Genomic DNA, 54,819 nt, shown 5'->3' on the forward strand with positions numbered 1-54,819 from the left:
GGCCGCGCCGGCGCCCGCCGCGACCGCGCCCGCCCAGGCCGCGCCCGCCGCGCAGATCCTGACCGTGCGCCAGATCTACGACGTGCTAACCGCCGCCGGCTATCGCAACATCACCGAGATCGAACTGGAGCATCACCGCGGCTACGACGTCAAGGCCGACAACCCGCAAGGCCAGCGCGTGAAGCTGCGCGTCGATGCGCAGACCGGCGCGGTGCTGCGCAGCCGCATCAAGGACTGAGGCAAATGCCATGAAAACCCGTACCGCCCTGGGACTGTTCCTGCTCGCGCTGACCGGCGCCTGGGCCGTCGACGCCCTCCTGCTGCAACCGGCGGCCTCGGCCGCCTGGCCCTGGGTGCTGCGCCAGCAGGCGCTGTACCTGACAGGTGTCTGGTCCATCGGCCTGATGTCGCTGATCATGCTGCTGGCCTTGCGTCCAGCCTGGCTGGAGGGGCCGCTGGGCGGCATGGACAAAGTCTACCGGCTGCACAAATGGGCCGGCATCCTGGCCATCGGCGCCGGCGCCGCGCATTGGCTGGTCAAGCTGGCCAGCACGCCGCTGAAGGCGCTGGTCGGCGCCGAGGGCCGGCCGGCGCGCGACGCGGTGCTGGCCATGCTGGCGGATTCGCGCGGATTGGCCAAGGACCTGGGCGAATGGACGATCTACGCGCTGCTGGCCATGCTGGTCATCACGCTCTGGCGCCGCTTTCCGTACCATGCCTGGCGCATCATCCACCGCGCCATGCCGCTGGCCTACCTGATACTGGTGTTCCATACCCTGGCGTTGGCGCCGGCCTATTACTGGACCGGGCCGACCGGCGTGCTGCTGCTGCCGTTGATGGCCGGCGGCGCCTGGGCCGCCGTGCTGTCGCTGGCCGGCCGCATCGGCCAGGGCCGGCGCGCCGCCGGCCGCGTGACGGCGCTGGCGCAACGCCCGGGGGGCATTCTCGAAGTCACCTGTGAACTCGATGCGCGCTGGCCCGGCCACGCCGCTGGCCAGTTCGCCTTCGTCACCTTCGACCGGCGCGAGGGCGCGCATCCGTTCACCATCGCCAGCGCGCCGCACCCCGGGCGCCGCGACGTGACGTTCGAGATCAAGGCGCTGGGCGATTACACCAGCCGGCTGGCCGCGACGTTGCGCGAAGGCGCGCCCGTCACGGTGGAAGGCCCTTACGGCCGCTTCGCGCGCCCCTCCACCGGCCCGCAGGTGTGGGTGGCGGGCGGCATCGGCGTCACGCCCTTCCTGGCGTGGCTGGAGGCGGCCCGCGAGGAGCCTGGCCGCATGCCGCCCGTCTGGCTGCACTACTGCGTGCGCGATGGCGAGGCCGACCCGTTCGTTGAGGTGCTGCGGCAACGCTGCGCCGCGCTGGACAACGTCACGCTCCAGGTGCACAGCGCCGCCGCCGGCCAGCGACTGGATGCCGCCGCGCTGGCGCAGGGCGAAGTGGCCGCCGGCCGTGTCGCCAATGTCTGGTACTGCGGGCCCGCCGGGCTGGCGACCGCGCTGCGCAAGGGCCTGCGCCGGCTGGGACGCGGCGACGTCCGCTGGCACCAGGAAGCGTTCGACATGCGCTGACCCGCCACCACGGCGCCGGCGCCTGCTCCGGGACGGATGCGCGGACGGCGCGGCGCGAAAGTCCGCGCCGCGCCGTCGTATGATGGAAGCCTGCCAATCCGCGCCGGGAGCCGCGCCATGCGAATTCGATATCTGTTGCCGGCGCTCGTCGCGGTCGCCAGCCTGGTGGCCGCCTGCGGCGAAGTCGCGCGCCTGCCGGTCGAGGCCGGCATGGGGCCGCGGCCCGAACTGCCCGCGCCCAATACCACCCTCATTCCCACCGTCAACACGGCCAAGGCGGTAGGCTGGAGCGAGACCGGCCTGCCGACCCCGGCCAGCGGCCTGGCGGTCACCGCCTACGCGCGCGGCCTGGACCACCCGCGCTGGCTGTACGTGCTGCCCAACGGCGACGTGCTGGTGGCCGAGACCAATGCGCCGCCCAAGCCGCCAGAGGCCTCCGGCGGCATCAAGGACTGGGCCGCCGGCATCGTCATGAAGCGCGCCGGCGCGCGCACGCCCAGCGCCAACCGCATCACCCTGCTGCGCGGCCTGACGCCCGATGGCGCGGCGCAGACGCGCAGCGTATTCCTGGAAGGCCTGAATTCGCCCTTCGGCATGGCGCTCGTCGGCGACCAGCTGTATATCGCCAATGCCGATGCGGTACTGCGGTTTCCGTACCAGACCGGCCAGACCCGCATCGACGCGCCCGGCGTCAAGGTGACCGACCTGCCCTCGGGCCGCAACCATCACTGGACCAAGAACCTCATCGCCAGCGCCGACGGCGCCAAGCTGTATGCGACGGTTGGCTCGAATAGCAACGTGGCGGAGAACGGCATGGCGGAAGAGGAGGGCCGCGCCGCCATCTGGGAAATCGACGTCGCCAGCGGCGCCAAACGGCTCTACGCCAGCGGCCTGCGCAATCCGGTGGGCATGGCCTGGGGGCCGGACGGCACCACGCTGTGGACTGCCGTGAACGAACGCGACGAACTGGGCAGCGACCTGGTGCCCGACTACATGACCTCGGTGCGCGACGGCGGCTTCTATGGCTGGCCGTACAGCTACTTCGGCCAGCACGTCGACACCCGGGTCAAGCCGCCGCGCCCCGACCTGGTGGCGCAGGCGATCGTGCCCGACTACGCGCTGGGGCCGCACACCGCCTCGCTGGGGCTGGCCTGGTCCGGCGGCGCCACGTTGCCGGCGCCGTTCATCCACGGCATGTTCGTGGGCCAGCACGGCTCGTGGAACCGCGACCCGCGCAGCGGCTACAAAGTCATCTTCGTGCCGTTCACCGGCACGCGCGCGGACGGCCAGGCGCAAGACGTGCTGACGGGATTCCTGGACGACGCGGGCCAGGCGCGCGGCCGGCCCGTGGGCGTGGCGCTGGACCGCCAGGGCGCGCTGCTGGTGGCCGATGATGTCGGCAATGCGATCTGGCGCGTCAGCGCCGCGGACGCCGCCCGCTGAACCGCGGCATCGTGGGAAAACGCGGAAAAACGGCGCAAGCGAGTCCATGCCACGCAATTCGGTAACGCCCGCTTGCGTTGCGTCAAACCCCTTGCGGGCCCGCCCGCGCCACGAGGAGTAGACTGGGGCGAGAATAGCGCAACGGCCGCGCGGCTCGCGTCCCGCGAAGCGCGCGGCTCCACTTCCCTCGATCCCTGGAGGCATGAACATGCTGTTGAAGAATCTCTGCGCCGCGACCATCCTGGCCCTGGCCTCGGCCCCCGTGCTGGCGGCCGAATGCTCGGTCGATATCGCCGGCAACGATCAGATGCAGTTCGACAAGAAGGAAATCACGGTCAGCAAGAGCTGCAAGCAGTTCACCGTGAACCTCAAGCACCCGGGCACGCTGGCCAAGAACGTCATGGGCCACAACTGGGTGCTGACCAAGCAGGCCGACATGCAGGGCGCCGTCAACGACGGCATGGCCGCCGGCCTGGACAACAACTACGTCAAGAAGGACGACGCCCGCGTCATCGCCCACACCAAGGTGATCGGCGGCGGCGAGACCGATTCGGTCACCTTCGACGTCAGCAAGCTGGCCGCCGGCCAGGACTACGCCTACTTCTGCTCGTTCCCCGGCCACTTCGCGCTGATGAAGGGCGTGCTCAAGCTGGTCGACTGATCGCCCCTGCCGGCCTCGCGGGATCTGCGCGGGGCCGCCGCGCCCGCCCCTACAATGGCCGTTTTCCGACACCCTGGGGAACGACGCATGAGCACGGATAAAGTGGCAATCATCACCGCCGGCGGCAGCGGCATGGGCGCGGCGGCGGCGCGCAAACTGGCGGCCGACGGCTACCGCGTGGCGATCCTGTCCTCGTCCGGCAAGGGCGAGGCGCTGGCCGCCGAACTCGGCGGCCTGGGCGTGACCGGTTCGAACCGCTCGCCCGAGGACCTGGCGCGGCTGGTGGACGCGACCCTGCAGAAGTGGGGCCGCGTCGACGCCGTGGTCAACAGCGCCGGCCACGGTCCCAAGGGCCCGCTGCTGGAAATCAGCGACGACGACTGGCACCTGGGCATGGAGTTCTACCTGCTCAACGTGGTGCGCATCGCGCGCCTGGTGGCGCCGGTCATGAAGCAGCAGAAAACCGGCGCCATCGTCAACATCTCGACCTACGCCACCTTCGAGCCGGAGGCGCTGTTCCCCACGTCCGGCGTGTTCCGCGCCGGCCTGGCCGCATTCACCAAGGTGTTCGCGGACGAATACGCCGAACACAACGTGCGCATGAACAATGTGCTGCCCGGCTTCATCGACAGCCTGCCGGAAAAGGAAGACCGGCGCGCGCGCATCCCGATGGGCCGCTACGGCACCGCCGAGGAAGTGGCCGACCTGATCGCCTTCCTGGCCTCCGACGCTTCCTCGTACATCACCGGGCAGAACATCCGCATCGACGGCGGCATCACCCGTTCGGTGTAATCCGCGTGGCCTGACCGGCCCCGCGCGGGCCGGCGCGCCGCTCGCGCGCGCCTCGTGCAAAAGGATTAGTCCCTCGTCCGAATGGCGGTCTTGAAGCCCCCCTGGCGCTTCGCTACCGTAGGCTTTCGCATTCGACCCCGGGGCTGCCTGCATGTCCGCGTCGCCATCCGGAGCGGCGCCGCCCGCTTCCGCTGAAACCCGCCCGCCCACGCCCGGCCAGGCCTCGCGCTTTTTGGCGCAGGCCACCTTCGGCCCGACGCCGGCGCTGATCGACGCGGTGGTGCGCGACGGCTACGCCGGATGGCTCGACGCGCAGCTGGCGCTGGCGCCCTCGCAAAGCCATTTCGACTGGCTGCTGCAGCAAGGCAAGGACACGGAGGCCTACAAGGGCAACGGCATCAACGCACCGCTGGAATCGACGCTGTGGCGCAAGTTCATCAGCGCGGAAGATCAAGTGCGCACCCGGGTGGCGTTCGCGCTGTCGGAGATCTTCGTGGTCGGGGTGGCGTCGATCACCGCCAACTGGCCGCTGTTCGGCGCCGCCGGCTTCATGGACCTGCTGGCCGAGCATGCCTTGGGCAACTACCGGGACCTGCTCACCGCCGTCACCCGCAACCTGTCGATGGGCTGCATGCTGACCTATCGCGGCAACCGCAAGGAAGATCCGCGCACCGGCCGCCATCCCGACGAGAACTATGCGCGCGAGGTGATGCAGCTGTTCAGCATCGGCCTGATCGAACTGAACCGCGACGGCACGCCGCGGCTGGTGAACGGCGCCCCCGTGGAGACCTACGACAATGCCGACGTGCAAGGCCTGGCCAAGGTCTTCACCGGCTGGGACCTGGACGGGCCGGAGACCGACGTGCAGTTCCACCGCCGGCCGATGGCGCTCAATCCGGCGCTGCATTCGCTGGCGGAAAAGCGCTTCCTGGGCGCGGTGATCCCGCCCGGCACCGACGGCTACCTGTCGCTCAAGCGCGCGATGGAAGTGATCAGCGCGCATCCCAACGTGGGGCCGTTCATCGGCACGCAGCTGATCCAGCGGCTGGTCACCAGCAATCCGAGTCCGGCCTATGTCGGGCGCGTGGCGGCCGTGTTCGACGACGACGGCCACGGCGCGCGCGGCAACCTCAAGGCGGTGGTGCGCGCCATCCTGCTGGACGACGAGGCCCGCCATCCCGATCTTTCGTCGCCCGACTGGGGCAAGGTGCGCGAGCCCATCCTGCGCTTTTCCGGCTGGGCGCGGGCGTTCGGCGCCACCTCCACCAACGGCGCCTGGGCCATGCCCGACACCACCGACAACACCATCCGGCTGGCGCAGAGCCCGATGCGCTCGGCCAGCGTGTTCAACTTCTTCCGGCCGCGCTATACGCCGCCCGTCACCGAACTGGCGCGGCGCGGCCTGGTGGCGCCGGAACTGCAGATCACCGATGAAACCAGCATCGCCGGCTACCTGAACTTCGTGGCCATCTACGTCGATCGCGGCTGGGAAGACCTGCAGACGCCGTACACCGCCGAGATCGCGCTGGCCGCCGACGCCGACGCGCTGGTGGCGCGCATCGTGCTGCTGCTGGCGGGCGACGCCTTCAGCGCGGCCACGGCGCAGGCCATCGCGCAGGCGGTCGACACCTTGCCGCGCGAACGGCCGCGCGACCGCGTGCGCGCCGCCATCACGCTGGTGGCGGCCAGCCCCGAATACCTGGTGCAGAAATGAAAGCCGATCGCCGCGATTTCCTGCTGCGCGCCTGCGCCCTGGGCGCCACGCACGCGGCGGCGCCGCTGGCGCTGAACCTGGCGGCGCTGGGCGCGGCGGCCGCGCAGTCGGCGCCGCCGGGAGACTACAAGGCGCTGGTGTGCGTGTTCCTGTACGGCGGCAACGACCCGTTCAACACGCTGGTGCCGTTCGACCCCGCCGCTTATCGCGCCTACGCCGCGGCGCGCACCGACATCGCCTTGCCGCGTGAGGCGCTGCAGGCCACGGCGCTGCGCGGTGCAACGCCCGCCGCCGGCGGCGCGCAGTTCGCGCTGGCCCCATCGCTCGCGCCGCTGGCGCCGCTGTTCGAGCGCGGCGAGATGGCGGCGGTGCTGAACGTCGGTCCGCTGGTGGTGCCCACCAGCAAGGCGGACTACATTGGCGCGCGCGTGCCGCTGCCGCCCAAGCTGTTTTCGCACAACGACCAGCAGTCATACTGGCAGGCGCTGGCGCCGGAAGGCGCGTCCTCCGGCTGGGCCGGGCGGCTGACGGACCTGTACGCCGACATCAACGCGCAGCGCAGCTTCACCGGCATCACCGCGGGCGGCAGCACCGTGCTGCTGGCCGGCCGCCACGTCGCCGGTTACCGGGTCGGCGTGAACGGCTCGACCCGCATCGAACTGCTGACGCGCGACATGTATGGCTCCAGCGCCTGCACCGCGCTGTTGCGCCGGCTGATCACGCAACCGCGCGAGCACCTGATGGAACGGGAAATGTCGCGCATCGCGGCGCAGTCGATCGACGCCGACACGCGGCTGCGGACGGCATTGTCTGGCGTGGCCGTGCCGGGCGATTTCGCCTCGCCGCTGGCACAGCAGTTGAAGATCGTGGCCCGCATCATCGCGGCGCGCCAGACCCTCGGGGCGCGGCGCCAGGTGTTCTTCGTGTCGCAGAACGGCTACGACAACCACACCGGCCTGAACGATACCCACCCCGCCTTGCTCAAGGAGCTGGGCCAGGCGCTGGCCGCCTTCCAGACGGCGCTGGCGGGCCTGGGCGTGGCGCGCCAGGTCACCACCTTCACCGCTTCGGAATTCGGCCGGACGCTGGGATCGAACGGCAACGGCTCGGACCACGGCTGGGGCGCGCATCATTTCGTGCTGGGCGGCGCCGTCAACGGCGGACGCTACCACGGCACCCATCCGGAAATCGCGCCGGACGGACCCGGGTTCGTGGACAACGGCCGCCTGCTGCCGACGCTGGCGGTGGAGCAGCTGGGCGCGGCGCTGGGCGGCTGGTTCGGCGCCAGCCCGGACGACCTGCGGCTGGTGTTTCCGAACCTGCGCCACTTCGACGCCACGCCCTTGGCGCTATTTACAGCGCCGCGTGAATCGTCGACGCCAGCTTCTTCCACTTGACGGCTTCTTCGCGCACGAACGCCGCCAGCTCGGCCGGTGTGCTGGTGCGCACCTCGGCGCCCTGGTCGTCGATCTTGGCGGCCACGGCCGGATCGTTGAGCGCGCCATTGAGCGCGGTGTTCAACTTGGCGACCACCTGCGGATCGGCGTTGGCGGGCGCGAACACCGCGTACCACTGCGCCACGTCCACGCCCGGCACGCCAAGCTCGGCCAGCGTCGGCATGTCGGGCAGCACTTTGGCGCGGCGCGTGCCGGCCACACCCAGCGCGCGGATCTTGCCCGACTTCAGGTGCGGATAGGCGCTGAACAGGCTGGGAAACATCACCTGGGTAACGCCGGCCAGCGTGTCCGTCATGGCGGGAGCCGAGCCCTTGTAGGGAATCTCCAGCATGGCCGCGCCGGTGGCGCGGTTGAACAGCTCGCCCGCCACCGCCGGCGCCGTGCCCGGGCCGGCCGAGGCGTAGCTCAGGCCGTCGGGGTGGGCCTGGCCATACTTGAGCAAGCCCGGCACGTCCTGCACGCCGATGCTGCTGGACACCACCATGAGCGTGGGCGAGTCGGCCACCATGCCGATGGCGGTGAAGTCGCGCACCGGGTCGTAGTTGAGCTTCTGCAGCGCGGGGTTGATGCCGTGCGTGCCGATGTAGCCCAGCATCAGGGTGTAGCCGTCGGCCGGCTGGCGCGCCACGTAATCGGCGGCGATGGCGCCCTGCGCGCCGGGCTTGTTGACCACGATGACGGTCTGGCCCAGCAGTTCGCCCATCTTCTGCCCGATCACGCGGGCCAGGGTGTCATTGCCGCCGCCGGCGGCGGTGGGCACCACCATGGTGATGGCGCGTTCGGGGAATTCGGCGTGGACGGCCGGGCTGGCCAGGGCCAGGCAGAGCGCGGCGGCGCCCAGCGTGCCGCGAGTGGGGAAAACCATGTCATGTCTCCTGATGGTTCTGTTGGCGGTCTCTGCGGACCGCTGCGTCTCGAGTCTTTTTTATGCCGCCACCGGCTGGCGCGAGGCCAGCCGGGCGCGGGCGTCCTGCTCCTGCCGCGCCGCGCCGTAGCGCCCCGGCACGTACAGCAGGCCCTTCATGATCTTGCGCGCGGTGCGCACCAGGCCGGCGGCCTGTACCTCGCCGCTGGCGTCATCCAGCTTCACGTCGATGTCCATGCCGCCCGACGGGTGTTCGATGCGCACGCCGCGGTAGCCCGGCCGTGGCGCCGGGCCGCCGCAATCATGCGCCACCGTGCCAGGCATGAGGAAGGCGGCCGCCACGCCCACCGCGCCGGTGGCGGCGTGGGCGCGATGGCAGGCATGCGGCGTGAAGTAGCGCGAGCGCAGCGACAGGACGGCGGCATCGCTGCCCGGCGCCAGCAGCACCGGCTTGGGGATGACGCTGTCCGACACGTCGCCCAGGCCCATGCGGGCGCCGGCTTCGCGGCGAATGCGTTCCAGGCGCGTCAGCAGCGCGGTGTTGGCGTCCAGCTCGGCGGGCGATTCGTCGCCACGCAGGCCGAAGTCGGCGGCGCGCAGCAACACCATCGGCATGGCGGCGTCGATCAGCGTGGCGGCCACGCCGTCCACCTTCTCCTGGCGCTGTCCCGTCGGGAACAGGCGGCCGGTGACCGCCCCCCAGGCGTCGAGGAAATTCAGGCGCACGGGCGCGGCGGCGCCCGGCACGCCGTCGATGCGCGCCTCGCCTTCATAGGTCAGGCGGCCGCCCGGCGTCTGCACCACGGCCTCGATCACGGCGCCCGTGTTGACGTTGTGCACCCGCACCGAGGTTTCGCCGTCGGCCGCGGCGATCAGGCCCTCGTCGATGGCGAAGGGCGCGGCGCCCGACAGCATGTTGCCGCAGTTGGGACGGGTGTCGACGCTGGCGCGGTCCACCGAGACCTGCGCGAACAGATAGTCGATGTCGCAGTCGGGCCGGGTCGAGCGCGACACGATCGCGACCTTGCTGGTCAGCGAGTTGCCGCCGCCCAGGCCGTCGACCTGCAGCGCATGGGGCGAGCCCATGGCCTGCAACAGCAGCCGGTCGCGGTCGGCGGGATCGGCCGGCAGCCAGTCGCCAAGAAAAAAGGGGCCGCGGGAGGTGCCGCCACGCATCAGTACGCAAGGGATGATCGTTTCCATGTCGTGCATTCTGCGACGACGCGGCTATTATTTGAATTGCAACTTACGGATGGATTAATGCATGGCACGCATCAATTTCGATTTACAGGAATTGCAGGCTTTCGTGGCCGTGGCCGAGCGCGCCAGTTTTCGCGCCGCCGCCGAAGACCTGAACCTGTCGCAGCCCGCGCTCAGCCGCCGCATCGACAAGCTGGAGGACCTGCTGGGCGCGCGCCTGCTGGAACGCACCACGCGCCGTGTGGCGCTGACGCACGTCGGCCGCATCTTCCTGGAACGGGCGCGCGGCGCCATCGACGAACTGGAACGCGCGGTGCTCAGCATCGGCGACCTGGCGGCGCAGCGCGGCGGGCTGGTGACCGTGGCCTGCGTGCCGTCGGTGGCCTACTACTTCCTGCCCGCCATCATCCATGACTACGCCCAGCGCTTTCCTCGGATACGGGTCCGCATCATCGACGAGACCGCCCACACCGTGCTCAACAGCGTGGTGACCGGCCGCGCCGACTTCGGCATCAGTTTTTTCGGCACCCAGGAGCCGGACGTGGATTTCAAGGCGGTGCTGCGCGAGGACTTCGTGCTGGCGGTGCGGCGCGACCATCCGCTGGCCGCGCGCCGCAGCGTGTCGTGGGAAGAACTGTCGCAGGAACGCTTCATGACCGTGGCCAAGGAAAGCGGCAACCGCCTGCTGATCGACGACGCGCTGGCCAAGAGCGGCAAGCGCACCGTCAGCGCCTTCGAGGTCAGCCACGTCATGACGCTGCTGGGGCTGGTGGAGGCGGGCCTGGGCGTGGCGGCGGTGCCGCAGTTGGCGATGCCCCCGGCCGGCCACGCCACCCTGGCGGGCGTCAAGCTCGAACATCCCCGCGTCACCCGCAGCCTGGGCCTGATCTCGCGCCGGGGCCGCCCCCTGGCGCCGGCGGCGCAACAGCTCTATAACCTTATCCACCAAGCCGGCAAAAGCGCCAAGCGTGGCCCCTCCAAGCAACCCTGAAGCCGCACCATGAGCCCCCATTCCCTGGCGCTGCAAGCCGCCACCGAAGACGACCTGCCATTCCTGCTGTCGCTGCGCAAGGCGACCATGACCGAACACCTGGCGCGCGCCGGCGCGCCGCAGGACGACGCGCATCACCTGGCGCGCATCCGCTACCACTTCGACGACGCCCAGATCGTCTGGCTGCACGGCCGCCCGGCCGGCCTGTTCAAGACCTTCCGCGATCCGGCCGGCTGGCGCGTCGTGCAGATCCAGATCGACCCGGCCTTCCAGGGCCAGGGGCTGGGCCGGCGCCTGCTGGCGGGCCTGCTGCGGCAGGCGGACGACGAAGGCGCCCCGGTCACCCTGTCCGTCCTGAAGGGCAACCCCGCCCGCCGGCTCTACGAGTCGCTGGGCTTCATTCCCGTGGAGGAAACCGCCCTGGAAATAGAAATGCGCTACGAACCCGCCCCGCCCGCCGGCGGCCACGCCTGACGGCGGCCGTCGCAAAGGGCCCGCGCGAGGCTCGGTTGGATCGTCATCCCCGGCCCTCCCCATTTTTTTGTCCGGTGGCGGAATATTCCGGTTCCGTCCGGCGTCTGTAGAGGGCAGTCCCCCCACTTTCCCATCTACGAGGCACGACATGCGTACTCAAATCGCCGCAGCCCTGGTTCTCTCCTCCGCCGCCCTGTTCTCGGCCGGCGCCCACGCCCAGGCCGTCAAGGCCCAGGACGGCGTCCTGGTCAACAGCGCCGGCATGACCCTCTACACCTTCGACAAGGATGCCGGCGGCAAGAGCGCCTGCAACGACCAGTGCGCCAAGATCTGGCCCCCGGTCACCGCCGCCGCCGACGCCAAGGCCTCGGGCGACCTGAGCATCATCACCCGCGACGACGGCTCCAAGCAGTGGGCCTACAAGGGCAAGCCGGTCTACCTGTACGCCAAGGACGCCAAGCCGGGCGACAAGACCGGCGACAACTTCAAGGACGTCTGGCACGCCGCCAAACCCTGACCGCGCTTTCGCCGCCCATCCACGCCCGACCATGCGCGCCGACGACGAAGCCGCGATCCTGGCCTGCATCCCCAGCCTGCGGCGCTACGCGCGCGGGCTGACGGGCGACCCGCACCGGGCCGATGACCTGGTGCAGGACACGCTCGAACGCGCCTGGAGCCGCTACTCGCGCTGGCAGCGCCGCGGCGAACTGAGGGCGTGGATGTTCGGCATCATGCATAACCATTTCATCGACGGCGTGCGCGCCAGCCACCGGCAGGCCGAGGAGGCCCGCGCGGGCGACCTGCCCGACCTGCCGGTGCGCGCCACGCAGACCGACCACCTGGAGGTGCGCGACCTGGACCGCTGCCTGCAAGGCCTGCCGGCCGAGCAGCGCGAAGTATTGCTGCTGGTGTGCGTGGAAGACCTGTCATACCAGGAAACCGCGCAGGTGCTGGGCGTGCCGCTGGGCACGGTCATGTCGCGCCTGTCGCGCGCCCGCGAACGGCTGGGCGCCCTGATGCAAGGCCAGGAACCCGCCAGCCGGCTCCATCGCGTGAAATGACATGAACGACAAACGCCTCCACGCCGTCCCGACCGCCGGCAACCCGATCACCGAAGCCGACCTGCACGCCTACGCCGACGGCCAGTTGCCGCCCGGCCGCCACGCCGAGGTCGACGCCTTCCTCGCCGCCCACCCGCAGGACCTAGCCCGCGTCCAGGCCTGGCAAGCCCAGCGCCACGCCCTGCACGCCCTGCTGGACCCGGTGCTGGACGAACCCCTGCCCCTGCGCCTGCCGCTCTCGCCCCCCGCGCGCCGCCTGCCGTGGCGCGCCGTGGCCGCCGGCATCGCCATCGCCGCCATCAGCGCCAGCACCGCCTGGCTGGCGCGCGGCGCCCTGGACGCCCGCCACCTGCAAACCGTATTGGCCACCGCCACGCCCGACCGCGCCGCCGGCGGCTACGCCCAGCGCGCCGCCATCGCCCACGCCGTCTACGCCCCCGACATGGGCCGCCCCGTCGAAGTCAGCGGCGACAACGAAAAGGCCCTGGTCACCTGGCTCACCAAGCGCCTCGGCGCCCCCGTGCGCGCTCCCTCCCTGACCCATGCCGGCTACGACCTCGTCGGCGGCCGCCTGCTGCCCGGCGGCAGCGGCCCCGTCGCCCTCTTCATGTACGGCGCCCCCGACGGCCAACGCCTGACCCTCTACGTCACCCGCGAAGCCGTCGGCGGCCAGACCGCCTTCCAATTCACCCAGGAAGGCCCCGTCCGCGTCTTCTACTGGGTCGAAGGCCAATTCGGCTACGCCCTCTCCGGCGCCGTCAGCCGCGACGAACTGCAGCGCGTCTCCGAAGAAGTCTACAAACAGCTACAAGGCTGACCCCGGGCGCGGGCGCGCCCGGCGAGCGCCAATCCGCCCGCGGGCTTCAACAAAGCCCCTGCTCAGACACCCTCGTTCGAGAATCAGTTGCCCTCCCACAAGCGCGCCGCAAAGCGCGCCCCCCATCGCCGCCACTTCGCGCAACGACCACACCCCCGACGCCCCACCCGATGTATGCCAAAAACGGCTGCCCGCGCAGCCGTTTTTGGCGGGCCCCGCAAACTCCTCCGCCCCCCAAACAACGCTGAGCAGAACACCAAGCAAGCCATTCTCCCCGCCATCCGCCGCATGGAGATGCACGAGCGGCGGGGGGAGGGTGCCGGGCGGGTGCGGGGCGTGTAGATGCGCCCGAGGGAATCCGAAGGAGTCGCCGAAGGCGAGGACGAGGATGACGAAGGGGTAGTCCGGAGCGAACGCTCCGGACCGCAATCGTAGCCCCGCGCCCGCCCGGCACCCTCCCCCCGCCGCGCCTTAAGAACCCTCCCGAGCCACATGCAACATATGCAACGTAATCTTCCTCACCTCAGCCTTGCTCATCTCAATATGCCCCCGCAACATCCTCCCCGCCGCCTCCCCCCGCCGAGCCAGCACCGCCCGTAAAATCGCCCCATGCTCCTCATACGTCGCATCCACCCGGAACTCCTTGGTGAAATCCAGCCGCCGCACGATCCGGATCTTCTCCGTCACCTCCCGGTGGATCAGCGCCATCTCCGCATTCCCGGCAGCCGCCACCAGTGAGCAGTGAAAGGCCTCGTCCAGCTCCGCCACCATCCGCCCATCCAGGATCCGCTGCGCCGGCGGCACCAGCCACACATCCGTCAACGCCCCCAACAAGCCGCTATCGTCCATGTGCTCGCGCGCGCACAACCGCTCGACCGCCGCCAGCTCCAGCACCACGCGCACGTCGTACAGCGCCTCGAAGCGCTCGAAATCGAACGGCCGCACCTGCCAGCCGCTGCGCGGACTGGGCAGCACGAAGCCCTCGCGCTCCAGCCGCGCCAGCCCCAGCCGCACCGGCGTGCGGCTCACCCCCAGCCGCAACGCCAGCTCCGCCTCAGTAAAGCGATCGCCCGGCAGCAGGCGGAAGTCGAACAGCTCGTCCTTGATGCGCTGGTAGACCTGGTCCGCCAGCGACCCGGCCAGCACCGGCGCCTGCCGCAGCGCCGGGCTGATGCTGACGGGGTCGCGCATGCCGCTCAGGTCACGGGGCACGTCGCGTCCTCGGCCAGCACCAGCAGCGCGTCGCCGGCATTCACCGGCTTGCCCGGCACGCAGCGGATCGCCGTGACCGTGCCCGACACCGGCGCGATCACCGACAGTTCCATCTTCATGGCCTCGACCACCACCAGCGTGTCGCCCGCCGCCACGCTCTGGCCCACCTGCACCGGGATCTTCCAGACGTTGCCGCACATGTCGGCGCCGCCCTGCTGTGGGTGGGTTGGTTCGGCTTCAATGCCGGCTCCGCCCTGGCCGCCAACGAAAACGCCACCCTGGCCTTCTTCAACACCATGATCGCCACCGCTGGCGCCGTGCTGGCCTGGCTGTTCACGGAATGGGCCATCAAGGGCAAGCCTTCGATGCTGGGCGCCGCCTCCGGCGCGGTCGCCGGCTTGGTGGGCATCACCCCGGCGGCCGGCCTGGTCGGCCCGGTAGGCGCGCTGATCATCGGCGTGGTCGCCGGCGTGGTCTGCGTGTGGGGCGTCAATGGCCTGAAGCGCCTGCTGCGCGCCGATGACGCGCTGGACGTGTTCGGCGTGCACGGCGTGGGCGGCATTGTCGGCGCCCTGCTGACCGGCGTCTTCAATGCCCAGGTCCTGGGCGGCCCCGGCCTGGCGGAACCCGGCATGATCCTGGGCCAACTGTGGGTGCAGCTTGAAGGCGTGCTGCTGACCATCGTCTGGTCCGGCGTGGTCGCCTGGATCGCCTACAAGATCGCCAACGCCCTGTGCGGCCTGCGCGTGCCGGAAGACCAGGAACGCGAAGGGCTGGACGTCACCAGCCACGGCGAATCGGCCTACCACAGCTGATCGTCACCCCCGCCCGCTGCCGGGCGGGGCCATGGGAAGCCCCCTCTTTGCAGGGGGCTTTTTTTCGTCCGGGCAATGCCGTTTCGAAGGCCGGACCAGACGCAAGCGGCCTGAACCTCCAAGGTGCCCCCCCCCGCGCCCGCCGGCGCAAAAAAGCCCGGCGCATGCGCCGGGCTTTCGGTTCGTTGGGGCAATGCCCCGGCATCAGTGGCCCTCAGGCCAGATCGAGCGTATCCAGATCCACCGGCAAGGCCCGGTTCAAGGCGCTGGCCACCTTCACGCGCAGCGCATTGGTGTGCGCCCGGCGCACTTCCCGTTTCACGTCCAGCAGTTGCTGTGGATGCATGGAAAACTCGGTCAGGCCGAGCCCCAGCAGCAACCGCGTCATGCGCGAATCGCCAGCCATTTCGCCGCATACCGCAACCGGCTTGCCGGCTCGCTCGCCGGCATTGATGGTGTGGGCCACCAGCCGCAGCACCGCCGGATGCAGCGGATCGTAGAGCGACGCCACGTCGTGATCGCCGCGGTCGATGGCCAGCGTGTACTGGATCAGGTCGTTGGTGCCGATCGACAGGAAATCCAGCGCCTGCGCGAAGGGTTCGATGGCGATGGCGATGGCCGGCACCTCGACCATGGCGCCCACTTCCATGTGCGCCGCGTAGGCCTGGCCGCGCGCATCCAGCTCGCGCCGGGCCGACTCGATGGCGGCCCGCGTCGCCACCACCTCGTGCATGTGGGCGATCATGGGGATCAACAACCGCACCGGCCCGTGGGCCGAGGCCCTCAGGATGGCGCGCAGCTGCGTCGCGAACATCTCCGGACGCGCCAGGCAGTAACGGATGGCGCGCTGCCCCAGCGCCGGATTGGTGGCCACCGTGGCTTCGCCGTCCAGCGTCTTGTCCGAGCCGATGTCGAGCGTGCGGATGGTAACGGGACGGCCCGCCATCACTTTCACGACGGACGAATAGGCCTCGTACTGCTCTTCCTCGCCCGGCAGATCCGGACGTCCCATGAACAGGAATTCGCTGCGGAACAGGCCGATGCCGTGCGCTCCGGCGGCCAAGGCCAGCGCGGCTTCTTCAGGCAGCTCGATGTTGGCGTGCAACACGATGTCGATGCCATCGAGAGTGACCGACGGCTCATCGCGCAGCAAGCTGAGTTCGGCGCGCTCATCGGCGTAGGCGGCCTGGCGGCGGCGGTATTCCTGCAGGATGCGTTCCGACGGATTGACCACCACGGCGCCGGCGGCGCCGTCGATGATCAGCATGTCGCCATCGCGCACCAGCTCACGCACGTTGCCCATGGCCACCACGGCCGGCACGCCCATGCTGCGCGCCACGATGGCGGTGTGCGAGGTCGGCCCGCCCAGGTCGGTGACGAAAGCGGCGAAGCGCCCGCCGCGCAGGCGCAGCATGTCGGCCGGCGAGATGTCGTGCGCCACCACCACCAGCGCCTCGTCGCCGCCCATGTGCGACATGTCCGGCAGGATGGCCGAGGTGCCCGACAGCACGTGCAGCACCCGCTCGATCACCTGGCGCACATCGGCGCCGCGCTCGCGCAGGTACTCGTCTTCCATGGCGTCGAACTGCTGGCCCAGAATCTGGCCCTGCGTGGTCAGCGCCCATTCGGCGTTGTAGTGGCGCTCGGCGATCAGCGCCAGCGTCTGCTCGGCCAGCAGCGGGTCGCCAAGCAGCAGGCTGTGCACGTTCAACATGGCGCCCAGCTCGCGCGGCGCGTCGGCCGGCAGGGTGTCGGCCAGCAGCCGCAGTTCCTGCTGCGCCGAGGCCAGCGCCTCGGTCAGGCGGCTGCTCTCGGCCGGCACGTCCTCGGGCGCGATACGGTAGTGCGCGACTTCCAGCGCCGCCGCGCCCATGACCACCGCGCGGCCGATGGCGTAGCCGCGGGCCACGCCCTTACCGTACAAACAAATAACGGGGCTGGCAGAGCCAGCCCCGTCATGCGTCTGAGCCGCGGCATCAGCCGCGGACATGCCGGCCCGGACGACGTCCGGGCCGGCGGATTCGGAAGCGCTGCTATTCCTGTTCACCGAATTTGCTGTCGAACAGAGTTTCAATTTCAGAGAGCGCCTGCTCGGCATCGCTGCCTGACGCCTCCAGCTTGACCGTTACGCCCAGCCCGGCGGCCAGCATCATGACGCCCATGATGCTCTTGGCATTCACGCGTTGCGCGCCCCGCGAAATGAAGATCTCGCTGGAGAACTTGCTGGCCAGTTGCGTCAACTTGGCGGCCGCCCGCGCATGCAAACCCAGTTTATTGCTGATGACAATGTCTGTATTAGGCATAGGAATTATGGTGACCGCGGCATCACACCGCAGTTGGTGATTGCAGCAAATTGTCCAAGCGCTCGTCGGCTTGAAATATTAGCCGAAATAATAGGACAAGTTCCTGCCCGTCAGTCTACCCGCAATACCCCTTGCACCCCGCCCGCCAGCGCTTTCTCGCGCGTCTCGGCCAGCGAGAGACCGCGGTAGGTCAGCGCGCGCAGCAACATGGGGGTATTCAGGCCGGCCAGCACACAACACTGGATGCCCTGCGCCTGGGCGTCAGCCACGGCCCGCTTCGAGATATTGGCAGGGGTGGCGCCGATCAGGTCGGTCAGCACCAGTACCCCGCCGCCATGGTCCTGCTCGAGGATGTCCTTGAGCACCGCGGGCGCCAGGTCGTCGGGCCGATCCTCGGGCTGGATGTCGTGAATCGCCAGCATGCCGTCGAGGTTGCCCATGACGTGGCTGGCGCATTCGCGCATGGCCGCGCCCAGGGGCGCGTGCACGACGATGACAATACCCGTGGTCATGACTGGATCCAGGAAAATCAGGCCGCAGCCGGTGCCGAGGCGCCGGCCGCCACCGCTGTTTCGAGCGCCTGGACGAACATGCCGGCGACGTCGAAACCGGTCTGCTCGGCGATTTCCACGAAACAGGTGGGGCTGGTGACATTGACCTCGGTGACGTAGTCGCCGATGACGTCCAGGCCGACCAGCAGCAGGCCGCGCGCGGCCAGCTTGGGCGCGACGGCCTCGGCGATCTCGCGGTCGCGCGGCGACAGCGGCTGCGCCACGCCCCGGCCGCCGGCGGCCAGGTTGCCGCGGGTTTCGCCGGCCAGCGGAATGCGCGCCAGCGAATACGGCACCGGCTCGCCGCCGATCAGCAGGATGCGCTTGTCGCCCTTGACGATCTCGGGAATGTAACGCTGCGCCATGATGGTGCGCGCGCCGTTGTCGGTGAGCGTTTCCAGGATGGCGTTGAGGTTCGGGTCCTTGGGCTGCAGGCGGAACACGCCGGTGCCGCCCATGCCGTCCAGCGGCTTGACGATGACGTCGTGGTGCGTGTCGTGGAAGACTTTCAGGCGCGCCATGTTGCGCGTCACCAGCGTCGGCGCGGTGAACTCGCTGATCTCGGTGATGGCCAGCTTTTCGGGATGGTTGCGGATCGCCGCGCCACTGTTGAACACCTTGGCGCCCTGCGCCTGGGCGTATTCGAGCAGGTGGGTGGAATACACGTATTCCATGTCGAAAGGCGGGTCTTTGCGCATCACCACCGCGCCGAAATCGGCCAGCGGCAGGTCCTGCTGTGCCGATTCGCGCCACCAGTCATGGCCGTGCAGGTCGGCGTCTGCCACCAGCTCGATCGGCGTGGTGACGGCCTTGACCGTGCCGGTCTCGATGTACAGGTCGCCCTGCATGGCCACGCTGAGCGTATGGCCGCGCGCCACCAGGGCACGCATCATGGCGACAGAACTGTCCTTGTACGCCTTCAAGAGCGGCAAGGGATCCAAAACGAACAAAACATGCATCGCGACACCCCGAACGTACACCGCCTTCCCTTTCGGGAAGGCGGCTATCTATGACATCGTAGCGCAGAGCCGCCCAATAAGCGAACCCGCCGAACATGGGCTGGACGGCGGGTCGCGGGGCAGGAGCGGCCAGGCCTTCCCGGACGGGAAGGCCGGCAGGAGCCTTATGCCGCCGATTCCGGCTTGCCCGCGGGGGCAGCCTTCTTCTTGGGCGCAAGCACCATGACCATCTGACGGCCTTCGAGCTTCGGCATGGCTTCGACCTGGGCCAATTCCAGCAGATCGTCGCGCACACGCTCAAGTACCCGCATGCCCAGTTCCTGGTGAGCCATTTCACGGCCACGGAACCGCAGCGTCACCTTGGCCTTGTCGCCTTCCTCGAGGAAGCGGCGCAGGTTGCGCAGCTTGACCTGGTAGTCGCCCTCGTCGGTGGCCGGACGGAATTTGACTTCCTTGACCTGGATGACCTTTTGCTTCGAACGAGCTTCGGCCTGACGCTTCTGCTCTTGGTACTTGAACTTACCGTAGTCCATCAAACGGCAGACCGGCGGCTCGGCGTTCGGCGCGATTTCCACCAGATCCACGTCGTTTTGCTCGGAAAGACGGAACGCGTCGGCAATCTTGACGATGCCCAGCTGTTCTCCGTCCAGACCTATCAGGCGCACCTCGGGGACGCGGATTTCACCGTTGATGCGATTGGCTTTTTCAGTGGCGATGTTGAAAGCTCCTAGAAATGTTAAGCAGCGCTGCCATCGGGTTGATTGACGTCGCGGCGGGTGGATACGTCTTCGGACAGGCGGGCGACGAAGTCGTCGAACGCGATGGCGCCGAGGTCCAGACCGCCCAATCCGCGTACGGCGACGGTACCGTTTTGCTTCTCCTTGTCGCCGACGACGAGGATGTACGGCACCTTCTGCAGGCTGTGCTCCCGAATTTTACGAGTGATTTTTTCACCGCGCAAATCGGACTCTACTCTAAAGCCTTGTTTTTTCAGGCTTTGCGTGATTTCAGCCGCATAATCGGCCGAAGGTTCGGAAATGCAGCACACCACGGCCTGCACCGGAGCCAGCCAGGGCGGCATCGCGCCGGCGTGGTTTTCGATCAGCATGCCGATGAAACGCTCGAGCGAACCCAGGATGGCGCGGTGCAGCATCACGGGCGGACGGCGCTGGTCGTTCTGGTCCACGTACTCGGCGCCCAGGCGCACGGGCATGGAGAAGTCGACCTGGATCGTGCCGCACTGCCAGTGGCGGCCGATGGCGTCCTTCAGCGTGTATTCGACCTTCGGGCCATAGAACGCGCCCTCTCCCGGGGAGATCTCGAATTCGCAGCCGGTGCGGCGCAGGCTTTCCATCAGGGCCTGTTCGGCCGTGTCCCAGACCTCGTCCGAGCCGATGCGCTTTTCCGGACGCGTGGCGACCTTGTACAGCACTTCGGTGAAGCCGAAGTCGCGGTAGACCTTCTGCAGCAGGGCCGTGAAGTCGGCGCATTCGTCCTGCAACTGTTCTTCGGTACAGAAGATGTGGCCGTCGTCCTGCGTGAAACCGCGCACGCGCATCATGCCGTGCAGCGAGCCGGACGGTTCGTTGCGGTGGCACTGGCCGAATTCACCGTAGCGCAACGGCAGTTCGCGGTACGAGTGCAGGCCGGCGTTGAAGATCTGCACGTGGCCCGGGCAGTTCATGGGCTTGAGGCCATAGACGCGGTTCTCGGACTCCGTCGTGAACATGTTTTCACGGTAGTTGTCCCAGTGGCCCGTCTTCTTCCAGAGCGAGATGTCGAGGATCTGCGGCGCCTTCACTTCCTGGTAGCCGTTGTCGCGATAGACGGAGCGCATGTACTGCTCCACCTGCTGCCACAGGGCCCAGCCCTTGGGATGCCAGAAAATCAGACCCGGCGCTTCGTCCTGGAAGTGGAACAGGTCGAGTTCGCGGCCGATCTTGCGGTGGTCGCGGCGCTCGGCCTCTTCCAGCATGTGCAGGTAGGCTTCCTGTTCTTCCTTGGTGGCCCAGGCCGTGCCGTAGATGCGCTGGAGCATCTCGTTCTTGCTGTCGCCGCGCCAATAGGCGCCGGCCACTTTCATCAGCTTGAAGACCTTCAGCTTGCCCGTGGACGGCACGTGCGGGCCGCGGCACAGGTCGATGAAATCGCCTTCGCGGTACAGGCTGAGCGGCTCGTTCGAAGGGATCGAGGCGATGATCTCGGCCTTGTACTTCTCGCCAATGCCCTTGAAGAACTCGACGGCGTCGTCGCGCGACCAGACTTCGCGCGTCACCACTTCGTCTTTCTTGGCCAGTTCGGCCATCTTCTTCTCGATGGCCGTCAGGTCTTCGGGCGTGAAGGGGCGCTTGTACGAGAAGTCGTAGTAGAAGCCGTTGTCGATCACGGGGCCGATGGTGACCTGCGCGTCCGGGAACAGCTCCTTGACGGCGTAGGCCAGCAAGTGGGCCGTGGAATGGCGGATCATGTCCAGGCCGTCGGCGTCCTTGGCGGTCACGATGGCCAGGCGGGCGTCGCCCTCGATGCGGTAGCTGGTGTCGACCAGCGTGGAGTCGGCGCCGTCAAAGGTCACGCGGCCGCCCAAGGCGGCTTTGGCCAATCCCGCGCCGATCGATTGCGCCACTTCGGCGACCGTGACCGGCCCCGGGTATTGGCGCTGCGAACCATCGGGCAATGTGATCTGTACCATCGGGAGTGCTTCCTGGGGTTCTTGGGAAAAATACGAAATTCAGAAACGACAAACGCGGCTGGTAGCCGCGTTCATTTGGTTGTCTTGCTGAGTCTTACCGCTGACCTGACACGGTGAAACCCGACGCACGAAAAACTAACGCGACATAGGGCGAAAGTTCCGGGTCGTAGTTCGTGCCAGCGGGAAAGACATGGTGCCTGGGCCTTCAGGGGGGTAAGTGCCGCGCCGCCAACCCATGGCTGGCAGTGCTTATCGTTGCCGATTGTAGCACCCTTTGCGCCCATTTCGTGACATTTAAGCGACAGGAACGGCGCTTGGCCCCGGCGTTCATGCCAGGTTGCGGCTGTCGGCGATCGCGGCCAGGGCGTGGGTCACGCCCTCCTCCCAATGCGGCGCGCGGATGCCGAAGGTGCGCGCCAGCAGCCGGCAATCGAGCCGCGAATTGGCGGGGCGGCGCGCCGTGGTGGGATATTGGTCGGACGGCACCGCCCGGATGTCACCCGGCGTCAGCGTCACCGCCAAGCCGGCGCGGCGCGCCTGCTGCGCGATGAAACAAGCGTACTCGTGCCAACTGGCATTGCCGGTGGCCGCCAGGTGGTACAGGCCGAAGGGGAAGTGCGAGTCGGCCGGCAGCGCCAGGTAGCGCGCCAGCACCAGCGCGGTGGCATCGGCAATATAGGCGGCGCCGGTCGGCGCACCGCGCTGGTCACTCACCACCCGCAACGCCTCCGGCTGGCGCAACGCCATCAGCATGGTCTTCAGGAAGCTGTTGCCGAACACCCCGTAGACCCACGAGGTACGGAACACCAGATGCGCCGGGTTCAGGGCGCGCACCGCCTGCTCGCCGGCCAGCTTGCTGCGGCCATAGGCGTTCAGCGGCGCCGGCGCATCCTGCTCGTCGTAGGCGCCGGCCTTGGCGCCGTCGAACACGTAGTCAGACGAGTAGTGGACGATGAGCGCGCCGCGGTCGGCCGCCAGCGCCGCCAGTTCGCCCGCGGCTTCCGCATTGACGCGCATGGCGCGCACCGTGTCCTCTTCGGCGCGCTCGACGGCGGTATAGGCTGCCGCGTTCACGATGATGTCCGGCTTTTCGCGCCGCACCAGCCGCGCGATCTGCAGCGGATAAGTCAGGTCGCACTCGCCACGTCCGACCGCGGCCACGGCGCCCAGCGGCGCAAGGCTGCGCCGCAACTCGAAGCCCAATTGGCCATCCCTGCCTATCACCAGAATCTTCTTGGACATGTGCTGTCCGCCGCCTTGCCTGTCTCGTGCCTCAGGCCGGCGACATGCCGTCCCGGGACATGCAATTGATTTTATCCCTGCCATGCAACGTGCGACGTGGCCGGGACTAACGTCGCATCACGGTATCACAAATGTAGTTTTGTCTTATTCGTGTTTAGTTTTCGCCAGGGCTGAGCCGTAAGACCATAAGCTTCACACTCGAATTTCGGACTGGTTACGCGAGTGTGCAGTCCCAGCTGCCTTCGGGCGCACACCCTCTTTACCGACGTTTTCCCGTCCATTCTGTGGAGTCCTGATGAATACTGCCTCAGCGCCGGATGCCGCTTCTACCGAACCGCGCTCCCACGATGCAGGTGACCGCCCCAATTCCCGCAAGCACCTGCTGCTGTCGCGGCCGCCCCCCGTCATCCGCGTGGCGATCCTCGACGACCATCCCGTCGTCGCGCTCGGCCTGGGCGCCTACCTCGACGCCCGCCCGGGTTTCCGCGTCATCCACCAGGAAACCTCGGCCAGCCGGCTGCTCGACAAACTCGCCAGCATGCCTTGCGACGTAGCCCTGATCGACTTCTACCTGCCCCAGGAACCCTGGGACGGCGTCAACTACCTGCGCCGCTTGCGGCGCTACCACCCGAACCTGGCCATCATCACCTTTTCGGCCGGCAACCGCCAGGAAACCCAGTACGCGGCCTACCGCGCCGGCGCCAACGGCTACCTGGCCAAGCAATGGGGCATGCTGCTGCTGCCCGAGATGATCCACGGCGTCCTCAGCAAGAAGGATCCCTTCCTGTCGGTGCAGGACGGCAAGATCCGCCCGCTGTCGCCGCGCCCGCCCCATGCGTTGCTGACCACCTCCGAAGTCGAGGTCCTGCGCCACATCAGCCAGGGACTGTCGGTCACCCAGATCGCCACGCGCCTGAAACGCAGCAAAAAGACCGTCAGCACCCACAAGCGTCGCGCCATGCGCAAGCTGCAGTTGTCCGACGACCTGGCGCTTGCCCTGTTCCTGCGCGAGAAATTCGCCGAGTAGCCCACACGCGCGCACCGGCTGCCCGCGGGGCGGCCGGCGCCCGTCAGATGATGCGCGAGTAGCTGGCGCCGGTGCTGACCGTGCGCAAATAGCCATCGAACGTCATGGCAACGGCCCTGACGAAATACCAACCCAAGCCGGTGACCCGCAGCTCGCCCGCGCGCAGGTTGACCAGGCCCAGCTCGGCCAGGTTGGCCGCCTGCGACAACTCCGGCCCGAAATAATCACCAAACCGCAAGCCATGGCGCGCCTCGACGCGGGCGAAGTCCACCTTGCCCTGGCACATGATGTCCATGATGACGTCACGCCGCGCCAGATCGTCGGCGCTGAGCGCCAGTCCGCGCTCGACCGCGAAACGGCCGGACTCGATGGCGGCGTAGTAGGCGTCCAGGTCCTTGGCGTTCTGGCTGTAGGTATCGCCGATGCGACCGATGGCCGACACCCCCAGCGCGACCAGGTCGCGGTCGGGCTGGGTGCTGTAGCCCTGGAAATTGCGATGCAGTTCCCCGCGCTGCTTGGCGATGGCCAGGGCGTCGGTGTTCAGCGCGAAATGATCCATGCCAATGTAGGTGTAGCCCTGCTTCAGAAAGCCTTCGATGGCGGCGCTGAGCAGGCCGACCCGGGTGGCGCGGTCCGGCAGGTCCGCCACATTGATGCGACGTTGCGGCTTGAAGCGTTCCGGCAGGTGGGCGTAGGCATAGAGCGCGATGCGGTCGGGCCGCAGTGCGCTGACCTGGGCGATGGTGCGCGCGAACGATTCCGTGGTCTGCAGAGGCAGGCCGTAGATCAGGTCGACGTTGACCGAGGCGTAGCCGAGCGCCCGGGCGCTTTGCATCAGGTCGCGGACCTCTTCGAAGGACTGTACGCGATGGACCGCCACCTGTACCCGCGCGTCGAAATCCTGCACACCGAAACTGAGACGATTGAAGCCCAGCTTGCGCAGCTTTTCGAGGCGCTGCGGCGTGGCGGTACGCGGATCCACTTCGATGGAAATCTCGGCGTCGGGTTCGAAACGGAAGGCGTCGCGCAGATCCGCCATGAGGCGGTCGAGCTCCTCGTCGGACAGGAAGGTCGGGGTGCCGCCACCGAAATGCAGTTGCGATACCGGCACGCCCTGCCCCAGTTCGGCCACGTGCAGCGCGATTTCGCGCGCCAGCGCATCGAGGTAGCGGGCGGCGCGGTCATGATGGCGGGTCACGACCTTATTACAGGCGCAGTAATAGCAGACCGAATCGCAGAACGGGATATGTACGTAGAGCGACAGAGGCTCCGTGGTACAGGAAGCGCGCCGCTGGCGCAGGGCCTGCCGATATTGCTCGGCGTCGAAATCGCCGCTATAGCGGTCGGCCGTGGGATAGGAGGTGTAGCGAGGTCCGTTCTTGTCCAGGCGAGCCAGCAGCTGCGGCGGAAAGAAAGGTTCGGCGGCGGCCGGGGGTTCGGCGGGGGCTGGGCGTAGGGCGGCTTGCATACCTCGAATTATTCGCCCGCGCCGCCCTACCCGCCTTGATCTTGCGCAAACGCGGCATCCCGCAGCAACGAAGGCGCAACCCGCGAGAACCTCGCGCGCGGTACGAGGCGCTTGCGTCTAGCCTGGCTCCTCCCGCCACCGCGCAGCAAAGCCGGCCAGGGCGAATGCGGCGGCGGGCGATACGGGGATGGGCGCCCCCCGCGGCGGGCGGTCCTGCCGCGCGACGTCGCGCTCCAGCCAGGAGCGGGGGACGCCGGCGCCCGTAAAATGGCGGGATTCCTCCATTACAAGGACATTCCCCGTGGACACCGAACTCGACGGCCGCCTGCTCGCGCTGCGCCAGGCGCTGGCGATCGCCATCGCCCTTTCCACCCGCGGCAGCCCGCAGGCCACCGACATGGCGCTGGAATTGCTGGGCGACCTGAAGGCCAATCTGGACGATGCCCCCGCGGACAGCCCCTTCGATAAACCCGAATGGGTGAGCGGCGCGCACGACGAACTGGACGGCATCGCTCGCCTGGTGCGCGCCTTTACCCAGACGCCGGAACCGGATAGCGGGGCCTGAGGGCTGGCCAGGCCCACGCCCAACGCGCGGCATCACTCCGCGGCGACACCGGCGCGCGCCGCGGCAGGGCGCGACACGCGCCAATACAGCAAAGGGAAATCCGGCCCGACGGCCTGAAAGCCGTGCGGCGGGGTTTTGGCCCTGCGCAATTCCAGGGCACCGCGCTCGGCCACCAGGCCGGCGCCGACCCAGGGGCTGAAGCGGGCCTGGCCGTCGATCAGCACCACGGGTCTTTCCGGCAGCCATAACGCCAGCGCGCCTGACTCTTCCCACGGCCCCGACACGACCCGGACCGGCCCGCCCAGCGCCGCGACGGCGGGCCCATGCAGCACCGAGGCCAGCCCTTTCGCGTCGAAATAGCGCCAATCGGTCGCGCGCCGCCACAGGCCGGCGCCATTCGGCGCGGTGAGTTCCACCCGCAACATCAGCAGCGACTGGATGACGAGAAACACCGCCAGGGCGCGGCGCGGCGCAAACGGCGCGCGCCAGGGCCCGCGCGCCAGCTCCATCGCCGCCGGCACGATGAACAGCAGGAATGGCGTGCCCCAATGCAACTGGATGTGCGAGCCCGAGATCAGCGCCATGGCGCTGACGAACAGCAGCGGCACCAGTCCGAAGGACAACAGCAGCGCGCGCGCCGCATCGTCCCGGACCGGCGCGGCGGCCGGGGAGACGGCAGGCGCCCCCCGCTGGCGGCGGGTGAACAGCCAGAGCGACGCCAGGAAGGCCCAGGCGGGCAAAGCGCGGTTCAGCAGTTGATCGCCCCACCAGCGCGCCACTTCGTAGCCCCGCGCGTTCCACGGCAGGCCAGCGGCCAGCGACGACGACATCGCATAGCGCAGCGGCTCGAAATCGTGGTTGACCAGCCAGACCATGTGCGGCGCGAACACCGCCAGCGCGGTCAGCCCCGCCACCTGCAAACCGAACAGGTGCATGGGATCGCGCCAGGCCTTGCGGCCGCACCAGAACACCAGCACCGCCAGGCCCGCGACGGCGATCTGGTACTTGGCCAGCGCCCCCAGCCCCAGGCAAACGCCCAGCACGATCCACCAGCCGATCTTGCGGCTGGCATAGGCTTTCCAGCAGGCCGCCGCGCACCCTGCCACCAGCGGGATCAGGACGATCTCGTGGTTATAGAAATACAGGCGGCCGTTGTAGAACGTGATGCACAGGCCGGCCAGCGCGGCGGTCGCGGCATAGGCCTCGCCACGCATGCCGCGCAGCATGTTCCACATCAGCGCAAACGCCCCCAGGGTGCAGAGCGCCCCGAGGAGGTAGGTAACCCAGGCGCTCCAGCCCAGCACCTGCACGACGGGCCAGAGCAGCCAGGTCGGCAGCGGCGGATGTTTGTAGTAGCCCCATTCCAGGCTGCGCACCCAGATCAGCTGTTCGATGTTGTCGGTGGGCGGCGCCAGCACGGCCCGATCCGACAACCACAGCCACGCCAGGGCAAACAGCGCCATGCCGATGCCGACTCGCCAGGGCTTCGGCGCCCACGCCATGTTGCCACTCCCTTGCACGCCACTCTCCCAATGTCGGCGTACGCAATGCCCCGCCCTGTCGGCCTCGACGCGAGGCGCAGCGATTATCGGGGTCGGGTGACGTCACAACGGCGCGGGATTTGTTCGCCATTTGTTCGAAAACTGTAAAGCGCGGGCGCGAGAGGGCATACGCCAACTGGCCTGACCACCAGATAGGAAGAGGGGAAATCCCTCTGATCGTTTTCCCTCTATCGTGCGTTTTTTACTTTTATTTCAAGGGCAACCTACCTATATTGGTGGCCTGACCACCAGACCAAGATTTCGCAGTGCCACGATGAACACCTTCCAAGCCGTTGCCGTCACCCGCCTCTATCGCATGATTGCCGACCAGATTGCCGGACGCATCCGCGCGGGCGATTTCCCGCGCGGCGGGCGGCTGCCGTCCGAACGCGAGCTGGCCGAGCAACTGCAGGTCAGCCGGGCCTCGATCCGGGAAGCCCTGATCGCCCTGGAAATCGAAGGCTATGTGGAAGTGCGCGTGGGCACCGGCGTATTCGTGACCGCAACCCGCGAGGCGGCCCCCGCCCCGGCGGCCGCCCAGGACGACATCGGCCCCTTCGACCTGCTCGAAGCGCGCATGCTGATCGAACCCGAGTGCGCCGCGCTGGCCGCGCAGCAAGGCACGCCGGCGCAGATCGCCGCGATCCGCGCGGCCCACGACGCCATGTCGCTGACCGAATCGCCGGGCTGGCACGACCGTGAATTTCACAGCGCCATCGCAGCCGCTTGCGGCAACGCGGCGCTGGCGGCTTCCGTGGCCCATCTATGGAACCTGAGCCTGGCGAGCCCGGTGTTCAGCCGCATGCAGGACTACTTCGTCAACACCAAGGTGTGGGCGGTCGCCCACGCCGAGCACCAGCGCATCCTGACCGCCATCCTGGCGCGGGATCCGATCCGCGCGCGCCATGCCATGCACGCGCACCTGATCGGCATTCTCGCCCGCCTGCGGGAAGATTTCGGCGATGACGATGGAAGCATCCGGCCCGATATCTAGGCCCCGCCTCGCCACCGCGCCGGCGGCAACGCCTGCCTCTTGCCACGAACCCCAAGCCCGCGCCCGGCGCGGGGCGCCCATTCCGGGAGTGTTTGCATGACGGTTGTCCCCCCCCTGCCGCGCAATGGCGGCCAGATCCTGATGCAGCAACTGCGCATCCACGGCACGCGCCGGATCTTCATGATCCCCGGCGAGAGTTACCTGCCCTGCATCGACGCGCTCAATGAGCACCGCGGCGCCATCGAGCCGGTGGTGTGCCGCCAGGAAAGCGGCGCCGCCTACATGGCCGAGGCCCATGGCAAGCTGACCGGCGAGCCCGGCGTGTGCTTCGTCACCCGCGGCCCGGGCGCCACCAATGCCAGCATCGGCGTGCACACCGCGTTCCAGGATTCGACGCCGATGATCCTGTTCGTCGGCCAGGTCGGCAACGACTTCTACGAACGCGAGGCCTTCCAGGAAATCGACTACCGGCGCATGTTCGGCCAGATGGCCAAATGGGTGGCGCAGATCGATCGCACCGACCGCATTCCGGAATTCGTGGCGCGCGCCTACGCCACCGCCACCAGCGGCCGCCCCGGCCCGGTGGTGCTGGCCCTGCCGGAAGACACGCTGTGGGGCACGGCGACGGTGGCCGACATGCCGCGCTACCCGCGCGTCGTCGCCAGCCCCGGCCAGCCCGACCTGGAACGCATGCGCCAGTTGCTCGACCAGGCCGAACGGCCGGTCATGGTGCTGGGCGGCAGCGGTTGGAATCCGGACGCGACCCAGCAGATCGCCGCCTTCGCCGAACGCTTCGAATTGCCGGTGGCGACCGCCTGGCGCCGCCTAGAGTGCTTCGACCAGCGCCATCCCAATGCCGCCGGCCAGATGGGCTGGGGCATGACCGAGGCGTTGCGCGCCCGCATCAGGACGGCCGACCTGATCCTCGCGGTCGGCACGCGCCTGGGCGAAGCCACCACCGAGGGCTATCAAGTCGTCGAGAGTCCCTTGCCGCGCCAGGCGCTGATCCATGTCTATCCGGACCCGCAAGAGCTGGGCCGCGTCTACGCGCCGACGCAGGCGATCGTCGCCAGCGTCGCCGGCTTCGCGCAGGCGCTGGCCACGCTGCAACCGGCCCACGCCATGCCGCGCGGCGCCGCGGTGCGCGCGGCCCACGCCGAATACCTGGATTCGCTCGAACCGTTGCCGTCACCCGGCCCGCTGGGCCTGGACGCCGTGGCCGCGCTGGTCAACCAACGCCTGGCGCCGGACGCCTGCGTCACGGTGGGCGCGGGCAACTACGCGCTGTATCCGCACCGCTATCGCCAGTTCACCGGCCCGGGCACCAGCCTGGCGCCGACCGTGGGGTCGATGGGCTACGGACTGCCGGCGGCCGTGTCCGCCAAGCTGGAGCACCCGGACAAGACCGTGGTCTGCTACGCCGGCGACGGGTGCTTCCAGATGAACCTGCAGGAACTGGGCGTGGCCCAGCAGTACCGGCTGGGCATCGTGGTGCTGGTGTTCAACAACGGCATGTGGGGCACGATCCGCGCGCATCAGGAGCGCGAATTCCCGGGCCGTCCGATCGCGCTGGATTTCGACAATCCCGATTTCACCCAGATCGTGCGCGGCTATGGCGGCTACGGCGAGGCGGTCGAACGCACCGAGGACTTCGCCGCGGCATTCGACCGCGCGCTGGCCTACGCCGAGCGCGAACGCCGGCCCGCGCTGCTGGAAATCCGCTACGACGCCGACGGCATCGCCCCCGGCCAGACGCTCACCGCCATCCGCGAGGCCGCGCTGGCGCGCCAGGCCGCCGCCTCCACCCACTAACACCGAACGAGGATCACCATGACTTCATCCCTGTCCGTCAACGGCAACCGGCTCTGGCAATCCCTGATGGATCTGGCCGAGATCGGCGCCACGCCCAAGGGCGGCAACTGCCGCCTGGCCCTGACCGCGCTCGACGGCCAGGGCCGCGATCTGGTTACCGGCTGGATGCGCGACGCCGGCCTGACGATCCACGTGGACCAGGTGGGCAATATCTTCGCGCGCCGCGCCGGCCGCAACAACGCGCTGCCCCCGGTGATGACCGGCAGCCACATCGACACGCAGCCCACCGGCGGCAAGTTCGACGGCTGCTTCGGCGTGCTGGCCGGGCTGGAAGTGATGCGCACGCTGAACGATGCCGGCGTGCAGACGGAGGCGCCGCTGGAGCTGGCCATCTGGACCAACGAGGAAGGTTCGCGCTTCGTGCCGGTGATGATGGGCTCGGGCGTGTTCGCCGGCAAGTTCTCGCTGGAGACGGCGCTGAGCGCGCGCGACGCCAAGGGCCTGGCGGTGCGTGACGAACTGCGGGCCATCGGCTACGCCGGCACCGAGCCGGTCGGCGGCCGTCCGGTGGATGCCTATTTCGAGGCCCACATTGAACAAGGCCCGATCCTCGAACACGAAGAGAAAGTGATCGGCGCGGTGACCGGCTCGCTCGGCCTGCGCTGGTACGACGTGACCGTGACCGGCATGGAAATGCACGCGGGCCCCACGCCCATGGGCATCCGCCGCGACGCGCTGTTCGCCGCCAGCTATCTGCTGCAGGCCGTGGTCAACATCGCCAACGCGCACCAGCCGCACGGGCGCGGCACGGTGGGCGAGATCCATGCCCACCCCGGCTCGCGCAACGTGATCCCGGGCCAGGTGCGCTTCACCACCGACCTGCGCCATGAGGACGAGGCCACGCTCACGCGCATGGACCAGCTGTGGCGCGACGCCTGCCTCGAGGTCGCCGAGAAGCACGGCGTGCAGGTGGACGTGAAGGACGTGCAGTACTTCCGCCCCACCCCGTTCGATCCCGATCTGGTGGAGAAGGTGCGCCAGGGCGCCGCGCGTCGCGGCCTACCGGCCATGGACATCGTCACCGGCGCGGGCCACGACGCCGTCTACATGGCGGCGGTGGCGCCCACCGCCATGATCTTCGTGCCGTGCAAGGACGGCATCAGCCACAACGAAATCGAAGACGCGCAGCCCGCGCACCTGGAAGCCGGCTGCAACGTGCTGCTGGACGCCATGGTGGCCCGCGCCAACGCCGCGCGCTGAACCGAGGACCTCGTCATGACCCTGCATACCCTCGACTACTGGCAAGCCCGCGCCGACGCGCTGACGCTGCGCGGCCAGGCCTACATCGATGGCGCCTACGCCGACGCCGCCGACGGCGCCACCTTCGCGGCCACCAGCCCGATCGACGGCCGCAAGCTGGCCGATGTGGCCGCCTGCGGCAAGGCCGATGTCGACCGCGCCGTGGCGGCCGCCCGCCGCGCCTTCGAGGCCGGCGTCTGGTCCGGCCTGGCGCCGCGCGAGCGCAAGACGCGCCTGGTGCGGCTGGCGCAGCTCATCACCGAGCACAGCGAGGAGCTGGCACTGATCGAGACCCTGGACATGGGCAAGCCGATCCGTGACGCGCTGGCCTTCGACCTGCCCGAGACCGCGCATTGCTACGCCTGGTATGGCGAGGCCATCGACAAGCGCTACGACGAGATCGCGCCGACGGGCGGCAATGCCCTGGCCACGGTCACGCGCGAACCGCTCGGCGTGGTGGCCGCCGTGGTGCCGTGGAACTATCCGCTGCTGATGGCGGCCTGGAAGGTCGCGCCGGCGCTGGCCGCGGGCAACAGCGTGATCCTCAAGCCGGCCGAGCAGTCGTCGTTGAGCGCGCTGCGGCTGGCGGCGCTGGCCGAGCAGGCCGGCATCCCGGCGGGCGTGTTCAACGTGGTGCCCGGCACGGGCCCGGTGGCGGGCAGCGCGCTGGGCCTGCATCCGGACGTGGACTGCGTGGCATTCACCGGCTCCACCGCCACCGGCAAGCGCTTCATGAGCTATTCGGGCGAATCGAATCTGAAGCGCGTGTGGCTCGAATGCGGCGGCAAGTCGCCCCACATCGTCTTCGAGGACTGCCCCGACCTGGACCGCGCCGCGCTGATCGCCGCGCTGGCGATCTTCTCGAACCAGGGCGAAGTGTGTATCGCCGGCTCGCGCCTGTACGTGCACGACGCCATCTACGACACCTTCATGGAGAAGGTGGCCAGGCATGCCGCCGAGATGCGGCCGGGCAATCCGCTGGATCCGGCCACGGCGCTGGGCGCCATGGTTGACGAACGCCAGACGCGCTCGGTCATGGCGCGCATCGCGGCCGGCCAGGCCGAGGGCGCGACGCTGCGCATCGGCGGACGCCAGTTGCACACGGACAGCGGCGGCTTCTACATCGAGCCCACCATCTTCGATTGCGCCGACGCCTCCAGCGCGTTGATCCGCGAGGAGATCTTCGGCCCGGTGCTGGCGGCGCAGCGCTTCCATACGGAAGACGAAGCCATCGCATTGGCCAACGATTCCTCGTACGGCCTGGGCGCCGGCCTGTGGACCGCCAACCTGGGCCGCGCGCATCGCCTGTCGCGCCGCCTGCGCGCTGGCCTGGTGTGGGTCAATTGCTATGCCGACGGCGACATCACGGTCCCGTTCGGCGGCGTCAAGCAGTCGGGCTTCGGCCGCGACAAATCGCTGCACGCGCTGGACAAGTACAGCGACCTGAAAACCACCTGGATCGACATCACCCAATAGCGCGGCCGCCGTGCACCTCGTCTATCGCCGCATTGGTGCGCGGCGCCGTCTCTGCACCCATACGCAGCATTGTTGTAGCAGCTCCACCCCGCAGTTCCCCGAGAAACAGGTGGCACGAGGTTTGCTTGTCATAGCCGGCACATGCCGCGTGACGCGCGGCCACCTGATAACCCTCTTCCAGCCCGGAGGCTCGCAGTGAAATCGAAGACTTGGTTCTCCCTCAGCATCGGCGCCCTGATCCTGGCGGCCGCCTTGCCCGCCACGCAGGCGCTGGCCCAGACCAAGGGCGGCACGCTCAACATGATCGTCCAGCCCGAGCCGCCCGTGATCGTCACGGCCATCAACCAGCAGGGTCCCACCCAGTTCGTCGCCGGCAAGATCTATGAAAGCCTGCTGACCTACACCACCGACCTCAAGCCGCAACCGGGCCTGGCCAAGTCGTGGGAGGCCTCAAGCGACGGCCTGACCTACACCTTCCACCTGCAGGACAACGTCAAGTGGCACGACGGCAAGCCGTTCACCGCCGACGACGTGGTCTTCACCCTGTCGGACATGCTGCCCAAGACCCATGCGCGGGCCCGCGTGATCCTGAACAAGTTCGTCGATTCGGTGCAGGCCACCGACCCGAAGACGGTGGTCATCAAGCTGAAGTCGCCGTTCCCGGCCTTCATGCTGATGTTCGAACCCGGCTTCGCGCCGATGATGCCCAAGCACATCTATGCCGGCACCGACTACATGACCAACCCGGCCAACCAGAAACCGATCGGCACGGGCCCATTCGTGTTCAAGGAATGGAAGCGCGGCGAATACATCAAGCTGGCGCGCAACCCCGATTACTGGAAACCCGGCAAGCCCTACCTGGATGAGCTGGTGTTTAACGTGATCCCCGACGCGGCCTCGCGCGCGGTGGCGTTCGAGCGCGGCAGCGTCGACGTACTGCGCGGCGGCGATGTCGACAACGTCGACATCAAGCGCCTGCGCGCCCTGCCCAAGGTCGAATACACCACCGCCGGCTGGGAGATGTTCTCGCCCCAGGCCTACCTGATCTTCAACATGCGCAAGCCGCCCTTCGACAACCTGAAGGTGCGCCAGGCGGTGATGGCCGCGATCAACCGCAACATGGTGGTCAACAACATCTTCTTCGGCCTGGGCAAGGTCTCGACCAGCCCGTTCGTGACCACCGAGATGTTCTATGACAAGAACATGCCGCCGATGCCCTTCGACATGAAGAAGGCGCGCGCGCTGATCAAGGAATCGGGCATCAAGCCCGGCGACTACACCATCCGCCAGCTGAGCTTCCCGTACGGTTCGACCTGGGACCGCCTGGGCGAATACACCAAGCAGGCCCTGGAGCAGTTGGGCTTCAAGGTCAACCTGGAATCGACCGACGCCGGCGGCTGGGCCAGCCGCACCGGCAACTGGGACTTCGACCTGACCACCAACTTCACCTACCAGTACGGCGATCCGGCGCTGGGCGTGCAGCGCCTGTACATCTCGTCGAACATCGTCAAGGGATCGCCGTTCGCCAATGTGCAGGGCTACAGCAATCCCGAGACCGACAAGCAGTGGGAAGCCGCCGCGTCCGAGGTCGACCCGGCCAAGCGCCAGGCGCTCTACACGCAGCTGCAAACCACACTGGTCAATGAAGTCGCCAACGGCTTCCTGGTGGACATGGAGTTCCCCACGCTGTATCGCGCCAACGTCAAGAACCTGGTCAAGACGGCTATCGGCCTGAACGAGTCGTTCGACGACGTCTACATCGAGAAGTAAGCGCCGCAAGCCGCAAGCGCAGCCAACCCCGGCTCGCTTGCGGCGCCCGGCCGCGCGACGGACGTCCGCGCCCGTCCACGGAGGACCCAGAGCATGAAATTCCTGTCTTTCCTGGTTTCGCGCATCGGCAAGGCCCTGGTGGTCGTGCTGGGCGTGGTCATCATCAATTTCTTCCTGATCCGCCTGGCGCCCGGCGACCCCGCCGCCGTGCTGGCGGGCCAGGCCGGCGCGGGCGATGCCGCCTACGTCGAGCAACTGCGCGTCGCATTCGGGCTGGACAAGCCGGTGCTGACGCAGTTGTTCCTGTACCTGAAGGGCGTGGTCCAGCTCGACCTGGGCTTTTCCTACCGCAACCACGTGCCGGTGCTGGACCTGATCGTCGAACGCCTGCCCGCCACCTTTCTGCTGATGTCGTGCGCCTTCGTCTTCTCGATCGTGCTGGGCGTGCTGCTGGGCGTGATCGCGGCCAAGGCGCGCTACCGCAACAAGCGCCGCTGGATCGACAGCTCGGTCATGACCGGCGCCCTGCTGCTGTACGCCACGCCGCTGTTCTGGCTGTCGCTGATGGGCATCCTGCTGTTCTCGGTGGTGCTAGGCTGGCTGCCGGCCTTCGGCATGGAAACCGTGGGCGCCGGCCTGACCGGCTGGGCCCGCGCCGCCGACATCGCGCAGCACCTGATCCTGCCGACGGTGACGCTGGGCTGCTTCTTCATGGCGGTGTACGTGCGCCTGACGCGCGCCTCGATGCTGGAGGTGATCGGCATGGACTTCGTCAAGACGGCGCGCGCCAAGGGCGTCAGCCCCGGCCGCGTGATCCGCGCCCACGTGCTGCGCAACGCGCTCTTGCCGGTGATCACCTTCGCCGGCATCCAGCTCGGCCAGATGGCCGGCGGCGCGGTGCTGACCGAGACCGTGTTCGCCTGGCCCGGCATCGGCCGGCTGATGTTCGACGCGCTGCTGCAACGCGACTACCAGCTGCTGCTGGGCATTTTCCTGGTGACCTCGATCATGGTGGTGGTGTTCAACCTGTTGACCGACGTGCTGTACCGCCTGATCGATCCGCGCATCAGCGCGGGCGCGCAACAAGGAGCCGCGGCATGAAGCAATTCGCCCGACGCTATATGCGCAACTACGGCGCGGTGGCCGGACTGGCCATCGTGCTGGCCGTGGTCATCGTGGCCCTGGCCGCGCCGCTGCTGTACGAGGATTCGCCCTGGATGATGGTGGCCGATCCGCTGATTCCGCCCTTCACCGACGCCGCCTACCCGTTCGGCACCGACATGCTGGGCCGCGACATCACCGCCGGCCTGGTGTGGGGCGCCCGGGTCTCGCTGATGGTGGGCCTGCTGTCGACCGCCGTGGCCTTGGTGTTCGGCATCGTCGTGGGCGCCATCGCCGGCTACTGCGGCGGCCGCGTCGATGACGCGCTGATGCGCTTCACCGAGTTCTTCCAGACCATCCCGCAACTGGCGATGGCGGTGGTGCTGGTGGCGATCCTCGGGCCCTCGATGTATTCCATCATGGGCGCGATCGCGGTGGTGTCCTGGCCGCCGGCGGCGCGGCTGGTACGGTCCGAGTTCATGACGCTCAAGCAGCGCGAATTCGTGCAGGCCGCCATTGTCATCGGCCAGACCCCGGCGCGCATCGTCGGCACGCAGATCCTGCCGAACGCCATGTCGCCCATCATCGTCTCGGCCTCGTTCATGGTGGCCACCGCCATCCTGACCGAATCGTCGCTGTCCTTCCTGGGACTGGGCGACCGCAACGAGATGAGCTGGGGCTTCATGATCGGCGCGGCCCGCACCATGATCCGCGAAGCCTGGTGGATGAGCGTGTGGCCGGGCGTGGCCATCCTGCTGACCGTGCTGGCCATCAACCTGATCGGCGAAGGCCTGAACGACGCCCTCAACCCGCAACTGCGCAAGCGCGGCGAATAGGAGACCGGCATGAACGCTTCCCCGCCCCTGCTGTCCATCCAGCACCTCAGCATCGCCCTGCCCCGCGGCGGCGACCGTCCGTTCGCGGTGCAGGACGTGTCATACGACATCCACGCCGGCGAGATCCTTTGCATCGTCGGCGAATCCGGCTCGGGCAAGTCCATGAGCGCCAACGCCATCATGGGCCTGCTGCCCGACTACCTGACGCCGCAACAGGGCCGCATTCTGTTCCGTGGCACCGACCTGCTGCGCCAGGACGAAGCCACGCTGCAGGGCATGCGCGGCAAGGACATGGCCATGATCTTCCAGGAACCGCTGTCGGCGCTGAACCCGCTGATGACGGTGGGCGAACAGATCAATGAGGTCATGCGGGTCCACAACGTCTATCCCGGCCCGGAACGCATGCGGCGCACGCTGGAACTGCTGGCCTTCGTCGGCCTGCCCGATCCGGCCACGCTCTACCACGTATATCCGTTCCGCCTGTCGGGCGGCCAGCGCCAGCGCGTCATGATCGCCATGGCGCTGGCGCTGGAACCGGCACTGCTGATCGCCGACGAGCCGACCACCGCGCTGGACGTCACCACCCAGGCCCAGATCCTGGCGCTGATCGCCCGCATCCAGAAGGAAAAGGGCATGGGCGTGATGTTCGTCACCCATGATTTCGGCGTGGTCGCCGAGATCGCGCACCGGGTGGCGGTGATGGAAAAAGGCGTGCTGGTCGAACAGGGCCCGGCCGAGGAGGTGCTGAACCGCCCACGCCATCCCTACACCCAGCGCCTGATCGCGGCGGTGCCGCACAGGCGCGGCGAGGAACGCGCCGCCGCCACGCAGGAACAACCGGTCCTGGAAGTGAAGGACCTGAGAAAGACCTACGTCGTCGGCCATGGCTGGCTGGGCGGCAAGCGCGAGGTGCATGCGGTCGACGGCGTCAGCTTCAGCGTGCGGCGCGGCGAGACGCTGGGCATCGTCGGCGAGTCCGGCTCGGGCAAGTCGACCATCGGCAAGTGCCTGCTCAAGCTGGTCGGCATCAACGGCGGCCAGTTGATCTTCAATGGTCAGGACATCGCCGCCATGCCGGAGTCGCGCTTCCGGCCGCTGCGCAAGGACATCCAGATGATCTTCCAGGATCCGTTCGCCTCGCTCAACCCGCGCCATACCGTGGGCCGCATCATCAGCGACGGCCCGGTCGCCAACGGCGTGCCGCGCGCCCAGGCCGAGGCCCGCGTGCGCGAGCTGCTGTCGCTGGTGGGTCTGGATCCGTCGGCGTTCGACCGCTACCCCAACCAGTTCTCCGGCGGCCAGCGCCAGCGCATCGGCATCGCCCGCGCCCTGGCGCTGGAGCCCAAGGTGCTGGTGGCCGACGAATCGGTATCGGCGCTGGACGTGTCGGTGCAGGCGCAGGTGCTGCAACTGCTACACGACCTGCAGCAGCGCCTGAAGATCGCGCTGGTGTTCATCACCCACGACCTGCGCGTGGCCGCGCAGATCTGCAATTCGGTGCTGGTCATGCACCGGGGCAAGGTGGTGGAATACGGATCGCCCAGCCAGATTTTCGACAACCCGCAGCACGCCTATACGCAACAACTCATCGCCGCCGTGCCCGGCCAGCACTGGGATCCGACCCAGGCGCAGGCCGCGGCGTGAAGCGCATGACCCGCCGCGACGCCCGCGGCACCCCAACCAGGAGACTCGCATGCAACGCCCGCCCGCCGTGCCCACCGTCCAGATCGACAACGAGCAGGTCACCGTCACCGAATGGCGTTTTCCGCCCGGCGGAGAAACCGGCTGGCACCGCCACGGCATGAACTACGTGGTGGTGCCGCAGACCACCGGCCCGCTGCTGCTGGACACGCCCAACGGCCAGGTCACCAGCCAGCTCACCACTGGCGTGTCCTACTACCGGCCGGTGGGCGTGGAGCACAATGTCATCAACCCGGGTGACACCGAGTTCGTCTTCGTCGAGATCGAGATCAAGCAGCCGGGACAGGCCCCGGACGCCGGCTGTTCGCACTGACCGGCAGCCCTGGGCCGACGGCCACACATCGACCGTCGCGCCCTGAGCCACGCATCCACCCGCCGGTCGGCGGGCCCGTTCCCGCCGACACGCAAAGGACCACCATGAAGGCGTTTTTCTCGGAAGAACAACTGCTACACACCCCCCAGCAGTTTATGCGGCTGGGACGCATCAGCGCCCCCACCGACCTGCCCTCTCGCGCCCACAGCCTGCAAGGCGCGCTGGCCGCCCGCGGCATCGCGATCGAGGCGCCACCCGACTACGGCCGCCAGCCGCTGGAAGCCGTCCACAGCACGGACTACCTGGACTACCTGGAAACCGCGTTCGCCCGCTGGCAGGCGCTCAAGGCCCCGGGCGTCGACCCCGGCCCGGAAGTGCTGCCGAACCTGTCGCCCTACTATAGCGGCCGCGTCGAAACGGCCGGGCGCGGTCCCTGCCCGTCGCCGTCGATCGTGGCGCAGACCGGCTACTACCTGAGCGACCTGTCCTGCCCCATCGGCGCGCATACCTGGCGCTCGGCGCTGCGCTCCGCCCACAGCGCGGTGGCCGCGGCCGAGCACGTGGCAGTCTTCGGCGGATCGGCCTATGCGCTGTGCCGCCCGTCGGGCCACCACGCCCACCGCGACCGCGCTGGCGGCTTCTGCTACCTGAACAGCAGCGCGGCCGCCGCCGCGCGGCTGTTGCAGACCTGGTCCAAGGTGGCGGTGCTGGACGTGGATGCGCACCATGGCGACGGCACCCAGAACATCTTCTACCAGCGCGCCGACGTGATGACGGTATCGCTGCACGCCGACCCTGCCGGCTACTACCCGTTCTACACCGGCTACGCGCACGAGCGCGGCCACGGCGCCGGCGAGGGCTGCAATCTCAACCTGCCGCTGCCGCACGGCGCCGGCAACGACCCGTTCCTGCGGGCGCTGGACACGGCGCTGGCGGCGCTGGCCGGCTACGGGCCGCAGGCCCTGGTGCTGGCGCTGGGGTTCGACACTTACAAGGACGATCCCATCAGCGTCCTGAAACTGGACATCGACGCCTACCGCGACATCGGCGCGCGCGTGGCCAGCCTGGGCCTGCCCACGGTGGTGGTGCAGGAAGGCGGCTACATGGTGCAGGCCATCGGCCCGGCGCTGGACGCGTTCCTGCAAGGCCTGGCCCGCGCCTGAACCACGCCATGGCCATCACCTCCGCCACGGCGCCCGGCGCCATCCCGGCAGCCGGTTCACGGCGGGCCGGTATCCTGCTGTTCTTCGCGGCGCTGGTGGCCTTCGCCACTTTCGACGCCGGCTCCAAGCAGATGCTGATGCGCTACCCGGCGCCGTTCCTGAACATCATGCGCTATCTCGCCGTGGCGACGCTGGCGCTGGGGCTGCTGTGGCGCCATGGCTGGCCCGACCTGCGCGCCGCGCCGCTAAAGCCCCTGCTGATCCTGCGCGGCCTGATGCTGGCCACCGTCGGCACCTGCTTCATGACGGCACTGATCTGGATGCCGCTGTCCGAGGCCACGGCGATCTACTTCACCTCGCCCCTCATCATGGTCGCGCTGTCGCCCTGGCTGCTGGGCGAACGGGTGCGGCCGGTGCAATGGATGGCGGTGGCGGCCGGCTTCGCCGGCATGCTGTTGATCGTGCGGCCGGGCGCCGACCTGCCTGCACTGGGCACGCTGCTGATGGCGGTGTCGGCGATCAGCTACGCCATCTTCCAGGTGCTGACCCGCAGGCTGTCGGGCAAGGTGGCCGGCCCGGTGCAATACGCTTACACCGCCTTCATCTGCCTGATCGTCACTGCCCTGCCCGCACCCTTCTTCCTGCCGGATCCCTGGCCCGACCTGACGGACATGGCTTTGATCGTGGGCCTGGGCGCCTGCAGCGGACTGGCGCAGATCCTGCTCATTGCCGCCTTCCAACGCGTCGCGGCGGCCACGCTGGCGCCGCTGAACTACTTCCAGCTGCTGCTGGCGGTGGCCTTCAGCACCTTCTGGTTCCAGCGTCCGCCTGACGGGCTGGCGCTGACCGGCATCGCCATGATCATGGCGTCCGGCGTGTTCCTGGCGTTGCGCCGTGCCGGCTGACGCGGGATCAGGTGGTTTCGCGCCGCACCAGCGTGAAACCCAGGTCGATGTGGCGCTGCGCGATGGGCTGGCCGGCCAGGTGGCGCATCAGCAAGAGCGCCGCCTCGCGGCCGATCTCGTAGCGCGGCGTGGCGATGGTCGACAGCGGCGGCGTGGTCCAGGCCGTGCCCGCAAAGTCATGGAAGCCCACCAGCGCCATCTGGCCCGGCACGCGCACGCACAGCCGTCCGCACTGGAACACCGCGCCCTGCGCCAGGTCGTCATTGCAGAAAAACAGCGCGTCGCAATCGGGATGTCCTGCCAGCAGGGTTTCCAGCAACGCCGCCCCCAGCGCGATCGACGACTTCTCGGGCGTCATGATCTCCAGCGCCGGATCGTACAGGCCGGCGTCGCGCAACGCCTGGCGGCAGCCTTCGCAACGCCGCAACGAGCGTGGATCGAGCTGGGCGCCGACGATGCCGATGCGCTTGCGGCCGCGTTCGACCAGGTGGCGGCCGGCGGCATAGCCAGACTCGAACTGAGAAAACCCGACGCTCATGCCGTCGCTGCCCTCGAGCGTCTCGATGGTGTGGACCGTGGGCATCCCCTGCGCCCGCAGCAGCTCCCAGACCCCCGGGTTGTGGTCGATGCCGGTCAGGATGAGGCCATCGGGCAGGTGCTGCAGGTACTTGCGCAGCAACGCCTCCTCGGCATCGGGCGAATACCCGGTGACGCCGATCAGCAGGTGGTAGCCCTGCTCGTCCAGCACTTCCTTGATGCCGTTGATGATGTCGACGAACACCACGTTGCTCAGCGATGGAATCAGCACCACGATGGTCTGCGAGCGCGCCGACGCCAGCGCGCTGGCCGCGTGGTTGGGCACGTAACCGAGTTCCTGGCAGACCTCGGCGATGCGCAGGCGCACGGCCTCGGCCACCTTGTCGGGGGTGCGCAAGGCGCGCGACACGGTGATCGCGCTGACCCCGGCGCGGCGCGCGACCTCTTGCATGGTCACGCGCCCGGCGCGGGTGCTGCGGGGCTTTCGGATGGACATCGGCCGTTCTGAGCGGTTGGCGAGCACGTAGTCTGACCTAAAGATCGGGGCTTGCCAAACCAAAAATGTTAGCGCTAACATCAGCCTCGCGATATCCATAAGAATTCCGGAAAACGGAGAGGAGACAAGCATGCATGGTTCCCCCAAGGGGCGGCCTGGCGCCACCCCGCTGGCGCGCGCCGCCGACTGGTGCGCCCGGTTGCAGACCTGGCTGATGGCCGCCTGCCTGGTGGTCATGGTGGTGTTGCTGTTCGGCAATGTCGCCATGCGCTACCTGTTCAATTCCGGCATCAACGTGTCCGACGAGATCTCCCGCCTGGCCTTCGTCTGGATGATCTTCCTGGGTTCGGTGCTGGCGTTGCGCGACCACCAGCACATCGGCGTCACGATGCTGGTGGAACGCTTCGGTCCCGCCGCCCGCCGTGTCTCGCACATCGTCTGCCAATTGCTGGTGCTGTGGATGCTGTGGCTGCTGGCCGATGGCAGCTGGGCACAGACGCTGATCGGCCTGGACACCCGCCTGCCGGTGACCGCGATGCCGCTGGCGGTATTCAACGCCGCCGCGCTGTACGCCGCCGTCGCGATGGGCCTGCTGACCCTGTTCGACTTGATTCGCGTGCTGGCCGGCGGCCCGCTGCCCGCGGAATCCAGTCCCGAAGACCCGCTGGTCTGACCCCGGCCTCCTCGCCTCCCACGTTCGGACCCGCCCCCCATGATCCTGACCGTCTTCCTGCTGGTGCTGCTGGGCTTCATCGCCCTGGGCATGCCGATCGCGTTCGCGCTGCTATTGAGCGCGATCGCCATGATGTTCCAACTCGATTTCTTCGACACCCAGATCCTGGCGCAGAACATGCTGTCCGGCGCCAACAGCTTCACGCTGATGGCGGTGCCGCTGTTCATGCTGGCCGGCGAACTGATGAACGCCGGCGGCATCTCGCGCCGCATTGTCAACCTGGCCAGCATGTTCGTCGGCCATATCCAGGGCGGGCTGGGCTACGTCGCCATCTTCGCCAGCGTGCTGCTGGCGGCGCTTTCCGGCTCGGCCGTGGCCGACGCGGCCGCGCTCGGATCGCTGCTGATCCCGATGCTGCGCGAGAAAGGCTACGACGCCGGCCAGGCATCCGGCCTGATCGCCGCGGGCGGCATCATCGCGCCAATCATCCCGCCGTCGATCTCGTTCATCATCTTCGGCGTCGCCACCAACGTCTCCATCACCAAGCTGTTCTTCGCCGGCATCGCCCCCGGCCTGATGATGGGCATGACATTGGTGGCGGTGTGGACCTGGGTGGCGCGCAAGCACGGCGCCATCAAGCCCGCGCCGCGCCAGCCCTGGGGCGCCCGGCTGCGGGCGCTGCGCGAATCGGCCTGGGCGCTGCTGCTGCCCGTCATCATCATCGGCGGCCTGCGCGGCGGCATCTTCACCCCCACCGAAGCGGCGGTGGTGGCTGCCGTCTACGCGCTGCTGATCAGCTTGTTCGTCTATCGCGAGATTGGCCTGCGCCACCTGCTGCCGCTGTTCATCAATGCCGCCCGCACCACCGCCGTGGTCATGTTCCTGGTGGCCGCCGCCATGGTCTCGTCCTACATGATCACCCTGGCCGACATGCCGCAGGACCTGATCGCGCTGCTGGAGCCGGTGCTGGATCATCCCAAGCTGCTGATGTTCGCGCTGCTGGTGCTGCTGACACTGGTCGGCACGGTCATGGACCTGACACCCACCATCCTGATCCTGGCGCCGGTGCTCATGCCGGTCGTCACCCAGGCCGGCATCGACCCGGTGTATTTCGGCGTCATGTTCGTCATGGTGGGCTGCGTCGGCCTGCTCACGCCGCCGGTCGGCACCGTGCTCAACGTGGTCTGCGGCGTCGCCCGCATCAACATGGAAACCATCTGCAGGGGCGTGTGGCGCTATGTCGTGGCCTACACGCTGCTGCTGGTACTGCTGGTGATCTTCCCCGAACTGATCACCGTCCCCGCGAGCTGGATGCACTGAGGCCCGTGAACAAGCGCGCCGATCCGGCGCCACCTAGAAGAAGCCAAGGAGGAACACCATGAACATCCGTTTCAAGACCCGCCTCGTCGTGCTGGCCACGGCGCTGTCCTGCGCCTTCGCCGGGGCCGCCGCGGCCGCCGACGTCAAGCCGCGCCTGATCCGCTTCGGCTACGGCCTGAATGAAGACAGCGTGCAGGGCCGCGCCGCGCGCCACCTGGCGCAGGAGCTAGAGAAAATCAGCGGCGGCAAGCTCAAGATGAAGACCTTCGGCTCGGCCAACCTCGGCTCGGACGAACAGATGCAGGGCGCGCTGGTTGGCGGGGCGCAGGAAATGATGGTTGGCTCCACCGCGCCGCTGGCCGGCATGGTCAAGGAATTCGGCGTGTTCGACCTGCCGTTCCTGTTCAACAGCGAAAAGGAAGCCGATGCGGTGCTGGATGGGCAGCTGGGGCAGGACCTGCTCAAGAAGCTGGAAGCCAAGGGCCTGGTGGGGCTGGTGTATTGGGAAAACGGCTTTCGCAACATGACCAACTCCAAGCACCCCATCGTGCGCGCCGAGGACATGCAAGGCATCAAACTGCGCGTGATGCAGAACCAGATCGCGCTGGGCGTCTTCAACACGCTGGGCGCGAATGCCGTGCCGATGCCGTTCTCGGAATTGTTCACGGCATTGGAAACGCGCACGGTCGATGGCCAGGAAAATCCCATCACCACCATTCAGAGCAGCAAGTTCTACGAGGTGCAGCCCTACCTGACCATCACCCGCCACGTCTATACGCCCTGGGTGGTGATGGCCTCGAAAAAATGGTGGGACAAGCTGTCGCCCGACGAACAAAAGCTGGTGCGCCAGGCCGCCGAGGCCTCGCGCGACTTCGAGCGCAAGGACAGCCGCGCCGATTCGCTCAAGGCGATGGGCACGCTGGAGCAGGCCGGCATGAAGATCAATACCGTGTCGCCCGAGGAAGTGGCGCGGATGCGCGAAAAGGTACAGCCGGTGGTCGACAAGTACACCCAGGAACTGGGTCCCGACCTGATCCGGCAACTGAACGCCGAAATCAGCAAGGCGCGCAATTAGGTCCCCGGCGCGCCCGCTGGCGCGCCACGCATCACAGAAGCACACGAGGCACCCCATGACCGACACCCCCCGCAAGCTGCGCAGCCAGAAATGGTTCGACGATCCCGCCCACGCCGACATGACGGCGATCTACGTCGAGCGCTACCTGAACTACGGCCTGACGCGCCAGGAACTGCAATCGGGCCGCCCCATCATCGGCATCGCCCAGACCGGCAGCGACCTGGCGCCCTGCAACCGCCACCACCTGGCGCTGGCCGAGCGCGTCAAGGCCGGCATCCGCGACGCCGGCGGCATCCCGATGGAGTTCCCGGTGCATCCGCTGGCCGAACAGGGCCGCCGCCCGACCGCGGCGCTGGACCGCAACCTGGCCTACCTGGGCCTGGTCGAGATCCTGCACGGCTATCCGCTGGACGGCGTGGTGCTGACCACCGGCTGCGACAAGACCACGCCCGCCTGCCTGATGGCGGCGGCCACCGTCGACATCCCCGCCATCGTGCTGTCGGGCGGCCCCATGCTGGACGGCTGGCACGACGGCCAGCGGGTCGGCTCCGGCACGGTCATCTGGCACGCCCGCAACCTCATGGCGGCGGGCAAGCTGGACTACGAGGGCTTCATGACGCTGGCCACGGCCTCCTCGCCGTCGGTGGGCCACTGCAACACCATGGGCACCGCGCTGTCCATGAACTCGCTGGCCGAGGCGCTGGGCATGTCGCTGCCTACCTGCGCCAGCATCCCGGCGCCCTACCGCGAACGCGGTCAGATGGCCTACGCCACCGGCCTGCGCATCTGCGACATGGTGCGCGAGGACCTGCGCCCGTCCCATATCCTGACGCGCGAGGCCTTCGAAAACGCCATCGTCGTGGCCTCGGCGCTGGGCGCGTCCAGCAACTGTCCGCCGCACCTGATCGCCATGGCGCGCCATGCCGGCATCGACCTGAGCCTGGACGACTGGCAGCGGTTGGGAGAGGACGTACCGCTCCTGGTGAACTGCGTGCCTGCGGGCGAACACCTGGGCGAAGGCTTCCACCGCGCCGGCGGCGTCCCCGCCGTGATGCATGAATTGTTGGTTGCCGGCCGCCTGCACGCCGAATGCGCCACCGTGTCCGGCAAGACCATCGGCCAGATCGCCGCCGGCGCCAAGACGCACGATGCGGACGTCATCCGCGCCTGCGACGCGCCGCTCAAGCATCGCGCCGGCTTCATCGTGCTATCGGGCAATTTCTTCGACAGCGCGGTCATCAAGATGTCGGTGGTGGGCGAGGCGTTCCGCCGCGCCTACCTGTCCGCGCCCGGCGACGAGAACGCCTTCGAGGCGCGCGCCATCGTGTTCGAGGGCCCGGAGGATTACCACGCGCGCATCGAGGACCCCGCGCTGAACATCGACGAACACTGCATCCTGGTCATCCGCGGCGCCGGCACGGTTGGCTACCCCGGCAGCGCCGAAGTCGTCAACATGGCGCCGCCCTCGCACCTGATCAAGCGCGGCATCGACTCGCTGCCCTGCCTGGGCGACGGCCGCCAGAGCGGCACCTCCGCCAGCCCGTCGATCCTGAACATGTCGCCCGAAGCCGCCGTCGGCGGCGGGCTGGCGCTGCTGCGCACCGGCGACCGCATCCGCGTCGACCTGAACCAGCGCAGCGTCATCGCGCTGGTGGACGAAGCCGAACTGGCGCGGCGCCGGCAGGAGCCGCCGTACCAGCCGCCGCCGGCGCAGACCCCCTGGCAGGAACTGTATCGCCAACTGGTGGGCCAACTGTCCACCGGCGGCTGCCTCGAACCGGCGACGCTGTACCTGAAGGTGGTCGAGACCCGCGGCGATCCGCGCCACTCGCACTGACACGGAGGGTCGGGTTCAGGCCTTGAAAAACTGGTTGAAGGCGGCCCACTGCGTGAACAGGCCGGGCCATGCATGCACTAGCGAATCCGGCTTGCCCATGCCCCAGCCATGTTTGCCAGCCGCGAAGATGTGCATCTCGGCCGGCACGCCCAGGCGCCGCAAGGCCGCGAACATCAGCAGGCTGTTGTCGACCGGCGCGATCGGGTCGTCTTGCGCCTGCGCCAGGAAAGTGGGCGGCATCTGCGCCGTGGCCAGATGGTCCACGGAAAACGCCGCGCTCTGTTCGGCCGTCGGATGCTGGCCGACGATCGAACGGCGAGCGTGGGTATGGTCGAACGGCGGCATGAAGGTCAACACCGGATAGATCAGCCCGGCGAAATCCGGCCGTGACGACAGCCTGTCGGCTTCGTCCACCGGCTGGTAGCGCGCCAGGCCGGGCGTGGCCGCGGTCATGCCCGCCAGGTGTCCGCCCGCGGAAAACCCCAGTACGCCGATGCGGCCGGTATCCAGGCCGAACGACTGTGCCGAGGCGCGGATCACGCGCATGGCGCGCTGGCCGTCCTGCAACGGCGCCACGGCGGGCCAGTGCTCGCCCGGCAGGCGATACACCAGTTCGAACGCCGTGACGCCCAGGGATTGCAGCCACAGGCAGGCGGGCGTGCTCTCGGCGCCGCGCTCGATGTGGGCATAGCCGCCCCCGGCGATCACCAGCATCGCGCTGCCATTGGGACGCTCGGGCCGGTACACCACCAGCCGTGGCCGCGACACCCGCGTGACCGACCCCTTGGCGCTGACCTGCTCGGCTTCGCCTGGTCCGGGCCCGCCCGGCGCGCGGCTGCCCGGCCAGAGATCGATGGCCTGCTGACCCGCCGGCGCGGCAACCGCCACCGCCGGTTCCGTCAAGAGCCCCAGCGCCGCGCCCGACAGGCCGGCCAACAGCAGTTCTCGTCGCTTGATATGCATGGATCTTCCTCGCGGGCGCGCCATGCCGGCGGAACCACACGCCCGCCAGCCCAGCCACGCTGCGGGCCATTTAAGCAGAGAAATCCGGCAGGCAGACCCAGCCGATGAAAGGCGCCGGTTTCGGCGCGTTACGGCGCGCGCAGGCTTTCGACCGGGCTTTACGCGCCTGCCGCCGGGCTGCCGGTTTCGTCGGGCGTTTTCCCTTGCGAATCAAGCGCTCGCGGATTGGGACGGCTCAGCACATAGGCGGCGCTTGCAAGGAAGAACAGGCCGACGCCTGATGCAAGCAGCAGCGAGGGATGCGCGCCCCACCAGAACAGGCCGTAGCCCACCGCCATACCCAGCGACGCATACAGCTTGCCCTTGCGCGACACCGCCCCCTGTTCGCGCCAGGCGCGCAGCGAGGGGCCATAGGTGGGGCTGTCCAGCAGCCAGCGCTCCAGGCGCGGGGACGAACGCGAAAAGCAGCCCACCGCCAGGATCAGGAAAATCGTCGTCGGCATCACCGGCAGGAAGGCGCCGATCACGCCCAGCGCCAGCATCGCGCAACCCAGGATCAGCCACAGTGCTCTCATCATGATGGAGTGCAGGATAACGCAGTTGCCTGTCCGGAACATTCGCACACGCCTGCGGTCAGACCTCCTCCCGCCGCGCCGGCGCCCGCCCAGGAGGCTCCCTTGACCACCGAACCGCTCAACGCCAAGACCCGCCGCCCCCGTGCTTCGCTCGCGGTCACGCCCGTCGCCGAAACCGAAGCCACGCCGTTGCTGCACATGAAAAAAGCGCTGGCCCAATTACAGGCCGGCCGCCAGACCCCCGAACGCGTGCAGGCCGCCGGCCTGCTGGCCAGCGCCATCGCCTGGCTCAATATCCTGACCTGCAGCTAGGCCCGCGCCGCATCGGCACGCGCCCGAAAGCAATCGCCACGTCCGCGGCCTTCACGGCCGGCGTGGAACGGTCCTGTCCGCCGCACATGGGTATCTCATCCGTCCACGGCGGCGTCACCGCGCGGCGGCCAGGCATGCCGCCAGCATCAGGCAAGCACTCACCAGGGCAGGCTTGAGATGAACGGCGGGCATCAAGACTGCCTGTCGAGTATCGAAGGCTATCTCCGAAAGCGCGCTCCCTCCGGCCCCGCCGCGCGCGGCGGGGCGCGGAACGGCCGCCCCTCATGTTCCAGTCATCTAGATGTCACCATGAAGGCATATTGTCTCTGCCGATCCCCGTCCCGAAGGCATCCCCTCATGCTCACCCTGCCCCGCATCCAAGACCTCTTCGCCCATCATGGCGCCGCCTACTATGGCGGCGAGGCCATCAGCCAGACCGAACACGCGCTGCAATGCGCACAACTGGCCGAACAGGCCGGCGAGTCCGAGGCCCTGATCGTCGCCGCGTTGCTGCACGACATCGGCCACCTGATGCTCGCCGAAAGCATCACCAACGACATGCGCCACCAGGAAGTGGCCGCCGCAGCGCTCGCCGCGCTGTTCGATGACGAAGTCACGGCCCCGGTGCGCCTGCACGTCGCCGCCAAGCGCTACCTGGGCGCGATCGAGCCCGCCTATCTGGACACCCTGTCGCCCGCCTCGGTGCAGAGCCTGGCCCTGCAGGGCGGCGTGTTCACCCCGACGCAGGCCGATACCTTTGCCGCGCAATCGCACGCGCTGGCGGCGGTGCGGCTGCGCCGCTATGACGACCTGGCCAAAGTGGTCGGCCTGCCCACCCCGCCGCTGGCGCACTACATGGATATGGCCCGCCGCTGTCTGCGGGCGGCGTGAATCCGGACGGTGCGCCGCGCGCGGAATGGCGCGCCCGTTTTTCAGCACTGTTCAGCAGTCCGAGATTTGGCGCGGCCATCTAGCCGGGCGCCCGGAAAGAACCAATCATCTGACGCGGCGGAAAGCACGTTGGCCGCCTTGGAGCCGGCGCCCGCCGGCCAGGCATCGGGTTCCTTTCGGAGATATCGTGAACAGTCCCGCCATGCAAGCCATGATGTACGACGCCCATCGCAAGAGCGTCGGCGTGGCCTACCTCCTGTGGTTCTTCCTCGGCAGCCTGGGCGGACACCGTTTCTACACCGGCAAGACCGGCTCGGCCATCGCCATGCTCATCCTCACGGCTCTCGGCTTCGCCTTCAGCGCCGTCGGCTTGGGCTTTGCGCTGCTGTCGTCGGTGGGCATCTGGGCAATCATCGACGCTTTCCTGATTCCCGGTTGGATCCGCAATGCCAACATGCTGCTGGCGGCAACGCTGTCGTCCGGGAACTCGCCCCTGCCCTGAAACGTGCGCGGCCCGAGTCACTTCCGACGGCCACGCTCGTCCTTGTCGTACTTGCGCCAGTAGGCGAACTCTTCCTCGTGGACCTCCAGATCCAACTCGGAAACACGCAGCTGCAGCCGCTCCTGTACATCGGCAACCGCGCGGTTGTAGATGGTCGGCCCGATTTCCTCAAGAATGAATCCCAGCAACGCCCCCGCCGTGATGTTGCCGATCGGTTCTTCCATGTGCTGATCGAAATACCGGCGCAGGGAAGCGATGGCGGTATCGCGTACGTCTCGCTCCAGTTCGATGGCCATGTGGCGTCCTCACGTTTCAGTGGGGCCGCGCGGCCAGGAACAGGGCAGGCCCCGCCGCGCAGGCGTCGATAGTCATAGTGCCACACCCCCAACCCTTGTGACGACGGGTTACACGCCGCTATTGCCGGAACCACCCCGCGCGCTCGCCGCGCGTGGCATGGATGTAGTCCCACTCGGCCGCGCAGGTCGAGCACACGAACGCTTCCTGCCGGGCCCGCCCTTTCACTACCGCCAGGCTGCGAACGTCTCCCAGGCTGATAAGACGGGCATGCCCTTGCGCGCCGGCTTGGCCCTGCACGATGTCTCTGCACTCATCGCAATCGTTCATCGCTTCTCACCTTTCATTTTTCTTTCAGTAAAATCCTACAAAATGAAAAGAGCCGAAGTTTCATGAATTCTCACGGAACGATGACGTCCATCACGTCCAATATGACGGATACCGGCAGGCGCGGAAATTTCTGTCGAAAGGATTTGAGTCGGTTTACCGCGCGGGCGGGGCGGCGGTGTATCCGGCGGACCTGGCGATTACTCGACGGCGGATCAGGCTCCTTCGTCATCGGCTCGCCGTCGGGCCCAACGCAGAACACGCGTCCCTGCAGGTGTTCGGAATACAGTCGTTCGTAAAGCTCGGGACTGACCTCGACACCATCGTCCGGCCAACCCTGGGGGCTGGCCTCGTACACGTCACGCAAGCTGTCCGGATAGAACGCCAACCGGCTGGGCGAGAAAATGATAGGTGGTCATCAGTATCCCCAGGCTTCCCCGTAGATCAACGAGGCCCTATCAGCAGGGGCAACACGGTGCGTCGCGCGTACAACCACGCCGAGTATCTGGACGAGCGCCGGCAATTGATGCAGTGGTGGTCGGATTATCTCGATCGCTGCGCAGTCAACGCGGAAAATTGAAGGCCAAGGGGCCTACCCTTATTATTTTTGGCCCTACCTCATGCCTACCCTTAAATCGCTTGGCGCTACTTGGCAGCACTTAGCAGCACTTGGCCGCGCACAAAGCAAAAAGCCGCGAAGTCAAAGACTGTCGCGGCTTTCGGGGTGGTGCTTGACTAGCTCTATCAAACACTCACTTTGCAGGAATTTGGTAGGCGGTATTGGAATCGAACCAACGACCTCCACGATGTCAACGTGGCGCTCTAACCAGCTGAGCTAACCGCCTGCAAAGAAGAAGAATTATATAGTGCTTTTTTAAACTATGCAAATCGTCTTCTCAGATTTTTTGCTGTTTTCATTGCGCTTCGGATGTGGCGTGAATTGCTTGGCATATACCTGCCACACTCTTCGACTCGAACATTCCTCAACACAACGGCTGGTTTGGTTTTTTCAACCGCTCCCGCCGGCACCGCACTACTTTTTCCTTCTATTTCTTCGCGTCTGCGGCATGCACCGCAGCAACGAAGAACGAGATTCTATCAGAACTTTTTATTCCTTGCTCGACCTCGACGCCACTGCTCACATCGACCGCCCAGGGACGCACGGATTGCACGGCGGCGGCGACGTTGTCGGGGTTCAGCCCCCCGGAGAGAATCAACGGCCGCGACACCGGATCGGCCTTCACGTCCGCCAGCAAGGCGTGATCGAAGCCATGGCCGCTGCCGCCGAAACCGGCGCTGTAGCTGTCGAACAGCCAGCCGGCGGCCTCGCCAAAGGCGCGGCAATAAGTGGCCAGGCCTTCCGCCGTTTCCAGGCCGGGCGCGCCAGCGCGGAAGGCGCGCAGGTAGCGATGGCCGTGGCGCGCGCAGTCCTGCGGGGTTTCATCGCCATGGAACTGCAGCAGTTCGGGGCCGACCTCGTCCAGCACTGCCCGCACCTCGTCCGGCGACGGATTCACGAACAATGCCACCACGTCGACGAATGCCGGCACAACGCGGCGCAATTGCGCGGCGCGGGTCGGCGTGACGTAGCGCTTGCTCTTGGGGTAGAAGACGAAACCGATCGCATCGACGCCGGCCGCAACGGCGGCGTCGATGTCTTCTTCGCGGGTCAGGCCGCAGATCTTGATGCGTGTGCGCATGGCGTTGATTGCTTGCGTCGCGCGGCGCGACGAATGTGACCAGTATAAGGGGAGCCTTGCCGGCGCGCCGGCGGGGCGCGGACTCAGGCGCCGGGTTGACCGACTGTCGCCATGAAGGAATCGAAACTGCCTTCGGCCACACGGAACCAGGGGATTTCCTTGTCACGGAAGGCCTTCATGCTCTCGTACAACTTCTTGAACATCGGATCCTTGGCGGCGAGTTCCTGGTACAGCTTGAGCGCCGCCTCGTGAGCGGCCTGCAGCATCGGCCGCGGAAACGCCTTGAGCTGCGCGCCGCGCTGCACCAGCCGGCGCAGGGCGTCGGGATTGCCGGCGTCATACTTGGCGATCATGTTGGCGGTGGCCATCCGGCTCGCCAATTCCAGCGCCGCCTGATAGGACTTGGGCAGTTCGTCGTGCGCCTGCTGGTTCACGTAGAGTGACAACTGCAGCGTGCCCGCCCACCAGCCGGGAAAGTAGTAGTTACGCGCGACCTTGTACAAGGCCAGGTTTTCGTCATCATGCGGGCCGATCCAGGCCACGGCGTCGACGCCGCCCTGCTCCAGCGCCGCATAGGTGTCGGCGATGGGCAGGTCGACGGGCGCGGCGCCCATGCGGGCCAGCACCTGGCGCGCGAAGCCGCCGGCCTTGATCTTCAGGCCGCGCAGGTCGTCCACGGTCTTGACCTCGCCGCGGAACCAGCCGCCCATCTGCGCGCCCGTGAGGCCACAGGGGAAGTTCAGGATGTTGTACTTGCCGAACAGCACGCGCGTCAGCGCCAGGCCTTCGCCCTGCAGCATCCAGGCGTTCATCTGCCGCGTGTTCAGCCCGAACGGCACGCCCGCGTCAAAGCACAGCGCGGGGTCGGTATCGAAAAAGCGGGTCGAAGCCGTGTGGCCGCAATCGACGATGCGATGCTGCACGGCGTCCAGCACCTCGCCGGCATCCACCAGGTCGCCGGCCGAGAAGATCTCGATGCGGAACTTGCCGTCGGTGACATCGCTGACATAACGTGCCACGTCCTCGGCGCCGGCGAACAGGGTCGGCGACTCATTGGGAAAACTGGAAGCCAGCCGCCAGGACACAGTCGGCGCTTCCTGCGCATAGGCGGGCGCGGCGATCGCGGCGCCGGCGGCGGCGCCCAGGGCGGTTCGTTTCAAAAACGCGCGGCGTTGCATGAGACAGGCCTCCATTGGGCGCCGGCAGGCGTCCGGCTAGGACGGGTTGCCCGGCGGCTGGGTGAATGGCGACAACAGCAACGCGCCGCCGTCCAGCTGGTCCAGGCCGAACTCGTCCGGATAGTCGATGGCCGACAGATACAGGCCGTCGGGAGAAAACGTCGGCGCGCCGCGCTTGCGGTCGCGCCAGGACAGCAGTTGCGCCATCCAGTCCACCGGTTCGCGGCCCTGCCCGATCTGCAGCAGCGCCCCCATGATATTGCGCACCATGTGATGCAGGAAGGCATTGGCGCGCAGCGTGAACACCAGGAACGGCCCCCGCTCTTCGATGTCGAGCCGGTGCATGATGCGCACCGGGTGCCTGGCCTGGCACTGCGAGGAGCGGAAGCTGGAGAAATCGTGTTCGCCCAGCAAGGCGCCCGCCGCCGCGCGCATGGCCGCGACATCCAGGGGTTGGTGGCACCAGCCGGCGCGGCCGGCCCACAGCGCGGGACGCACGCGGCCGCGCCACAGGAGGTAAACGTAGGTGCGGGCCCGGGCGGAAAACCGGGCATGGAAATCGTCCGGCACCGCCTGGGCCCAGTGCACGGAAATGCTGGGAGGCAGGAATGCGTTCACGCCCCGCACCCACGATTCCAGGCGCCGATCCAATACCGTGTCCAGGTGGATCACCTGCATCGCGCCATGCACGCCGGTGTCGGTGCGGCCGGCGCAGACCGTGGCAACCGGATCGGCCACGCCACAGAACCGCGCCAGCGCGGCTTCCAGGGTGTCCTGCACCGTCTGCCGGTGCGGCTGGGTCTGCCAGCCCTGCCAGGCGGAGCCGTCGTATGCCAGCCCCAATGCAACTCTGGACATCGTTCAGATCCGGGAAGAACTGCCCGCCGGGCGCGGTTCGTCCGTGGGCGGTTCGTCCAGGTCGAGGCTGATGGAGTCGAGCTTGCGGTTCAGCGCCGCCGTATCCAGCGCCGGTTCGTTGTAGGCATAGGTTTCCTCGTCGTCGTCGCCGCGGCGGGCGCCCGCGCGCCGCAACACCCAGGCGATGGCGAAAGCGATCAGCGCCAGCACGGCGGTCACGATAACGAGCAGGTTGTCGGCCAACCAGGCCGGCATCGAAGAAGTCAAATCCTTATCCTTGTTGTTGCTCGCCGCCGTATCCGCGGCGGCCTTGTCTTGTTGCGTGGCGGCGGTCGATGCGCGGGCGGGGCCTGTCGCGCCGGCGGCGCCCGGCGCGCCGGCTGCCCCGGGGATTCCTGCGCCGCCTGGCGTACCGGCAACGCCGGGAGCGCCCGCTGCGCCTGTGGAGCCGGCCGCGCCCGCGGCACCCGCTGCGCCCGTCGATCCGGTC

53 protein-coding genes, 1 tRNA gene and 3 pseudogenes are annotated in these 54,819 nt (G+C 68.0%); 33 read left to right on the top strand and 24 right to left on the bottom strand.

The features are described from left to right. From HV742_RS27670 to HV742_RS27700, 7 genes are all read left to right on the top strand, one after another. Positions 1–238 (top strand): PepSY domain-containing protein (locus tag HV742_RS27670; protein ID WP_175146897.1); only part of this gene is annotated, 238 nt, incomplete at its 5' end. A 10-nt stretch (positions 239–248) separates the two neighbouring features. Further along, the gene (locus HV742_RS27675; RefSeq protein WP_175146898.1) at positions 249–1,574 is read left to right on the top strand and encodes a ferredoxin reductase family protein; all 1,326 of its coding nucleotides are present in this window, start codon (positions 249–251) and stop codon (positions 1,572–1,574) included. Positions 1,575–1,691: 117 nt separating this feature from the next. Further along, the gene (locus tag HV742_RS27680) at positions 1,692–3,017 is read left to right on the top strand and encodes a PQQ-dependent sugar dehydrogenase (protein ID WP_175146899.1); all 1,326 of its coding nucleotides are present in this window, start codon (positions 1,692–1,694) and stop codon (positions 3,015–3,017) included. A gap of 208 nt (positions 3,018–3,225) precedes the next feature. Further along, positions 3,226–3,678 carry an azurin gene (gene azu / locus HV742_RS27685; RefSeq protein ID WP_049078035.1) on the top strand — a complete coding sequence of 151 codons (453 nt, stop codon included), beginning with the start codon at positions 3,226–3,228 and terminating at the stop codon, positions 3,676–3,678. 87 nt (positions 3,679–3,765) lie between these two features. Beyond that, on the top strand, positions 3,766–4,470 hold the full coding sequence (locus tag HV742_RS27690) for an SDR family oxidoreductase (protein ID WP_049075685.1): 705 nt from the start codon (positions 3,766–3,768) through the stop codon (positions 4,468–4,470). Positions 4,471–4,621: 151 nt separating this feature from the next. Further along, on the top strand, positions 4,622–6,184 hold the full coding sequence (locus tag HV742_RS27695) for a DUF1800 domain-containing protein (RefSeq protein WP_175146900.1): 1,563 nt from the start codon (positions 4,622–4,624) through the stop codon (positions 6,182–6,184). After that, positions 6,181–7,581: a DUF1501 domain-containing protein gene (locus HV742_RS27700; RefSeq protein WP_175146901.1), complete on the top strand. Its 1,401-nt coding sequence runs from the start codon at positions 6,181–6,183 to the stop codon at positions 7,579–7,581. Before HV742_RS27695 ends, HV742_RS27700 begins: the two co-directional genes overlap by 4 nt. Here the strand turns inward: HV742_RS27700 and HV742_RS27705 are convergent. Then, positions 7,538–8,506 carry a tripartite tricarboxylate transporter substrate binding protein gene (locus HV742_RS27705; RefSeq protein WP_049075690.1) on the bottom strand — a complete coding sequence of 323 codons (969 nt, stop codon included), beginning with the start codon at positions 8,504–8,506 and terminating at the stop codon, positions 7,538–7,540. The genes HV742_RS27700 and HV742_RS27705 overlap by 44 nt on opposite strands. Positions 8,507–8,566: 60 nt before the next feature. Further along, positions 8,567–9,709: a 4-oxalomesaconate tautomerase gene (locus tag HV742_RS27710; RefSeq protein WP_049078037.1), complete on the bottom strand. Its 1,143-nt coding sequence runs from the start codon at positions 9,707–9,709 to the stop codon at positions 8,567–8,569. 61 nt (positions 9,710–9,770) lie between these two features. Here HV742_RS27710 and HV742_RS27715 point away from each other — a divergent pair, with 61 nt between their 5' ends. From HV742_RS27715 to HV742_RS27735, 5 genes are all read left to right on the top strand, one after another. Then, positions 9,771–10,697, top strand: a complete 927-nt coding sequence (locus HV742_RS27715) for a LysR family transcriptional regulator (protein ID WP_049075692.1) — start codon at positions 9,771–9,773, stop codon at positions 10,695–10,697. A gap of 9 nt (positions 10,698–10,706) precedes the next feature. Further along, on the top strand, positions 10,707–11,171 hold the full coding sequence (locus tag HV742_RS27720; protein WP_049075693.1) for a GNAT family N-acetyltransferase: 465 nt from the start codon (positions 10,707–10,709) through the stop codon (positions 11,169–11,171). 148 nt (positions 11,172–11,319) lie between these two features. After that, complete coding sequence (locus HV742_RS27725; RefSeq protein WP_054447289.1) at positions 11,320–11,688, top strand: COG4315 family predicted lipoprotein; 369 nt, start codon at positions 11,320–11,322, stop codon at positions 11,686–11,688. 31 nt (positions 11,689–11,719) lie between these two features. After that, the gene (locus tag HV742_RS27730) at positions 11,720–12,232 is read left to right on the top strand and encodes an RNA polymerase sigma factor (protein ID WP_059272424.1); all 513 of its coding nucleotides are present in this window, start codon (positions 11,720–11,722) and stop codon (positions 12,230–12,232) included. A gap of 1 nt (position 12,233) precedes the next feature. Next, complete coding sequence (locus HV742_RS27735) at positions 12,234–13,049, top strand: anti-sigma factor family protein (RefSeq protein ID WP_175146902.1); 816 nt, start codon at positions 12,234–12,236, stop codon at positions 13,047–13,049. Between the two features lie 471 nt (positions 13,050–13,520). Here the strand turns inward: HV742_RS27735 and HV742_RS27740 are convergent, their stop codons facing one another. Both HV742_RS27740 and HV742_RS27745 read right to left on the bottom strand, forming a co-directional pair. Then, complete coding sequence (locus HV742_RS27740) at positions 13,521–14,240, bottom strand: GntR family transcriptional regulator (protein WP_100507403.1); 720 nt, start codon at positions 14,238–14,240, stop codon at positions 13,521–13,523. A gap of 5 nt (positions 14,241–14,245) precedes the next feature. Next, positions 14,246–14,467 (bottom strand): annotated as a pseudogene (locus tag HV742_RS27745) (acyl-CoA carboxylase biotin carboxyl carrier protein subunit); the annotation flags it as partial. Between HV742_RS27745 and HV742_RS27750 the strand changes: the two are divergent. Beyond that, a pseudogene (locus HV742_RS27750) lies at positions 14,462–15,076 on the top strand (ammonium transporter); the annotation flags it as partial. The pseudogenes HV742_RS27745 and HV742_RS27750 sit on opposite strands and share 6 nt — an antisense overlap. A 214-nt stretch (positions 15,077–15,290) precedes the next feature. Here the strand turns inward: HV742_RS27750 and ptsP are convergent. From ptsP to rfbD, 7 genes are all read right to left on the bottom strand, one after another. Next, positions 15,291–17,066, bottom strand: a complete 1,776-nt coding sequence (gene ptsP / locus HV742_RS27755) for a phosphoenolpyruvate--protein phosphotransferase (RefSeq protein WP_263899394.1) — start codon at positions 17,064–17,066, stop codon at positions 15,291–15,293. A 43-nt stretch (positions 17,067–17,109) separates the two neighbouring features. Continuing rightward, complete coding sequence (locus tag HV742_RS27760; protein ID WP_006387993.1) at positions 17,110–17,379, bottom strand: HPr family phosphocarrier protein; 270 nt, start codon at positions 17,377–17,379, stop codon at positions 17,110–17,112. Positions 17,380–17,489: 110 nt separating this feature from the next. Beyond that, positions 17,490–17,891, bottom strand: coding sequence for a PTS sugar transporter subunit IIA (locus HV742_RS27765; RefSeq protein ID WP_049075042.1), 402 nt, complete (start codon positions 17,889–17,891; stop codon positions 17,490–17,492). 17 nt (positions 17,892–17,908) lie between these two features. Continuing rightward, positions 17,909–18,889: a glutathione synthase gene (gene gshB, locus HV742_RS27770; protein ID WP_175146903.1), complete on the bottom strand. Its 981-nt coding sequence runs from the start codon at positions 18,887–18,889 to the stop codon at positions 17,909–17,911. 164 nt (positions 18,890–19,053) lie between these two features. Next, a complete protein-coding gene (gene infC / locus HV742_RS27775) occupies positions 19,054–19,605 on the bottom strand; it encodes a translation initiation factor IF-3 (RefSeq protein WP_076410237.1) in 552 nt (183 codons plus the stop codon). Positions 19,606–19,625: 20 nt separating this feature from the next. Then, on the bottom strand, positions 19,626–21,578 hold the full coding sequence (gene thrS / locus HV742_RS27780) for a threonine--tRNA ligase (RefSeq protein ID WP_175146904.1): 1,953 nt from the start codon (positions 21,576–21,578) through the stop codon (positions 19,626–19,628). Between the two features lie 327 nt (positions 21,579–21,905). Beyond that, a complete protein-coding gene (gene rfbD / locus HV742_RS27785; protein WP_175146905.1) occupies positions 21,906–22,820 on the bottom strand; it encodes a dTDP-4-dehydrorhamnose reductase in 915 nt (304 codons plus the stop codon). 295 nt (positions 22,821–23,115) lie between these two features. On the opposite strand from rfbD, the gene HV742_RS27790 reads away from it, so the two are divergent. Continuing rightward, positions 23,116–23,847: a response regulator transcription factor gene (locus HV742_RS27790; protein ID WP_054417975.1), complete on the top strand. Its 732-nt coding sequence runs from the start codon at positions 23,116–23,118 to the stop codon at positions 23,845–23,847. A gap of 43 nt (positions 23,848–23,890) precedes the next feature. On the opposite strand, the gene hemN is transcribed toward HV742_RS27790, so the two are convergent. Then, positions 23,891–25,315, bottom strand: coding sequence for an oxygen-independent coproporphyrinogen III oxidase (hemN, locus tag HV742_RS27795; RefSeq protein WP_172802768.1), 1,425 nt, complete (start codon positions 25,313–25,315; stop codon positions 23,891–23,893). Positions 25,316–25,616: 301 nt separating this feature from the next. Between hemN and HV742_RS27800 the strand changes: the two genes are divergently transcribed. Next, on the top strand, positions 25,617–25,880 hold the full coding sequence (locus HV742_RS27800) for a hypothetical protein (protein ID WP_054417973.1): 264 nt from the start codon (positions 25,617–25,619) through the stop codon (positions 25,878–25,880). 32 nt (positions 25,881–25,912) lie between these two features. Here HV742_RS27800 and HV742_RS27805 read toward each other — a convergent pair whose 3' ends face one another. After that, the gene (locus tag HV742_RS27805) at positions 25,913–27,382 is read right to left on the bottom strand and encodes a glycosyltransferase family 39 protein (RefSeq protein WP_175146906.1); all 1,470 of its coding nucleotides are present in this window, start codon (positions 27,380–27,382) and stop codon (positions 25,913–25,915) included. A 313-nt stretch (positions 27,383–27,695) separates the two neighbouring features. On the opposite strand from HV742_RS27805, the gene HV742_RS27810 reads away from it, so the two are divergent. From HV742_RS27810 to HV742_RS27860, 11 genes are all read left to right on the top strand, one after another. Further along, the gene (locus tag HV742_RS27810) at positions 27,696–28,415 is read left to right on the top strand and encodes a FadR/GntR family transcriptional regulator (RefSeq protein ID WP_049075053.1); all 720 of its coding nucleotides are present in this window, start codon (positions 27,696–27,698) and stop codon (positions 28,413–28,415) included. A gap of 96 nt (positions 28,416–28,511) precedes the next feature. Then, entirely contained in the window at positions 28,512–30,227 is a 1,716-nt protein-coding gene (locus HV742_RS27815; protein ID WP_175146907.1) for a thiamine pyrophosphate-binding protein, read from the top strand. Between the two features lie 18 nt (positions 30,228–30,245). Beyond that, positions 30,246–31,487, top strand: a complete 1,242-nt coding sequence (locus HV742_RS27820) for a Zn-dependent hydrolase (protein WP_437340607.1) — start codon at positions 30,246–30,248, stop codon at positions 31,485–31,487. 15 nt (positions 31,488–31,502) lie between these two features. Continuing rightward, positions 31,503–33,002: an aldehyde dehydrogenase gene (locus HV742_RS27825; RefSeq protein WP_175146908.1), complete on the top strand. Its 1,500-nt coding sequence runs from the start codon at positions 31,503–31,505 to the stop codon at positions 33,000–33,002. A 195-nt stretch (positions 33,003–33,197) separates the two neighbouring features. After that, positions 33,198–34,772 (top strand): ABC transporter substrate-binding protein, encoded by a 1,575-nt coding sequence (locus HV742_RS27830; protein ID WP_054417963.1) that lies wholly within the window; start codon positions 33,198–33,200, stop codon positions 34,770–34,772. Positions 34,773–34,865: 93 nt separating this feature from the next. Then, the gene (locus HV742_RS27835; protein ID WP_175146909.1) at positions 34,866–35,873 is read left to right on the top strand and encodes an ABC transporter permease; all 1,008 of its coding nucleotides are present in this window, start codon (positions 34,866–34,868) and stop codon (positions 35,871–35,873) included. Then, the gene (locus HV742_RS27840; RefSeq protein ID WP_006387977.1) at positions 35,870–36,709 is read left to right on the top strand and encodes an ABC transporter permease; all 840 of its coding nucleotides are present in this window, start codon (positions 35,870–35,872) and stop codon (positions 36,707–36,709) included. The genes HV742_RS27835 and HV742_RS27840 overlap by 4 nt, the downstream gene beginning before the upstream one ends. 9 nt (positions 36,710–36,718) lie before the next feature. Further along, the gene (locus HV742_RS27845) at positions 36,719–38,353 is read left to right on the top strand and encodes an ABC transporter ATP-binding protein (protein WP_175146910.1); all 1,635 of its coding nucleotides are present in this window, start codon (positions 36,719–36,721) and stop codon (positions 38,351–38,353) included. 49 nt (positions 38,354–38,402) lie between these two features. Continuing rightward, entirely contained in the window at positions 38,403–38,723 is a 321-nt protein-coding gene (locus tag HV742_RS27850) for a cupin domain-containing protein (RefSeq protein ID WP_054417958.1), read from the top strand. A gap of 104 nt (positions 38,724–38,827) precedes the next feature. After that, positions 38,828–39,886: a histone deacetylase family protein gene (locus tag HV742_RS27855; RefSeq protein ID WP_059269770.1), complete on the top strand. Its 1,059-nt coding sequence runs from the start codon at positions 38,828–38,830 to the stop codon at positions 39,884–39,886. Positions 39,887–39,894: 8 nt separating this feature from the next. Continuing rightward, complete coding sequence (locus HV742_RS27860; protein ID WP_175146911.1) at positions 39,895–40,791, top strand: DMT family transporter; 897 nt, start codon at positions 39,895–39,897, stop codon at positions 40,789–40,791. Between the two features lie 7 nt (positions 40,792–40,798). Here HV742_RS27860 and gntR read toward each other — a convergent pair whose 3' ends face one another. Further along, complete coding sequence (gntR, locus tag HV742_RS27865; RefSeq protein WP_175146912.1) at positions 40,799–41,824, bottom strand: HTH-type transcriptional regulator GntR; 1,026 nt, start codon at positions 41,822–41,824, stop codon at positions 40,799–40,801. 130 nt (positions 41,825–41,954) lie between these two features. Between gntR and HV742_RS27870 the strand changes: the two genes are divergently transcribed. The 4 genes from HV742_RS27870 to HV742_RS27885 are packed head-to-tail and all read left to right on the top strand — an operon-like array spanning position 41,955 to position 46,729. Further along, positions 41,955–42,497, top strand: a complete 543-nt coding sequence (locus tag HV742_RS27870; protein WP_049075067.1) for a TRAP transporter small permease — start codon at positions 41,955–41,957, stop codon at positions 42,495–42,497. 39 nt (positions 42,498–42,536) lie between these two features. After that, on the top strand, positions 42,537–43,817 hold the full coding sequence (locus HV742_RS27875) for a TRAP transporter large permease (protein WP_054417949.1): 1,281 nt from the start codon (positions 42,537–42,539) through the stop codon (positions 43,815–43,817). A 58-nt stretch (positions 43,818–43,875) separates the two neighbouring features. After that, positions 43,876–44,892 carry a TRAP transporter substrate-binding protein gene (locus HV742_RS27880; RefSeq protein WP_049075071.1) on the top strand — a complete coding sequence of 339 codons (1,017 nt, stop codon included), beginning with the start codon at positions 43,876–43,878 and terminating at the stop codon, positions 44,890–44,892. A gap of 55 nt (positions 44,893–44,947) precedes the next feature. Continuing rightward, the gene (locus tag HV742_RS27885) at positions 44,948–46,729 is read left to right on the top strand and encodes an IlvD/Edd family dehydratase (protein ID WP_049075072.1); all 1,782 of its coding nucleotides are present in this window, start codon (positions 44,948–44,950) and stop codon (positions 46,727–46,729) included. 15 nt (positions 46,730–46,744) lie between these two features. On the opposite strand, the gene HV742_RS27890 is transcribed toward HV742_RS27885, so the two are convergent. Next, on the bottom strand, positions 46,745–47,692 hold the full coding sequence (locus tag HV742_RS27890; protein ID WP_054417947.1) for an alpha/beta hydrolase: 948 nt from the start codon (positions 47,690–47,692) through the stop codon (positions 46,745–46,747). A gap of 158 nt (positions 47,693–47,850) precedes the next feature. Further along, a complete protein-coding gene (locus HV742_RS27895; protein ID WP_217482427.1) occupies positions 47,851–48,270 on the bottom strand; it encodes a YbaN family protein in 420 nt (139 codons plus the stop codon). Between the two features lie 99 nt (positions 48,271–48,369). On the opposite strand from HV742_RS27895, the gene HV742_RS27900 reads away from it, so the two are divergent. From HV742_RS27900 to HV742_RS27910, 3 genes are all read left to right on the top strand, one after another. Continuing rightward, positions 48,370–48,579, top strand: coding sequence for a hypothetical protein (locus tag HV742_RS27900; RefSeq protein WP_175146913.1), 210 nt, complete (start codon positions 48,370–48,372; stop codon positions 48,577–48,579). A 357-nt stretch (positions 48,580–48,936) separates the two neighbouring features. Then, positions 48,937–49,470 carry a phosphonate degradation HD-domain oxygenase gene (locus HV742_RS27905; RefSeq protein ID WP_049075079.1) on the top strand — a complete coding sequence of 178 codons (534 nt, stop codon included), beginning with the start codon at positions 48,937–48,939 and terminating at the stop codon, positions 49,468–49,470. Positions 49,471–49,657: 187 nt separating this feature from the next. Then, a complete protein-coding gene (locus HV742_RS27910; RefSeq protein WP_254601280.1) occupies positions 49,658–49,972 on the top strand; it encodes a TM2 domain-containing protein in 315 nt (104 codons plus the stop codon). 17 nt (positions 49,973–49,989) lie between these two features. Here HV742_RS27910 and HV742_RS27915 read toward each other — a convergent pair whose 3' ends face one another. The 8 genes and pseudogenes from HV742_RS27915 to HV742_RS27950 all read right to left on the bottom strand — a co-directional run. After that, positions 49,990–50,268, bottom strand: coding sequence for a DUF2164 domain-containing protein (locus HV742_RS27915; RefSeq protein WP_175146914.1), 279 nt, complete (start codon positions 50,266–50,268; stop codon positions 49,990–49,992). A 118-nt stretch (positions 50,269–50,386) separates the two neighbouring features. Continuing rightward, the gene (locus tag HV742_RS27920) at positions 50,387–50,596 is read right to left on the bottom strand and encodes a hypothetical protein (RefSeq protein ID WP_049075085.1); all 210 of its coding nucleotides are present in this window, start codon (positions 50,594–50,596) and stop codon (positions 50,387–50,389) included. A gap of 70 nt (positions 50,597–50,666) precedes the next feature. Further along, a complete protein-coding gene (locus HV742_RS27925) occupies positions 50,667–50,960 on the bottom strand; it encodes a hypothetical protein (protein WP_175146915.1) in 294 nt (97 codons plus the stop codon). A 401-nt stretch (positions 50,961–51,361) separates the two neighbouring features. After that, positions 51,362–51,438 (bottom strand) — tRNA-Val (locus HV742_RS27930). A 201-nt stretch (positions 51,439–51,639) separates the two neighbouring features. Further along, positions 51,640–52,293: a phosphoribosylanthranilate isomerase gene (locus HV742_RS27935; RefSeq protein ID WP_059269762.1), complete on the bottom strand. Its 654-nt coding sequence runs from the start codon at positions 52,291–52,293 to the stop codon at positions 51,640–51,642. 83 nt (positions 52,294–52,376) lie between these two features. Continuing rightward, positions 52,377–53,471: a TRAP transporter substrate-binding protein gene (locus HV742_RS27940; RefSeq protein ID WP_063588663.1), complete on the bottom strand. Its 1,095-nt coding sequence runs from the start codon at positions 53,469–53,471 to the stop codon at positions 52,377–52,379. Positions 53,472–53,507: 36 nt separating this feature from the next. Then, on the bottom strand, positions 53,508–54,329 hold the full coding sequence (truA, locus tag HV742_RS27945) for a tRNA pseudouridine(38-40) synthase TruA (protein ID WP_175146916.1): 822 nt from the start codon (positions 54,327–54,329) through the stop codon (positions 53,508–53,510). Positions 54,330–54,332: 3 nt separating this feature from the next. Next, positions 54,333–54,819: pseudogene (locus HV742_RS27950) on the bottom strand (peptidoglycan-binding protein LysM); the annotation flags it as partial.

Source organism: Achromobacter ruhlandii (assembly GCF_902859695.1).
Lineage (GTDB): Bacteria > Pseudomonadota > Gammaproteobacteria > Burkholderiales > Burkholderiaceae_B > Achromobacter > Achromobacter ruhlandii.

What these genes read in the sequence shown, in the direction of transcription:
- rfbD (WP_175146905.1), bottom strand. Translation starts at nt 22,820, where the DNA reads ATGTCCAAGAAGATTCTGGTGATAGGCAGGGATGGCCAATTGGGCTTC.
- HV742_RS27905 (WP_049075079.1), top strand. Translation starts at nt 48,937, where the DNA reads ATGCTCACCCTGCCCCGCATCCAAGACCTCTTCGCCCATCATGGCGCC.
- HV742_RS27805 (WP_175146906.1), bottom strand. Translation starts at nt 27,382, where the DNA reads ATGGCGTGGGCGCCGAAGCCCTGGCGAGTCGGCATCGGCATGGCGCTG.
- HV742_RS27675 (WP_175146898.1), top strand. Translation starts at nt 249, where the DNA reads ATGAAAACCCGTACCGCCCTGGGACTGTTCCTGCTCGCGCTGACCGGC.
- HV742_RS27720 (WP_049075693.1), top strand. Translation starts at nt 10,707, where the DNA reads ATGAGCCCCCATTCCCTGGCGCTGCAAGCCGCCACCGAAGACGACCTG.
- HV742_RS27915 (WP_175146914.1), bottom strand. Translation starts at nt 50,268, where the DNA reads ATGGCCATCGAACTGGAGCGAGACGTACGCGATACCGCCATCGCTTCC.
- HV742_RS27890 (WP_054417947.1), bottom strand. Translation starts at nt 47,692, where the DNA reads ATGCATATCAAGCGACGAGAACTGCTGTTGGCCGGCCTGTCGGGCGCG.
- HV742_RS27700 (WP_175146901.1), top strand. Translation starts at nt 6,181, where the DNA reads ATGAAAGCCGATCGCCGCGATTTCCTGCTGCGCGCCTGCGCCCTGGGC.
- gntR (WP_175146912.1), bottom strand. Translation starts at nt 41,824, where the DNA reads ATGTCCATCCGAAAGCCCCGCAGCACCCGCGCCGGGCGCGTGACCATG.
- gshB (WP_175146903.1), bottom strand. Translation starts at nt 18,889, where the DNA reads ATGCATGTTTTGTTCGTTTTGGATCCCTTGCCGCTCTTGAAGGCGTAC.
- HV742_RS27935 (WP_059269762.1), bottom strand. Translation starts at nt 52,293, where the DNA reads ATGCGCACACGCATCAAGATCTGCGGCCTGACCCGCGAAGAAGACATC.
- HV742_RS27940 (WP_063588663.1), bottom strand. Translation starts at nt 53,471, where the DNA reads ATGCAACGCCGCGCGTTTTTGAAACGAACCGCCCTGGGCGCCGCCGCC.
- HV742_RS27725 (WP_054447289.1), top strand. Translation starts at nt 11,320, where the DNA reads ATGCGTACTCAAATCGCCGCAGCCCTGGTTCTCTCCTCCGCCGCCCTG.
- HV742_RS27715 (WP_049075692.1), top strand. Translation starts at nt 9,771, where the DNA reads ATGGCACGCATCAATTTCGATTTACAGGAATTGCAGGCTTTCGTGGCC.
- HV742_RS27820 (WP_437340607.1), top strand. Translation starts at nt 30,246, where the DNA reads ATGACTTCATCCCTGTCCGTCAACGGCAACCGGCTCTGGCAATCCCTG.
- truA (WP_175146916.1), bottom strand. Translation starts at nt 54,329, where the DNA reads ATGTCCAGAGTTGCATTGGGGCTGGCATACGACGGCTCCGCCTGGCAG.
- HV742_RS27790 (WP_054417975.1), top strand. Translation starts at nt 23,116, where the DNA reads ATGAATACTGCCTCAGCGCCGGATGCCGCTTCTACCGAACCGCGCTCC.
- HV742_RS27840 (WP_006387977.1), top strand. Translation starts at nt 35,870, where the DNA reads ATGAAGCAATTCGCCCGACGCTATATGCGCAACTACGGCGCGGTGGCC.
- HV742_RS27850 (WP_054417958.1), top strand. Translation starts at nt 38,403, where the DNA reads ATGCAACGCCCGCCCGCCGTGCCCACCGTCCAGATCGACAACGAGCAG.
- HV742_RS27695 (WP_175146900.1), top strand. Translation starts at nt 4,622, where the DNA reads ATGTCCGCGTCGCCATCCGGAGCGGCGCCGCCCGCTTCCGCTGAAACC.
- HV742_RS27710 (WP_049078037.1), bottom strand. Translation starts at nt 9,709, where the DNA reads ATGGAAACGATCATCCCTTGCGTACTGATGCGTGGCGGCACCTCCCGC.
- HV742_RS27860 (WP_175146911.1), top strand. Translation starts at nt 39,895, where the DNA reads ATGGCCATCACCTCCGCCACGGCGCCCGGCGCCATCCCGGCAGCCGGT.
- HV742_RS27875 (WP_054417949.1), top strand. Translation starts at nt 42,537, where the DNA reads ATGATCCTGACCGTCTTCCTGCTGGTGCTGCTGGGCTTCATCGCCCTG.
- ptsP (WP_263899394.1), bottom strand. Translation starts at nt 17,066, where the DNA reads ATGTCCGCGGCTGATGCCGCGGCTCAGACGCATGACGGGGCTGGCTCT.
- HV742_RS27730 (WP_059272424.1), top strand. Translation starts at nt 11,720, where the DNA reads ATGCGCGCCGACGACGAAGCCGCGATCCTGGCCTGCATCCCCAGCCTG.
- HV742_RS27870 (WP_049075067.1), top strand. Translation starts at nt 41,955, where the DNA reads ATGCATGGTTCCCCCAAGGGGCGGCCTGGCGCCACCCCGCTGGCGCGC.
- HV742_RS27845 (WP_175146910.1), top strand. Translation starts at nt 36,719, where the DNA reads ATGAACGCTTCCCCGCCCCTGCTGTCCATCCAGCACCTCAGCATCGCC.
- azu (WP_049078035.1), top strand. Translation starts at nt 3,226, where the DNA reads ATGCTGTTGAAGAATCTCTGCGCCGCGACCATCCTGGCCCTGGCCTCG.
- HV742_RS27880 (WP_049075071.1), top strand. Translation starts at nt 43,876, where the DNA reads ATGAACATCCGTTTCAAGACCCGCCTCGTCGTGCTGGCCACGGCGCTG.
- HV742_RS27680 (WP_175146899.1), top strand. Translation starts at nt 1,692, where the DNA reads ATGCGAATTCGATATCTGTTGCCGGCGCTCGTCGCGGTCGCCAGCCTG.
- hemN (WP_172802768.1), bottom strand. Translation starts at nt 25,315, where the DNA reads ATGCAAGCCGCCCTACGCCCAGCCCCCGCCGAACCCCCGGCCGCCGCC.
- thrS (WP_175146904.1), bottom strand. Translation starts at nt 21,578, where the DNA reads ATGGTACAGATCACATTGCCCGATGGTTCGCAGCGCCAATACCCGGGG.
- HV742_RS27895 (WP_217482427.1), bottom strand. Translation starts at nt 48,270, where the DNA reads ATGATGAGAGCACTGTGGCTGATCCTGGGTTGCGCGATGCTGGCGCTG.
- HV742_RS27835 (WP_175146909.1), top strand. Translation starts at nt 34,866, where the DNA reads ATGAAATTCCTGTCTTTCCTGGTTTCGCGCATCGGCAAGGCCCTGGTG.
- HV742_RS27760 (WP_006387993.1), bottom strand. Translation starts at nt 17,379, where the DNA reads ATGCCTAATACAGACATTGTCATCAGCAATAAACTGGGTTTGCATGCG.
- HV742_RS27825 (WP_175146908.1), top strand. Translation starts at nt 31,503, where the DNA reads ATGACCCTGCATACCCTCGACTACTGGCAAGCCCGCGCCGACGCGCTG.
- HV742_RS27855 (WP_059269770.1), top strand. Translation starts at nt 38,828, where the DNA reads ATGAAGGCGTTTTTCTCGGAAGAACAACTGCTACACACCCCCCAGCAG.
- HV742_RS27705 (WP_049075690.1), bottom strand. Translation starts at nt 8,506, where the DNA reads ATGGTTTTCCCCACTCGCGGCACGCTGGGCGCCGCCGCGCTCTGCCTG.
- HV742_RS27740 (WP_100507403.1), bottom strand. Translation starts at nt 14,240, where the DNA reads ATGCGCGACCCCGTCAGCATCAGCCCGGCGCTGCGGCAGGCGCCGGTG.
- HV742_RS27815 (WP_175146907.1), top strand. Translation starts at nt 28,512, where the DNA reads ATGACGGTTGTCCCCCCCCTGCCGCGCAATGGCGGCCAGATCCTGATG.
- HV742_RS27885 (WP_049075072.1), top strand. Translation starts at nt 44,948, where the DNA reads ATGACCGACACCCCCCGCAAGCTGCGCAGCCAGAAATGGTTCGACGAT.
- HV742_RS27690 (WP_049075685.1), top strand. Translation starts at nt 3,766, where the DNA reads ATGAGCACGGATAAAGTGGCAATCATCACCGCCGGCGGCAGCGGCATG.
- HV742_RS27765 (WP_049075042.1), bottom strand. Translation starts at nt 17,891, where the DNA reads ATGACCACGGGTATTGTCATCGTCGTGCACGCGCCCCTGGGCGCGGCC.
- HV742_RS27735 (WP_175146902.1), top strand. Translation starts at nt 12,234, where the DNA reads ATGAACGACAAACGCCTCCACGCCGTCCCGACCGCCGGCAACCCGATC.
- HV742_RS27920 (WP_049075085.1), bottom strand. Translation starts at nt 50,596, where the DNA reads ATGAACGATTGCGATGAGTGCAGAGACATCGTGCAGGGCCAAGCCGGC.
- HV742_RS27810 (WP_049075053.1), top strand. Translation starts at nt 27,696, where the DNA reads ATGAACACCTTCCAAGCCGTTGCCGTCACCCGCCTCTATCGCATGATT.